This is a genomic window from Clostridium sp. DFI.1.208 (genome assembly GCF_024463855.1).
Classification (GTDB): domain Bacteria; phylum Bacillota_I; class Bacilli_A; order Erysipelotrichales; family Erysipelotrichaceae; genus Clostridium_AQ.
On record NZ_JANGCA010000018.1, the window covers coordinates 1 to 57,671 of the forward strand.

53 protein-coding genes and 1 tRNA gene (1 of these 54 running past the window's edge) are annotated in these 57,671 nt (G+C 41.3%); 9 read left to right on the forward strand and 45 right to left on the reverse strand.

All coding sequences use genetic code 11. The annotated features are described in order from the left end of the window. The 26 genes from NE665_RS10745 to NE665_RS10870 all read right to left on the reverse strand — a co-directional run. Positions 1 to 3,676, reverse strand: a 3,676-nt coding sequence (locus tag NE665_RS10745; protein ID WP_256302540.1) for an InlB B-repeat-containing protein, incomplete at its 3' end; no start/stop codon positions are given. A gap of 146 nt (positions 3,677 to 3,822) precedes the next feature. Then, positions 3,823 to 4,995 carry a BTAD domain-containing putative transcriptional regulator gene (locus tag NE665_RS10750; RefSeq protein ID WP_117444187.1) on the reverse strand — a complete coding sequence of 391 codons (1,173 nt, stop codon included), beginning with the start codon at positions 4,993 to 4,995 and terminating at the stop codon, positions 3,823 to 3,825. Between the two features lie 425 nt (positions 4,996 to 5,420). Continuing rightward, on the reverse strand, positions 5,421 to 6,959 hold the full coding sequence (gene cls, locus NE665_RS10755; protein WP_117444186.1) for a cardiolipin synthase: 1,539 nt from the start codon (positions 6,957 to 6,959) through the stop codon (positions 5,421 to 5,423). Positions 6,960 to 6,976: 17 nt separating this feature from the next. Next, positions 6,977 to 7,930 carry a hypothetical protein gene (locus tag NE665_RS10760; protein ID WP_117444185.1) on the reverse strand — a complete coding sequence of 318 codons (954 nt, stop codon included), beginning with the start codon at positions 7,928 to 7,930 and terminating at the stop codon, positions 6,977 to 6,979. Between the two features lie 278 nt (positions 7,931 to 8,208). After that, complete coding sequence (locus NE665_RS10765) at positions 8,209 to 13,023, reverse strand: GH32 C-terminal domain-containing protein (protein WP_117444184.1); 4,815 nt, start codon at positions 13,021 to 13,023, stop codon at positions 8,209 to 8,211. Positions 13,024 to 13,179: 156 nt separating this feature from the next. Then, the gene (locus NE665_RS10770) at positions 13,180 to 13,857 is read right to left on the reverse strand and encodes a response regulator transcription factor (protein WP_117444183.1); all 678 of its coding nucleotides are present in this window, start codon (positions 13,855 to 13,857) and stop codon (positions 13,180 to 13,182) included. 515 nt (positions 13,858 to 14,372) lie between these two features. After that, on the reverse strand, positions 14,373 to 15,035 hold the full coding sequence (locus NE665_RS10775; protein ID WP_117444182.1) for a GntR family transcriptional regulator: 663 nt from the start codon (positions 15,033 to 15,035) through the stop codon (positions 14,373 to 14,375). Between the two features lie 21 nt (positions 15,036 to 15,056). Beyond that, complete coding sequence (locus NE665_RS10780; RefSeq protein WP_118654758.1) at positions 15,057 to 16,142, reverse strand: MupG family TIM beta-alpha barrel fold protein; 1,086 nt, start codon at positions 16,140 to 16,142, stop codon at positions 15,057 to 15,059. A gap of 34 nt (positions 16,143 to 16,176) precedes the next feature. After that, a complete protein-coding gene (locus NE665_RS10785) occupies positions 16,177 to 16,647 on the reverse strand; it encodes a DUF3284 domain-containing protein (protein ID WP_117444180.1) in 471 nt (156 codons plus the stop codon). Between the two features lie 217 nt (positions 16,648 to 16,864). After that, positions 16,865 to 17,086: a hypothetical protein gene (locus NE665_RS10790; protein WP_008818795.1), complete on the reverse strand. Its 222-nt coding sequence runs from the start codon at positions 17,084 to 17,086 to the stop codon at positions 16,865 to 16,867. Between the two features lie 29 nt (positions 17,087 to 17,115). Continuing rightward, positions 17,116 to 17,427 carry a PTS lactose/cellobiose transporter subunit IIA gene (locus NE665_RS10795; RefSeq protein ID WP_009587753.1) on the reverse strand — a complete coding sequence of 104 codons (312 nt, stop codon included), beginning with the start codon at positions 17,425 to 17,427 and terminating at the stop codon, positions 17,116 to 17,118. 75 nt (positions 17,428 to 17,502) lie between these two features. After that, a complete protein-coding gene (locus tag NE665_RS10800; protein ID WP_117444179.1) occupies positions 17,503 to 18,924 on the reverse strand; it encodes a PTS sugar transporter subunit IIC in 1,422 nt (473 codons plus the stop codon). Between the two features lie 93 nt (positions 18,925 to 19,017). Continuing rightward, positions 19,018 to 19,320, reverse strand: a complete 303-nt coding sequence (locus NE665_RS10805) for a PTS sugar transporter subunit IIB (RefSeq protein WP_233104640.1) — start codon at positions 19,318 to 19,320, stop codon at positions 19,018 to 19,020. 530 nt (positions 19,321 to 19,850) lie between these two features. Continuing rightward, positions 19,851 to 20,348, reverse strand: a complete 498-nt coding sequence (locus NE665_RS10810) for an MGMT family protein (RefSeq protein ID WP_118654757.1) — start codon at positions 20,346 to 20,348, stop codon at positions 19,851 to 19,853. Positions 20,349 to 21,156: 808 nt separating this feature from the next. Then, positions 21,157 to 21,633 (reverse strand): cupin domain-containing protein, encoded by a 477-nt coding sequence (locus tag NE665_RS10815; protein WP_117444176.1) that lies wholly within the window; start codon positions 21,631 to 21,633, stop codon positions 21,157 to 21,159. Between the two features lie 314 nt (positions 21,634 to 21,947). After that, a complete protein-coding gene (dhaL, locus tag NE665_RS10820) occupies positions 21,948 to 22,592 on the reverse strand; it encodes a dihydroxyacetone kinase subunit DhaL (RefSeq protein WP_117444175.1) in 645 nt (214 codons plus the stop codon). Beyond that, complete coding sequence (locus NE665_RS10825) at positions 22,592 to 23,602, reverse strand: dihydroxyacetone kinase subunit DhaK (RefSeq protein WP_117444174.1); 1,011 nt, start codon at positions 23,600 to 23,602, stop codon at positions 22,592 to 22,594. Before NE665_RS10825 ends, dhaL begins: the two co-directional genes overlap by 1 nt. 14 nt (positions 23,603 to 23,616) lie before the next feature. Next, on the reverse strand, positions 23,617 to 24,066 hold the full coding sequence (locus NE665_RS10830; protein ID WP_117444173.1) for an RpiB/LacA/LacB family sugar-phosphate isomerase: 450 nt from the start codon (positions 24,064 to 24,066) through the stop codon (positions 23,617 to 23,619). A 181-nt stretch (positions 24,067 to 24,247) separates the two neighbouring features. Beyond that, positions 24,248 to 25,162: a cupin domain-containing protein gene (locus NE665_RS10835; protein WP_117444172.1), complete on the reverse strand. Its 915-nt coding sequence runs from the start codon at positions 25,160 to 25,162 to the stop codon at positions 24,248 to 24,250. A gap of 16 nt (positions 25,163 to 25,178) precedes the next feature. After that, positions 25,179 to 26,204 carry a PTS fructose transporter subunit IIC gene (locus NE665_RS10840; protein WP_117444171.1) on the reverse strand — a complete coding sequence of 342 codons (1,026 nt, stop codon included), beginning with the start codon at positions 26,202 to 26,204 and terminating at the stop codon, positions 25,179 to 25,181. A 37-nt stretch (positions 26,205 to 26,241) separates the two neighbouring features. Then, a complete protein-coding gene (locus tag NE665_RS10845) occupies positions 26,242 to 26,544 on the reverse strand; it encodes a PTS fructose transporter subunit IIB (protein ID WP_117444170.1) in 303 nt (100 codons plus the stop codon). A gap of 34 nt (positions 26,545 to 26,578) precedes the next feature. Further along, the gene (locus NE665_RS10850; RefSeq protein WP_117444169.1) at positions 26,579 to 27,061 is read right to left on the reverse strand and encodes a PTS sugar transporter subunit IIA; all 483 of its coding nucleotides are present in this window, start codon (positions 27,059 to 27,061) and stop codon (positions 26,579 to 26,581) included. A 21-nt stretch (positions 27,062 to 27,082) separates the two neighbouring features. After that, on the reverse strand, positions 27,083 to 27,955 hold the full coding sequence (locus NE665_RS10855) for a class II fructose-bisphosphate aldolase (RefSeq protein WP_117444168.1): 873 nt from the start codon (positions 27,953 to 27,955) through the stop codon (positions 27,083 to 27,085). A gap of 32 nt (positions 27,956 to 27,987) precedes the next feature. Beyond that, a complete protein-coding gene (locus NE665_RS10860; protein ID WP_117444167.1) occupies positions 27,988 to 28,848 on the reverse strand; it encodes a sugar phosphate isomerase/epimerase family protein in 861 nt (286 codons plus the stop codon). A gap of 15 nt (positions 28,849 to 28,863) precedes the next feature. Beyond that, positions 28,864 to 30,822: a PTS sugar transporter subunit IIA gene (locus tag NE665_RS10865; RefSeq protein WP_117444166.1), complete on the reverse strand. Its 1,959-nt coding sequence runs from the start codon at positions 30,820 to 30,822 to the stop codon at positions 28,864 to 28,866. 984 nt (positions 30,823 to 31,806) lie between these two features. Next, a complete protein-coding gene (locus NE665_RS10870; RefSeq protein ID WP_117444165.1) occupies positions 31,807 to 32,220 on the reverse strand; it encodes a hypothetical protein in 414 nt (137 codons plus the stop codon). Positions 32,221 to 32,444: 224 nt separating this feature from the next. Here NE665_RS10870 and NE665_RS10875 point away from each other — a divergent pair, with 224 nt between their 5' ends. Next, positions 32,445 to 32,657 (forward strand): zinc ribbon domain-containing protein, encoded by a 213-nt coding sequence (locus tag NE665_RS10875; protein ID WP_117444164.1) that lies wholly within the window; start codon positions 32,445 to 32,447, stop codon positions 32,655 to 32,657. A 58-nt stretch (positions 32,658 to 32,715) separates the two neighbouring features. On the opposite strand, the gene NE665_RS10880 is transcribed toward NE665_RS10875, so the two are convergent. From NE665_RS10880 to NE665_RS10890, 3 genes are all read right to left on the reverse strand, one after another. Continuing rightward, entirely contained in the window at positions 32,716 to 33,489 is a 774-nt protein-coding gene (locus NE665_RS10880; protein ID WP_117444163.1) for a DUF2812 domain-containing protein, read from the reverse strand. Between the two features lie 40 nt (positions 33,490 to 33,529). Then, positions 33,530 to 34,165 carry an HAD family hydrolase gene (locus tag NE665_RS10885; protein ID WP_117444162.1) on the reverse strand — a complete coding sequence of 212 codons (636 nt, stop codon included), beginning with the start codon at positions 34,163 to 34,165 and terminating at the stop codon, positions 33,530 to 33,532. A gap of 70 nt (positions 34,166 to 34,235) precedes the next feature. Then, positions 34,236 to 34,706 (reverse strand): hypothetical protein, encoded by a 471-nt coding sequence (locus NE665_RS10890; protein ID WP_117444161.1) that lies wholly within the window; start codon positions 34,704 to 34,706, stop codon positions 34,236 to 34,238. A gap of 367 nt (positions 34,707 to 35,073) precedes the next feature. Here NE665_RS10890 and NE665_RS10895 point away from each other — a divergent pair. Then, positions 35,074 to 35,164 (forward strand) — tRNA-Ser (locus NE665_RS10895). Between the two features lie 328 nt (positions 35,165 to 35,492). On the opposite strand, the gene cysK is transcribed toward NE665_RS10895, so the two are convergent. Next, on the reverse strand, positions 35,493 to 36,419 hold the full coding sequence (gene cysK / locus NE665_RS10900; protein WP_117444160.1) for a cysteine synthase A: 927 nt from the start codon (positions 36,417 to 36,419) through the stop codon (positions 35,493 to 35,495). A 274-nt stretch (positions 36,420 to 36,693) separates the two neighbouring features. Here cysK and NE665_RS10905 point away from each other — a divergent pair, with 274 nt between their 5' ends. Both NE665_RS10905 and NE665_RS10910 read left to right on the forward strand, forming a co-directional pair. Beyond that, on the forward strand, positions 36,694 to 37,107 hold the full coding sequence (locus NE665_RS10905; RefSeq protein WP_117444159.1) for an Rrf2 family transcriptional regulator: 414 nt from the start codon (positions 36,694 to 36,696) through the stop codon (positions 37,105 to 37,107). Further along, positions 37,104 to 37,496, forward strand: a complete 393-nt coding sequence (locus NE665_RS10910) for an Rrf2 family transcriptional regulator (protein WP_117444158.1) — start codon at positions 37,104 to 37,106, stop codon at positions 37,494 to 37,496. The genes NE665_RS10905 and NE665_RS10910 overlap by 4 nt, the downstream gene beginning before the upstream one ends. Before the next feature lie 183 nt (positions 37,497 to 37,679). Here the strand turns inward: NE665_RS10910 and NE665_RS10915 are convergent, their stop codons facing one another. From NE665_RS10915 to NE665_RS10935, 5 genes are all read right to left on the reverse strand, one after another. Further along, positions 37,680 to 38,708 (reverse strand): RNA-guided endonuclease TnpB family protein, encoded by a 1,029-nt coding sequence (locus NE665_RS10915; protein WP_117444157.1) that lies wholly within the window; start codon positions 38,706 to 38,708, stop codon positions 37,680 to 37,682. A 587-nt stretch (positions 38,709 to 39,295) separates the two neighbouring features. Further along, entirely contained in the window at positions 39,296 to 40,996 is a 1,701-nt protein-coding gene (locus tag NE665_RS10920) for a recombinase family protein (protein ID WP_117444156.1), read from the reverse strand. Further along, on the reverse strand, positions 40,983 to 41,315 hold the full coding sequence (locus NE665_RS10925; protein WP_117444155.1) for a hypothetical protein: 333 nt from the start codon (positions 41,313 to 41,315) through the stop codon (positions 40,983 to 40,985). Before NE665_RS10925 ends, NE665_RS10920 begins: the two co-directional genes overlap by 14 nt. 180 nt (positions 41,316 to 41,495) lie before the next feature. Then, the gene (locus NE665_RS10930) at positions 41,496 to 43,238 is read right to left on the reverse strand and encodes a DUF927 domain-containing protein (RefSeq protein ID WP_117444154.1); all 1,743 of its coding nucleotides are present in this window, start codon (positions 43,236 to 43,238) and stop codon (positions 41,496 to 41,498) included. A 92-nt stretch (positions 43,239 to 43,330) separates the two neighbouring features. Then, complete coding sequence (locus tag NE665_RS10935; protein WP_117444153.1) at positions 43,331 to 43,729, reverse strand: hypothetical protein; 399 nt, start codon at positions 43,727 to 43,729, stop codon at positions 43,331 to 43,333. Between the two features lie 378 nt (positions 43,730 to 44,107). Here NE665_RS10935 and NE665_RS10940 point away from each other — a divergent pair, with 378 nt between their 5' ends. Then, a complete protein-coding gene (locus NE665_RS10940) occupies positions 44,108 to 44,647 on the forward strand; it encodes a hypothetical protein (RefSeq protein ID WP_117444152.1) in 540 nt (179 codons plus the stop codon). 50 nt (positions 44,648 to 44,697) lie between these two features. On the opposite strand, the gene NE665_RS10945 is transcribed toward NE665_RS10940, so the two are convergent. From NE665_RS10945 to NE665_RS10955, 3 genes are all read right to left on the reverse strand, one after another. Then, entirely contained in the window at positions 44,698 to 45,036 is a 339-nt protein-coding gene (locus NE665_RS10945) for a hypothetical protein (protein ID WP_117444151.1), read from the reverse strand. A 205-nt stretch (positions 45,037 to 45,241) separates the two neighbouring features. Next, entirely contained in the window at positions 45,242 to 46,729 is a 1,488-nt protein-coding gene (locus NE665_RS10950) for a hypothetical protein (RefSeq protein ID WP_117444150.1), read from the reverse strand. Positions 46,730 to 46,742: 13 nt separating this feature from the next. Next, positions 46,743 to 47,294: a hypothetical protein gene (locus tag NE665_RS10955; protein ID WP_117444149.1), complete on the reverse strand. Its 552-nt coding sequence runs from the start codon at positions 47,292 to 47,294 to the stop codon at positions 46,743 to 46,745. Positions 47,295 to 47,444: 150 nt separating this feature from the next. Here NE665_RS10955 and NE665_RS10960 point away from each other — a divergent pair, with 150 nt between their 5' ends. Continuing rightward, positions 47,445 to 47,765, forward strand: coding sequence for a helix-turn-helix transcriptional regulator (locus NE665_RS10960; RefSeq protein ID WP_117444148.1), 321 nt, complete (start codon positions 47,445 to 47,447; stop codon positions 47,763 to 47,765). A 322-nt stretch (positions 47,766 to 48,087) separates the two neighbouring features. On the opposite strand, the gene NE665_RS10965 is transcribed toward NE665_RS10960, so the two are convergent. Together NE665_RS10965 and NE665_RS10970 are read right to left on the reverse strand one after the other, a co-directional pair. Further along, the gene (locus NE665_RS10965) at positions 48,088 to 48,480 is read right to left on the reverse strand and encodes a hypothetical protein (RefSeq protein WP_220431407.1); all 393 of its coding nucleotides are present in this window, start codon (positions 48,478 to 48,480) and stop codon (positions 48,088 to 48,090) included. Positions 48,481 to 48,680: 200 nt separating this feature from the next. After that, positions 48,681 to 49,064, reverse strand: a complete 384-nt coding sequence (locus tag NE665_RS10970) for a hypothetical protein (RefSeq protein ID WP_117444146.1) — start codon at positions 49,062 to 49,064, stop codon at positions 48,681 to 48,683. A gap of 643 nt (positions 49,065 to 49,707) precedes the next feature. On the opposite strand from NE665_RS10970, the gene NE665_RS10975 reads away from it, so the two are divergent. From NE665_RS10975 to NE665_RS10985, 3 genes are all read left to right on the forward strand, one after another. Continuing rightward, complete coding sequence (locus tag NE665_RS10975; RefSeq protein ID WP_233104639.1) at positions 49,708 to 50,037, forward strand: carboxylate--amine ligase; 330 nt, start codon at positions 49,708 to 49,710, stop codon at positions 50,035 to 50,037. Positions 50,038 to 50,156: 119 nt separating this feature from the next. Then, positions 50,157 to 50,351: a type II toxin-antitoxin system HicA family toxin gene (locus tag NE665_RS10980; protein WP_233104638.1), complete on the forward strand. Its 195-nt coding sequence runs from the start codon at positions 50,157 to 50,159 to the stop codon at positions 50,349 to 50,351. Positions 50,352 to 50,402: 51 nt separating this feature from the next. Further along, positions 50,403 to 50,807 carry a type II toxin-antitoxin system HicB family antitoxin gene (locus NE665_RS10985; RefSeq protein ID WP_233104637.1) on the forward strand — a complete coding sequence of 135 codons (405 nt, stop codon included), beginning with the start codon at positions 50,403 to 50,405 and terminating at the stop codon, positions 50,805 to 50,807. A 119-nt stretch (positions 50,808 to 50,926) separates the two neighbouring features. Here NE665_RS10985 and NE665_RS10990 read toward each other — a convergent pair whose 3' ends face one another. The 5 genes from NE665_RS10990 to NE665_RS11010 form a co-directional block, all read right to left on the reverse strand. Next, complete coding sequence (locus tag NE665_RS10990; protein WP_233104636.1) at positions 50,927 to 51,865, reverse strand: hypothetical protein; 939 nt, start codon at positions 51,863 to 51,865, stop codon at positions 50,927 to 50,929. 13 nt (positions 51,866 to 51,878) lie between these two features. After that, positions 51,879 to 52,910: a siphovirus ReqiPepy6 Gp37-like family protein gene (locus NE665_RS10995; RefSeq protein ID WP_233104635.1), complete on the reverse strand. Its 1,032-nt coding sequence runs from the start codon at positions 52,908 to 52,910 to the stop codon at positions 51,879 to 51,881. A 2-nt stretch (positions 52,911 to 52,912) separates the two neighbouring features. After that, positions 52,913 to 53,767 carry a phage tail domain-containing protein gene (locus NE665_RS11000; RefSeq protein WP_233104634.1) on the reverse strand — a complete coding sequence of 285 codons (855 nt, stop codon included), beginning with the start codon at positions 53,765 to 53,767 and terminating at the stop codon, positions 52,913 to 52,915. Continuing rightward, positions 53,764 to 57,318 carry a phage tail tape measure protein gene (locus NE665_RS11005; RefSeq protein ID WP_233104633.1) on the reverse strand — a complete coding sequence of 1,185 codons (3,555 nt, stop codon included), beginning with the start codon at positions 57,316 to 57,318 and terminating at the stop codon, positions 53,764 to 53,766. The genes NE665_RS11000 and NE665_RS11005 overlap by 4 nt, the downstream gene beginning before the upstream one ends. Before the next feature lie 247 nt (positions 57,319 to 57,565). Continuing rightward, positions 57,566 to 57,671, reverse strand: partial view of a hypothetical protein gene (locus NE665_RS11010; protein WP_233104632.1) — the final stretch only. 221 nt of this gene lie beyond the right edge of the window; only the last 106 of its 327 coding nucleotides appear in the window; its start codon lies off the right edge, out of view — the gene reads right to left on this strand; the stop codon is at positions 57,566 to 57,568.

The window sequence follows — 57,671 nt, forward strand, 5'->3', positions numbered from 1 at the left end:
CTGCTGCCTGATAGGTGTATTTCACCTGATACTCATCCGGAATCTTATCGCCGTTTTCATCTGTACCGAAGTTTGCTGTGTATTCACCAGCTACATTCAGTCCATCTACCTTTGCCGGTTTGAATTCATCATCCCAGCTGACGATCGTACCTTCTGCATTCGTCCAGTTCTTGAATGCATAGCCTTCTTTTGCTTCTGCTTTGCTTCCCTTTACGGTTCCGGTTAGTGGTTTGACTTCATCCTTCGCATTGGTTACAGTTCCCATATTTTCATCATTTGATTTATATGAGATCGTTACTTTTGCATCTTCCTCGAATTTAGCTACGAATTCAGTCTCTGTATTCAAAGGCAATTTTGTTGTCGGTGTTTCCGGAGACCAGCTCAGACTGTCTTGACTGTATCCTTTTGCAGCTGTAGCAGTTGCAATCTGATTATCACTAAGATACCCGATGCCACCGTCTTCCTTTGTTGCCCATTTTCCATCTTTGAGTAGTGTTACATAGAATGTCTTATTACCTATAATATTGGCGTGCTCAGAATCAATAGTTCCGTTCACTGCCTTATAGATAACCTTTATTTGATACTTATCCGGAATCTGATCCTTGTTTTCATCTGTCCCATAATATAAACGAATGACATTTTTTGATTCTTCTGTACCAATGGATAAAGGATTGTTTTCTACCTTATCCAAAGCATATGCTCTTCCCTCATACATGACAGAGACTTCCGGTTTCCATGTAATCTCTTCTTCAAACATCGCAGTATAGGAATCGGTTTTCCCTTTTACCCCGTCATAATAATATTCGATGCTGTAGCGAAAGCTGTCTTTTTCAAAATCTGCAACAAACTGCGTATCTTCATTCAAATCCAGCTTTGTAGTAGGGACTTTCGGTGCCCATTTCAGACTGTCTTGACTGTATCCTCTTGCAGCTGTAGCTGTTGCTATCTGATTATCACTAAGATGACCGATGCCACCATCTTCCTTTGTTGCCCATTTTCCATCTTTGAGTAGTGTTACATAGAATTTTTTACCATTAGCATGATCTGAATCAATAGTTCCGTTTTCAGCTGTATACGTGACTTCAATCTGGTATTTATCAGGAACACCATCCTTATTTCTGTCTTTGCTGTAATATACCTTGACTATATTTTTTTCATTATCAGTGCCAACTGTAAGATTATCTGCTTTTGTAAACGTATAGTTGTCAATAGAAGTTTTGCAATTTTCACCGATGATTCTATCATTGAATTTTGCATCTTTTCCTTCATCACTTTTCAGTATTTCATTACTATCCTCATCAATATGCTGGACTGTGTATTTCTGATTTGTTTTTTCATAAATAACTTTGATAGTATCCTTGTCTTTCACAGTGATAGGAAGGCTTGAAACTTTGTCTTTAAACTCATAATGTTTAAATTCATATCCTTCATACGTGTTAGATTTAATGGAATCTACTGGATAGGAATCATCGTTTACCCAAATTTCCTGCGTCATAGAAACAGTTTCCTCAGCTTCTTTTGAACCTTCAAGCCAATGTTCTATTGTATACGACAGGTCTTTGGTTGCCTTATCATCTTTTTTCCATTGTGCATACAGGGCAACAGAAGTTTTTACTGTAAATTCATCACCAGCAGCATAGCTCGTACCTTTGCCGTTAGCTCTTGTATTCCATCCATTAAATTCGTAACCCTTTCTCTTTGGAAAGTCATTGATATCAGTATGATCTTTTACAGTATATTCATTACCTGTTACTGCATTTTCTATCAGCACTGGGTCAAAATTATCAATATTTGGATAATATCCAATTTCAACTGATACTTTCTTTATATAGCCATCTACATGTGGTCTATCCTTATCCTGTTTTTTTATCGAGTACCAAACAATATTATCAAGCTTCATTGTTTTGCCCTTGTCGGCACCGCTTTTTACAGTATACTCTTCAGGAATGTGACCATCAGGGATAAAAATATATTTACTATCCACACCGTTTTCATCTGTAATTGGTGTCTTGTCAATATACGCTTTCTGGAATGCGTCCTCACTTATATATCCCGAGAACCCCATGCCCTGATTATGCACATCGTTATTTCCTCCCCAAGTTGGACCATTCCATGTATTGCTGTTTGATGGTACAAAGTTACTTGGATTGTAATTGCCAGACAAATTTTTCGGAAGCTCAGAGCTTGGTAACAGGACGAAGTATTCAGCCTCTCTTGTAAACGTTTCCTTCTCATAGACGGCTGTAAAGTTCATATTCTTACGAATAATCATATCTGCAATTTCTTCATTAGAATAAACTTTCTGTCCCTTACCTGATTTCCACCCTTTGAAAGCATTATCCTTTAAAACCGGTGTAGGAATTGCGGATTCAGAAATCTTCTTTCCACTTTCAATCTCCAATTTCACATCGTCTTTTTTATCGTTGTATGTTCCACCAGCTAAATCAAAATTTACTGTGAATTTTTCAACTGCTCTGTCTATTCCTTTTGCATAAATAGTCATTGTTGAATTCACGATTATGGTAGAAAAATCAATTTCAGTATTGCTATTTTTTTCTTTAACCCAAATATAATCCTTATTTAAGTCATCATAAAATCTTTTAGCAGAAATATCAGGCACGTCTGATCTATTTATTTTCTCACCTTTATTTACATACACTGCGCCTAAATCATGTGAATTTTCGCTTGTCATGAATGTTACTTTATAAGTTTCTTTTTCAGGGGTAGGAGGATTTATCATCGATTGATAAACATCACAGCGTATATATGTTATAACATTAATATCTGTTGAGTCTTTTAAAATTACATAGTGTCTGTATGGCAGAACATCACGCTGCAAGTTTCCCACTTTACCATCAGCACATAGTTTCCCATCTTTTCCTACCTGATTGCTTTCATGAAAAATTTTTCCACTTCCTGTTTGAACTGTATATTCAGTTGGATATTTTGTACCGTCAGTGTCTACATAGGTTCCATCATCCATAAAGCAGTTTCTGCTAACATCCACGGAGCATGTACCCGGATTTGTAGCCTTCGCTTTTTTAGTTACCGGAGCCTTACTAACTGCTTTCTCCTGTTTGGAGTATACAAGAGTAATCTCATTACCTGTATTTTCCAACACTATATCAGAAGCATTGTCTTTCGATGCTGTATAACCGTCGATTGCTTTTGCATCTAATGTCAGCTTTTCATGCAGTTTCCCCTCTTTTACATCATCCTCTGCAAGCTTGTTTCCTTCCAGATCCTGATAATGAATTGTAACAGCCGCTTTCGTATAGACATTGATTACCAGGTTCTTTTCAGATTCCCCAACCTCTCTGTTATACACGATGCTGTTATCAAACGCTTCGCCATTTAACGTGACCTGTTCAACCGCATATCCCGCATTTGCTGTTATTTCAGTTTTTTCCGGATTGGTCGCAGAACCAAATGTCAGTGTCCTTGATGCCTTTAAAGCGCCGTCTACATGTACTTCGACATTTAATTTTGAAACCCCATCCGGGATTTCGCTGGATCCGGTCTCATATGCTGCAGTTGGTTTATTCTCCATCGTAACCTGTACAAAGTCATCTTTGTAGGCAACACTGTCATTTGCTGCTATAGTTGTCATAGAGGATGGTACCAGTTGCAATGTCATTACGATAGCTAATAGCAACTTGCCGAACCTTTTCTTCATATACATCCTCTCCTTTCTCTTTTCCGTATATATAAAGTTTTTCCCACCTTACACGACCATTATAGAGTTGAAGGAGTTAGATTTTGGTTAGAATGCATTGTCAGATAAAAAAAAGTTCCGCAATACGCATGAACTTTTCACTCTCTTTATTGATTGGTATTCTGTATATAATAATGCAGCCGTTCCTTGCGATTACGCACCTTCCCCTGAAAGCTGGAGGATACACGCTGTGCAATCCGATATGCATCATCTTCCCGCTGGCATGGCAAAAGAACAAGAAACTGGAAGCGATTCAATCTGGTGAATACATCACCGCTTCTTAAAGAGCTTTGTATGGAGGCTTTCGCCTTTTCCAGTAAGATCTCCAGACGATTTTCATCATCTCCCTCTGTTTTAATTTCAAAAATGAATAGAAAATACCGTAAATTCTCACGTGCTGCATTTCGCATGGAGATTTCATAAATATAATCGAATGCAGTATTATCGCAATATAATGCGCCGCTGGAAATTTCCTTGCTCTTATAATAGGAGGTAATGCCCTCAATATTTTTCTTCTCCTCATTATTTCCGATGATATTGGAATACAGCTCCTTCATTTTTTCTGAAAGACTGACTGCATATTCACTCACCAGCATTCTTGTGGAGGTCTGGTAATATTCATAGGCAGCCGCATAATCGCCCTCACTGATCAGTGCCTGAATATAATAGAAATGATTTTCCTCAACAGAGGGCTCCAGTGTTGCTGCCTTCAAAGCGACACTCTTTAAATCCGAAAACTGTCCATTGCGAAGATAATACGCACACAGCCTATCTGTTACATCCAAAAATACATTGCGGAAATACTCCACCTTCTGAATGAACCACAGCTGCTCCGTATCGTTATAAAGGCCCCCATCATACAAATCGATGATTATTCTCGCATGTATGGAGGTGTTGTCATCATAGCTGTCTGCCTTTTCAATTCCTGCGAACTCCTTTTCAAACAACGTTGTATCCACGACAGTTTCAATCTCAGGCTGGAACCTATAACCGCCCTTTTCCGTCTGAATCAAATCAATATCCTGCAGTGCAGGTATTTCCTTCAGCAGCTTACGCAGACGAAAGATGTTGAATTTCAGAGAGCTCAGCGGATTATCACTATTTTCCCAAAACAGCTCCATCAGAAATTCTCTGGAAACATTTTTCCTATCCTGCAGTATCAGAACTTCCAACAGACTGAGCGACTGACGAGACAGATAATCCCGCATATTGAACACTTCTCCGCCATACTCAATCGTAAAACCATCAAACAGATGTATATACATTTTACTACTGTTCATGAAAATCCTCCTCACCTTACTCGAATGCTTGCTATCGGATAGGGGCATATCCCCTTCTATGCACTACATACAGAAACTGTCTGAAAACCCTGCCCTATCATGCTACTGCAAAATCGAAAAATTGTCCACAATAAGGTTATAATATTTTTGTAAAATACAGCATTTTGAGAACAAATACCAGGGTACGCTACACCCTTATTATGACAGATACGAATGTTTCATTGCAATAAAAACGGTCTGAACCGTTGATTTATGGACTAAACCGTTTTAAATCGTGTTATAAAATCCTTTCATAACAGTTTATGATTAAAACGCTAATACACCGCTGCCCTTATCCGCCTGCCTTATCCACTCTGTTTCTTATGCAATCATTAGGGTTTACTCCCCTTATGCAGGAAAGAAAAAGACCCTTCGGTCTTTTCTCCTTACATCATCGGTGAAAACAGATTCAGAATGGCCCGCATAATACGAACCGGAAGCCGGACCTGACGACATTCCTCCAGGGTAACCTGATGACTTTTCGCCAGTGTTTCTAAATAATCCTTTTTCACATCCATAACCACCTTGCTGCGATAGAACCACACCCCGCATTCATAATGCAGATAGTAGGAGCGATAATCCATATTCACCGTACCGACAATCGCCATTTTATCATCAACGACAAAGGTTTTTCCATGGACAAAGCCCGGTGTGTATTCATAAATTTTTACACCACCCTCAATCAGGTCCTTATAATTGGAGCGGGTCACAGCAAATACATACCATTTATCCGGAATATGGGGAACAAGAATTCGGACATCGATCCCGTTTTTAGCCGCCAGCAGCAATGCTGTTTTCATCTCATTGTCGATTACAAGATACGGCGTTGTTGCATATACATAGCGATTGGCGCTGTTGATCATATTGATATGCGTATATTCTCCGACATTTTCCTCATCGGTCGGGGAATCGCTGTACGGCTGCACATAGCCGTCATTGTGAATATTCTCGAACACCTTGAAATCCGGCTTATAGGAAAAAACATCATCCTTTTCCTTTTCGTCATAATTCCAGAATTGCAGAAACATCAGCGTCAGATTCCATACAGCTTCTCCGCGAATCATGACACTGCAATCCTTCCAGTGTCCAAAGCGCTCCTTCTGATTGATATACTCATCCGCAAGATTGATTCCCCCGGTCATTCCCACCTTCCCGTCAATGACAAGGATTTTTCGATGATCGCGGTTATTCATCTGCATGGCAAGCCGCGGCTTGATCGGATTGAATACCTTCGCCTGAATTCCGAGCCTTCTCAGCGTCAGATAGTAATCCTGTGGCAGCGTTGTAATACAGCCCGCATCATCGTACATGACACGTACCTCCACACCCTGCTTCACCTTATCGATCAGAATATCCAGAATGGTATCCCACATCACACCCGGAGCGATAATGAAGTATTCCATAAAAATGAAGCTTTCAGCCTTTTTCAGTTCTTCCACCATTGCCTTGAATTTTGCCTCACCTACCGGAAAGTAGGTTGTTTCCGTATGATTATAGATGGGAAAAATTGCATTCTTCCACAGATAATTGGCCTGCTTGTGTGCAAGCGGATCCTCTGCCTCCAAGGCTTCCATAATTTCTGTATTCTGCCATGAAATTTCCTGATAGTTTTCCAGTGCCTCATTATCTCGCTTGCGCAGCTCCTTGGGAACCTTTTGACCGCCAAACAGCAGATAGATCAGACCTCCGAAGACAGGAACTGCCATAATCAGCAGCACCCAAGTCAGCTTATAGGTCGGATTGTCATTTTTATTGATAATGTAGATGCTCATACAGAAGCTCAGGGCGATCAGTATAAAATAAATAGCCACAAAGTATTCACTGAGCTTGAAAACGATACCGAAAAATACGAACAGCTGAATCAGAATCAGTACAGATACAATTAAAATTTTATTATGTAAAAGGGATAGTAGTTTACGAATCATGCGGCTCCCTCCTTTTTTTATTTCTGGTTATGCAGATATTCTTTCACCATCGTGATATTGCCATCCAGCGTTTCCGGCTCTATATCACGATCCTTGCCCGTGCCGGTTCCGCTAACACAAAGACTTCCGGCATCATCCAGCTCGCCACAGGAAATAACAACCGCTTTCTTGAAATATGCCATAGCACTTTGTGTACGCATATCCTCATTTAGCTTGATGACATCAATCGCTTTCTTTTTCGGATGATATTTAGCTATTTCATTTGCCAGCTTACGGTTCTGCGGATTGAAGCCAATCTGTACGACGCTGCCCTTTGCGATGCAGTCCAGACAGATGAGCGTCGGATTTTTACCCGCATTGGCCAGATCCTTTGCGGCTGCCTCTGCACCGATAAAACGCATCTTGTTCTTATCCGTAAACAGAAAGCCCACCTTCTTACGCTCGTCCTTGCTCAGACCTCTTGCGATTTCAACAGCAGCGGCTATTGTCGCAGAATTACGGTTATAATTATGAGCATTGTGAAAGCCGTGCATCATCCAGTACATCAGCATGACAGTCAGCAGGAATAAGCCAAAGGAAATCAGTGACGCCAGTCCTGTGGAAGTAATCAGCGGCTGCAATCCATACAGACCTCCGAAAATCAATGCAAAGAATATGAAAATCGGGACATAGGTTGCGACCATGGTCTTGTTTGCCGTTTTGGTACCGTCAAAAGGAAAATACAGCACCTTTTTCCAAAACTTTCTTTCCGGTGTATCGTAGGGTACGACAATGACCGTCTTCATCTGCTTCATGTTTCCATACAAATAGTTATGGGCATGTGACAGCAGCTTTTTCCCTTCAATCATCGTGGATTCATATCCAAGGGCATGAAAATCCTGATGTAATGCTTCGATAAAACGCTTCTTCTGTCGTCTGCTGAAACGTGTACCATATGTTTTTGTATATTTCTCTAATACTGTTTTATCCATATAAGTGCCTCCTGAAACTAATATTCTTATTATACTAGAAATAAGAGAAAAATTACAGTGAATACTGAATATACGAAAGAAAAACCGAATTCAGTATCCTGTATCCTCTTTCATTCAAGCCGATTATGTATGTGGGGACATTCTTTCTGTAAATTACAGTCGGCAGTAGCACCTTGACTTCATACCGTGGCACAGGACAGGAAAAGAGGTACTGCACGGTATGAGCGGATATAGCAGAAAAGCTCACGTATCTTGTGAGCTCTCTATGAAATCAATTCTTAGGATTTGCCTTGCTTTCTTCTTCGCCTGATAGCGATAGCAGCACCTCCGGCGAGCAGTGTAAGCATACCGGCTGTGGCTGTGGCTGTGGTATCACCGGTATCCGGATGCTCAGCAACAGGTTTTGACGACTTCTTTTCTTCTTCTTTCTGCGGTTTTTCTTCCCCCTCTACCGCTGCCATCTGCAAGCTGCGATAGCTCTTCTGCAGGGTCTCATATGCTTTGGTTACAGCGGCATCATCAGCTGTTTCATCCTTCAAAACGGCTTCTGCCTGCTCAAGCGCCTTTACAAATGCCTCCCATGAATCTGCAGTATATCCATCCTTCTTTACAGTCTTCAGCATATTTACCAGAGTCTGCAGCTGCTCCTTGTTCACAGTGCTCTGTGCAGCTTCCAGTGCCAGAACTGCCTGTCTCAGATTGTTTTGTGCCGTATCCACTTCACTCTGTAAAGCCGACTCATCCGCCAACACCTTTTCAGCTGCGGCAATAGCTTTTTTAAGCGCGGCATAGCTGCTCGCTGTATAGCCTTCCGCTTTGATTTTCTTGGCGGATGCCAGAAGCTCCTTCAATTCTCTCTTGTCGGCGGTGATAACTGCTTTTTCCAGCCCCTGCATCGCCTTTTCCAAAGCAGCTGCACTGCTGTTCACATCCATTTGCGCAGCAGTTTCATCCGCAAACACCGCAGCTGCACGATACCATGCTGCTTCAAATGTCTTCCAGCTATCTTTTGTATAGTCTTCCTTTACATAGGTTTTAGCCTGCTCCAGAAGCTTCTGCAGCTCTTTCTTGTCTGCCTTTACTGTGACCTTCACCTCTATGGTGTGACCGGCTGCTTTTCCATGTAAGGTATACACGCCGGCTTTGTTTACATTCACATCATCCAGCTTCCATGTGATCGTCTCCAGCAATTCAACATCGTTGTCAAGCTTAACACGAATCTGTTTCGGCAGCTGATCCTTTAGTGTCTTATCACCGAATGCAAGTGTTATTGATGGAACATTCTCCATCAGACGTACAACAGATGCATCTGGGTATTGTATAGTTACATTGTTAAAGACGGTAGTTGAACGGAAGGTCTGTACACCGAGATAGCCATCCTGCATATCCACATTGCTTCGTTCCAAAATCTTTTCACCATCCAGCCAATACTCCAATTTACCGGCACCGTCATAAACAACCTTCAAATGCGCCTGCGTTGCTGCTTTGGATTTCTTTGCCGGAATTACTTTTGTCTCATTCCAGATTTCTCCGTTCTGATTTTTAAACAGCTTGGCAATAGAGCTGCCGTCATCCTTACGCTCAATGTTTGCACAGAACCAGTCAGCTGCCGGATTATTTCTGTCGCTGACACCGAATACGATACCTGCGGCAGTGCCCTCCAAAATTTGCATATCCGCTTCATATACAAATGCTTTGTCTTTGAATATCCGTGTATCATGAATCAAAAAGCTGTCACCCCCGGTATTGGTGCCGATAACTCCGTCCGTAGATTTTGCCCAAATACCTCCATCCAGCTTCCAATCCGGAATATTTGAAGCAAAGCTGGATGTGAAGATTTTGATTTCCACTTCTTTTTCCAGACCTTTTGCGGATGCTTTTATTTTATAGGTTCCCTCCTTGCTGCCGGAAACAACAATACTTCCTTTTTCTTCTTTCACAAGCTGCAGTCCCGGATCAATCGTCCAAACGATATCTCCACTTTCCATATTCGGATACATATTGGTATCCACACGGAATTCTGTATGAACCTCAGCTTCCCGAGGAGCGGACAGATAAAGCTGCGGTGCTTCCGAATCAGAGCCTGATTTACCGGTATACATGGACTTCATATCGTAAATTTTCAGCTGATCAATCGTAACGTCTCCTTCATCACAGAAGAATTCCATACCGATATTGCTGTTTTCCTGATACATAGCGGTAGAAATATTGGCCTCTCCATCGTTGCCAAATGCTTCTACAGCACCCTGATCAATGATAATACGAAGTTTAACCTTATTTCCTTCCAGCGGTTTCAGGGTATAAGAGAAATTACCGCTGTTCACATGATAGCCTGCATTTCTGCCATCCACATACATTTTCTGTGTTTCCTTATTGTATTTGAAAATCAGCTCCTTTCCATTTCCCTTGCGCAGCTTGAAGCCGAATTCCTTCGCAGTTCCCAGCGTGAATTCACCCTCCAGGTCATAGCGGATGCCGGATATGCCTCGCAGGATATTGGCATCAGATGAGGAAACCTTTTTATTTTTTGTCTGATACAGCATATGATTTGTATCCCTTAGAGCGTTCACTTCCTCCACAACATTCGATGTTACGATATAGTTACCGTCTGCATCCTGCTTCAATCCGTATTCCTGCGGAAGTGATTGCAATCCCTTATATGTTTTGCCATCGAATTCTATGAAGTCCTGCAGCCAGCTGATTCCAATCTGACGATTCTTTCCTGTACCGTCCCGATAAAATGTCATCGTTGCATATTTCCCAAAACCGCCCCATGGATTGGCATTGGAATCAATATCCATCTTTTCAGATTCTGCAGTCCATTTATAAATACCATTTTCATCCTTTTCCATACTTCCGACTACATAAAATCCGGCACTACCGTTATAAATCCACTTAGTTTCTCCTGTTCCATTTACCTTTGCCGGAATCAGTCCCGGACACTCAGAATGAATCTGATCTCCGTTTTTATAGGTCAAATTCTGAGATCTTGTCCAATGAATCAAATCCTTGCTGGTGAAAATCTGTGCAGCGCCTCCTGCCGTCACCATATACCATGTCTTGCTGTCATCACCGTCTATCTGAAAAACCTTCGGATCACGGAAATCATTTCCCGAAAGGGTATTGCCTTCATTTGGAAGAACCGGATTACCGGCATATTTCTGCCATGTAATCCCGTGATCCTTACTGGTAGCGATTGCCTGAGATTGCTTTCCTGTTTTTTCATTATGATATGTATATATAGAAACCAGTCTGGATTCTCCGGATTTGTTATTATCAAACAATCCGGAAGTATTCTCTGTATCCTCTACTGCAGAACCCGAGAAAATAAGACCGTGTTCATCGATTTGCAAGCCTAGCGGCTGCTGTTCCCAGTTTACAAGATCCTTGGAGCGTACATGTGCCTGCGACTGCTTATAGAAGTTATTATTGGGGGAATATTGATAGAATAAATGCCAGTAGCCGTCTGTGGAATCATATACCATACCGTTGGGATCATTCATAAAGTTAATCTGTGGTGTCACATGGAACTGTGCGCGGTATGGCTGCTGTGCCAGCTCTGCTGTTGACAGCCATTTATTTACAGCGAAATTGATATTCTCACGGAACCCGTCTTTTTCAATCGTAACTCCCATATTCAGAAAATTCATATCGAAGTCTTCCGCAGTTAAGGTAAAGGTATCAGTGACCTTTTGTTTTTCCTTTATCACCTTGTTGTTACGATCCTTCAGTGTAATGTAAACATCCCCGCTGGATTCCGGCTTTACCACGACACGATCCACGCCGGCCGGAATATCCATACCGTAGTTTTTCACATCCGGGTCAAATGTTGGAGTAATCGTCACGCCATCCGTTAATATTTTGAAATCACTCAGCTTCGCCTCTTCAACAGGAGGAAGCTCACCAGCGGCCTTGTGATACAAATTCTGATATTCGATATTTCCATCCCATGTTAGCAGTCCGAGATAGGATTCTCCCTTATGACGGCTGTCCTTTTCACGCATAATTCCTTTTCCATTGGCATAAACATAGATGTCTTCTCCAACGACGATTACCTTGATATCATAGGAGCCATCTGCATTCGGCTCCACATCGCTCAAAGGAACCTCTGCAATACTGCCGCCTGTTGGAAATTCAAACAGCTTGAAAATATTATGTGTGTAATCCGCATTGATCACATAACAGCCGTCCTTGGGATTGTTTGGATTCTGTACACGGAACATCAATGCCCCGGCACCCTTTTCATCCAGATTGTTTATGTTGGCGGAATACTCGAAGTTTTCTATTTTCGTATCAGAGATTGCAAAGTTATCGCCGTTTCCCTGCGAGTGCATACCCTTTTCTGTGATTTTCCAGCTTCCCTGAAGACCGCGCAGATTTTCCAAGGTGGTGTGGAATAAGCTTTCATCTGCTCTTTCTGTACGATCTGTGAACTGGATATTGGAAAGCTCAGCCTCTGTCTGAAAGGATAGCAGTCCAATATATCCGCCGGCCCAGTCATCCATATTTCCGCTCATCACATTTTCACTGCCGCCTTCACTGGTTACCTTGTAGATAAAGTCCCCATTTGCCTTTATATCCAGATCCAGATGTACCGTTTTTGTAGAATCATAGTCATTCAGTATCTGCATGGGCTGATAATTATGATCACCGGGCACACGAAACATGCGCATTTTGTTTTCTCCCTCATGCCTGATGACATTTGCTGCTCTCCATGCCTTGCTGGGATCATTTCGATTTCCCACACCGACCAGCAGTGCAGCGCATTGCGCATTCCCACTTTTGATTGTTAAATCTGCACTGTAGTGAAAATCATCTGCCAGCTCTTGTATGTCCTCACTCATCGCAAAATTATCCCCGTTCGTATTGTCCAGGATCACTTTGCCATCCTCTGTGCGAACATGCTCTCCTTTAAATCTTGTCAGCTGTACAGAAGCTGCTTCTTTTGTATTCTGCTCCTTTGGTGCAGGCACCTGTACCTCCTGTGGCTCAGCCGCAATAGTCTCAGCCATTACATTAAAAGGAACTAAATTGGTAACTGCCATGGAACATGACAGAAAAGCTGTCAGCATTCTTGTCGTTTTTCTCGTCATACGATCTCTCCTTTTCCTATCCTTCCAACATCTTATCGATGCTCTATTTAAAGTATATCGAAAGAAAAAATGTCAACACAGTGTATTTTGTAATCACTTACATTGACATTCGTTAAACTGTTTATAGTTATGCATTGCGTGTTATGTGCCTGTAGTTCAGCAGGCAGGCTGTAGCTTTGCCCCATCCTGCAGATACCAGATTGCCAGCTGTGTTCGGTCTCTAAGCTGCAGCTTCTCCAGAATAATACTCAGATAATTCCGTATCGTTCCTTCAGTAAAAATCATCTTTTCAGCGATTTCACGATTGGACATCCCCTTTGCAATCGCACCGATGATATCCCATTCCCGCTCACTCAGCTTCTTTACACGCAGATTCACGCGCAGATGCTCCTGATTCTCCCTCTTCAGCCGTTTTCCGTAATGTATCATATGAACCATCTTTGCCCCAACATCCGGGTTCAGCACACTGCCGCCCTTTATTGTTGTTTCTATAGCATACTTCAGCTCCCCTAATGAAATGCCCTTGAGAATATATCCACTGGCCCCATAGACAAGTGCCTTCATTACATATTCGTCATCAAGAAAGGTTGTCAAAATCAAAACATGTACCTTTGGATATTTCTCTTTTACTATACGGGTACACTCCACGCCATCCATTACCGGCATACGAATATCCATCAGGATGATATCAACAGCCCTTCCCTCAAGCTGCTGCAACACCTCTTCCCCATTTCCTACGACACTATTCACCGCAAACCCCTCGATGGAATCCAAAATAATTTTCAGACTCTCGCGAATTAACTGCTGATCCTCAGCTACCATAATGTTTATCATGTCCACTTTCCCTCACATCGTCTCAAATGGTATACATTTATACATAACTGCATTTCCAGTCGAATTGGGCGTATTATGCACAAAAAAACAGCAGATTCTGCTGTTTTATACGTATTTCATAAAGTATAAGTAAATGAATACTTTCAACAAACTGCTTTCATTCTCTGAATTAGTCATCATAGAATCTGGCGTATCCGATTAACAAGCATTGCCAATACAGCTGCTGCACCTTCAACATTGATCGACCGCTTTCAGCCCATATACTGCTTCAACCACCTTCCTTTCTTCTTACCAGACGATACAGCGTAATATGTTGTTCTACTTCCTATTTTAGTGCGCATAAAACCATACGTCAATTAACATTTGTAATCGGTTACACAACGAAATTCGCTGTAATAGCTGTCTGTCATACAGCAATCACACGCAGCTGGCAGCTATCCTATATCCTTCCTTATTTCAGCCGCTGCAAGTAAAAACACCCGGCTGGGCAACCGGGTGCAATTCATTCCATCATATTATAGGGTAATTTCTATCACATTTTCGAAAGGGTTATTATATGCACGGACGTAAACGAGCGGCTTCCCGCTCATACTGCTGATTACTGACTCCACACGAATGATGGGAGTGTTCATTTTGATTTTCAGCAGGTTCGCAAACTGAACCGGAACCAGCATGGGAATAAACTTTTGTGTAACACGTCCGTTCTTTACATAATCGTTCATATCCAGCAGATTTTTCAGGTTCTTCATATCTGCATCGGATATCTGGTTTCGGATAAAGAAGATCTCCTCTACGCTGGTCGGCTTGGAATTGACGGTATTCAACCGAACAACGCTCAACACCTGATCGTCCTGATCGATTTCCAATATCGGTGCAATGTCTGCGGCATCCTTTACATTAAAATACATGACGATGAACTCGCTGATTTCTTCCTGCAGCATTTCCGCAGCTGTATTTCTCTTCAGCAGCTTACGGTCAGCGACAAAGGTTCCCTTGTTTTTATCGCGGTAGAGGAAACCCTCCTCAACCAGCTCATCGATTGCTTTTCGCACAGTCATGCGGCTCGCATCAAAGCGAACCGCCATATCACGTTCTGAATCAATTGGTGAATTGGCAGCCTTATCTTCAATTTCCTGCATAATTAGGTCTTTGATTTTTCGATAGATAGGAGTTGCCATAGTTTCACCTCGTTTCTGATTCTAGCGCATAAAGCCGAAGGATTTCCATGGTTTGATGTAGTCCAGCAGCATTCTCTCATCCTCTGGTATATGACCGATGACATTTTTCCTTCCATCATTCGGCATATCCTTCAATACAATATGCAATTCTCCTTTATAACGGGAGTATTCATCATTTACAATGACAACATCTCCACGTTTTAAATCCCTTGTATTCTTTGGCGGAACACTTTCCTTTGCGTAGGTAACACGCGGCATGGTGCTTCTCGCCATATACTCGCTCATATCTCCACGAACAAAATGCGGATGCTCGTAAAGAATTTTTTCTTCTGTCGGGTGAAGATCCGCTTCAAAATCAATCTTGAAGGTCAGTTTACCCGGATCAATTTTTGAAAGCGTAGAGAGCTCTTCCTCACTCGCATAAGCATTTGCGATAATCACATCGTCCACCAGTCTGGTGGCAAACAAATGTCTTGCCTGCACGTCAATCGGCAGATCACGGTGTATTTCCAAAGTACACAGACCTTCATTTACCGGCCAAGGGCCATAGGTTCCCTCTTCCTGAGAGGATACGAAGGCAGCGACTTTAATATTCAAATCCTTAATGTCCTGACTGCATTTTTCAAAATGCTCATAGCTGATTCCGCTGTAGCGCTGCGGATAAAAGTTATGACAGGTAATAATATTATCCAGCTTTGGATAATGGCTCATAATGTTGTCCAGATATTTCGTACCCAGACTTGCGTTGATTTCGATTTTCAAATTTTGCGGGTTATAGGTCATTAAAGCTTCCTTTAATGAATCAAATCCTTCATCCAGACGAATACCGTCGGCATGCATCTCTGCGAAAAATGACAGATCATCATAAGAAACATGCAGCTTCTCAAATACAAACGGCGCAACGTCCAGTATGACTTCCATTCCATAGGAATGTGCGTGGTCAATCAATTCTCTGAATTCCGCAAGGATTTCCTCACGTTCCTTTTCTACACTCAGCAGGCAGGTAAAGATTCGTTTGAATCCGTATTTTGCGGCAAGTGTCACATATGCTTTATCTTTCTCCAGAGTAGAATGCTCCGGATAAAGAGAAATTCCTAATCTAGCCATGATTAGCTCCTCCTTTGACAAGCAGCCAATACTATTACGATTCGGTTGCTTCTGACTTCTCTTTCACTTCGTTCTGAATGTAGCTTTCCATGTTACGCAGCAGCTTAACTGCCTTCTTTTTCGCCCCGCGGTTATAGAAGAAGGACATGATTTTAAAGTTCACGCTCTTCGCTCCGCTGGCTCCGGAAAAATCTTCCATATACGTCACACCGATGTGATCTTCATCCAGCTGTTCAATTTCATAGGAAATTGTGTTGATACCCTGACTGCTTTCAAATTTCGCCTTGTAAATCCTTGGAGCCTCAAAATCTGTAATCGTGACTTTGACCCTTCCCGCACGCTTCATTTTATTTTTCATATCCTTCGTGTAGGAAAACCCTTTGTGAATCTGCTTCGGTCGAACATTCTTGCCCGTGGATGCTGTGATATCATATGCGATTGACTCTGCGATTTTATCGAAAAAGACATCCGCATTCACATATAATTTTTCTTCTACTTTGATCATGTGCTTCTCCTTTTATTTCTTTTTTACGTTCTTTTTATCCTTGTAAACCATAAAGGCTCCAAGACATAAAACAGTAACACCACAAATACAATACAATATTTTTTGTGAAAAGTCATTATAAGTTTGAGAATACATCATGATGATGCAGCCGATTGTTACAGCAAATAAGCCCCAGCGTGTCATAAATATCACCTTTTTCCTATGTTGTTCGCTTTTTTTATTTTGTAGTTACCTGGAAGTACATAACGCTACCGATTGGTGTAGCCTTGATGGTTTTCTTGGCGATTGCACATGCCTTGTCAAGATCCTCTGTGTTTACGTGAAATGCAAGCTTGATTCCCGTTTTTCCCTCATATTTGAAGCTGACGCCTTCCTCCGTCGTCTTCTCCAGCAGATCGATAATAAATTCCTGATTTAATCCGCAACTGATGTATATCATTCTGTTCACCTCTGGTTTCCCTTATTTTTTTACTTTTTGATTTCCTTATATAAATCCATAAATTCCTGAGACAGGATTTTAAATGCTTCCGCACTCATCAGCTGATCTTCAGCATGTGTCAGCAGCAGTGTCATCTGTGTAGCTTCCCCGCCTGCTTCCTGCTGAATCAGCTTTGCATGAGAATGATGTCCCTCAGTAAAGGATTCATCCCCCTGTTTGATAAGCTCCTGTGCCTGCTCGAAATTTCCGGCTTTCGCTTCCTGAATAGCTTCGATGTAAAGTGAACGTGCCATTCCCACGCTTGAGATAATTTCAAAACAGATCAGTTCTAAACCTTCCATATTGTCCTCCTTATAGTAAGTAAGGGAAGAGTAAATATCCTCTTCCCTTTCTATTTACTTTTGTTGCTATAGTTTTTATTCTTCTACGTTGTTCATTCTGTTTGCAACGATAACAAACGGAATCCAGCAGAGCACTGCTACAACCAGGTTGATTGCGGCGATAACTCCGGCCATCAGACTACCACCTGTTGCCAGGATAGCGTAGATTACTGGTGGAACTACCCAAGGTACTGTGATGAATACCGGTGGGATCATTCCGGAAGCAGTTGCAAGATAAGCGATTGTTGCCAGAATAACTGGTGTAATCAGCCAAGGAATAAAGTAGATTGGGTTTAATACGATTGGCAAACCGAAGATAACCGGTTCGTTGATGTTGAAGCAGCCCATAGGCAGACTCAGCTTAGCAACAGCTCTTGCATCATCTCTCTTAGAGAAAATCATGATTGCAATCAGCAGTGCAATGGTACATCCGGAGCCGCCCATCCATACGAAGGCATCGAAGGAACCACGTGTCCATACGAACATTTGATCCACAACGTCATTCAGTGATTTTCCTGCAGCCATAGCTGTATTGTAAATGTTTGTATTGTCATTCAGCAATGGAATATATCCACCATCCAGGATTGGAGCCAGTACGTTTGGTCCGTGCAGACCGAAGAACCAGAATACCTGTACAGCAAATACAAGAATGATGATAGCACCAAGACCCTGAGACAGGTTCTGGAATGGAATCTGAAGATACTGGTTGATCAGCTCTGGCAGACCATTTCCTAAGAACTGTGTGCATAGGAACTGGATGATACCTGCAACATAAATAGCGATCGTACCTGGAATAATAGCAGCAAATGCTTTGGATACTGCTGGCGGTACCTGCTCTGGCAGCTTGATTGTAACCTTTTTAATCATCAGTTTAGCATAAATGATAACAGAAATCAGACCGATAATCAATGCAGAGAACAGACCACCGGAATTTGTCCATGCATAAGGCAGGAAGCCCCAGCCGGAAGCATTGTTCAACAGGATTGCATCCTTGGTATCATTCAACGCAACATCAAGTCCTGCACTCTTTAATGTATTCAGTGCATCAACTGCAACATCAGGAAGCTGATAGTTGAAGGTAGCGCTCTGAGCTAAGATCGTAACGAAGGAAGCCAGTGCAACAAGACCTCCAGCAAGCGGGTTCACATCATAGGCTTTTGCCAGATGGTAACCGAAGGAAAATGCAAATGCAATGGCCAGCATTGCCAGTGTTCCCCACCATACATTTCCGTTTATGGTGATCAGCCACTGAAATGTTTCAGCAATATGCCAGTCCGGCAGATAGTTGTTTGGCAGATCACGGAAGAATACGTTTAATAATGTAGCGACAGCACCTGCCATGGTAATTGGCATAATACCGATGAATCCATCACGAATCGCTACCAGATGTTTCTGAGAACCGATTTTCGCCGCAATTGGCACAAAATGTTTCTCCATCCACGCTGTGAATTTTTCCATTTTTTCTTTCTCCTCCTAAAAAATGAATTATTTTACACTGTCCGGCAAAGGAGCCACCTTTTACCGATAGTGACAATGCCACTGTGAGGGATTTTACATCCCAAGAAGCTTTAACTCCTGTTCCAGAACCTTTGCTCCGTTCATGGTTCCATATGCCTGCATATCGATGACAGCCACTGGTTTACCACCCGCAATCCCTTTCATTTTGGATTCCAGGAAACGAACCTGAGGTCCAAGAAGCATAACGTCCATTTTTTCTACATTGTTGACAGCATCCGCATCACCGACAGCCCAGATTTCCGCTTCGATTCCTTTTGCAGCTGCTGCTTCCTGCATTTTTTTAACCATCATGCTGGTAGACATTCCTGCAGAGCAGACAAGTAAGATATTTGTCATGAGTTTTACCCCTTTCTAGTGGTCTATACCACTTGGTACACCCATATGATACAACACACCTTTAAATAATGCAAGCGTTTTCTTTCTAAATTTCTATTTTTTTCTATATCCGTTTCCTCACAGATTCATGCAATATGTAAATAACCCTTTATTTATCGTATTATTTTAACATTTCATTGGTTTTTGATTTTTATCGTTCCTGTTGCATCTCTGTGATATTTTTTTATGAAAACGCTTTTTCAAATGGTTTATACCATGGCTGAAGTGGTCTAAACCATCTGCATTTTAAGGTATACCTCATAGCACAAGCTGGATATTTACACATAGATGGTGCAAGGGATTTATACTATGACAGTTTTCATACAGCCAACCGCTGAAAAAAGAAAAAAAGCAGCGATTTGAACCTTTCATGGTCCCTGCTGCTATTCCTCATACATTCATTCGCCACTCTATATGCTGTCATCAAGCACATACCGTTTTTTCGATCGTAAGAAGCAGATTTCCATATTCCGCACAGCTTCAAACAAGCCTCATCGACTGGCATCATTTTCCCATAGGTCATACAGAACAGCTTCGTATGCTTTTACAAAATAGCGAATATTTGTTCTTCCCTTTGTAATGATCGTATGTCCTTCCGCTTCCAGCTTTTCCTTCTGCGCCTCTATACCGCCAGGGTATTTCGCATTCAGCTCCCCATTTGCTTTCAGGGTTCTCCAGTACGGCGTTTTATCCGCGAAACGCTGTTCACTCGCCCAGGCTGCAATGGATACAAAGATGCCAGCTGTGATCGGTTCTGTAAAATCCGCGTGGTTTATCCTTGCAAAATACGCGCGAATTTCCCCAACTGTAATCACCTTACCATACGGTATCCTTCGCATTACCTCATCATAATCAATTGGCGGTGCAAAATACATATTACAGCCTCCATACTTTGCAATGCTTTTGGCATCTGTAATACGCTGAACCTTTGGCATATCCTTACTGTCGTGCAGCATGGCATTGAAATCCTTTTTATCTTCATTTGCCATATCATCCACCTCCTACTGTAAGCATAGTATGTTTTCTTCCTTCATGCAATGAGGCTGTTTGTGAAATTTTGAATTCATTCCTTACGGTTTCCTGCCCCTCTTTCTGATTGCCCGATTGTTTAGTTGCTTCTGACAGACCATGTAGAGCCAGATGCACGCATGGATGTTTACGAATGTGTCCAAACAGATACCGGAAAATCCCAGCAGCGCTCGGCAGTTGCTTTATGTTCGCATAGTACGTTTTTGTTAATGAACGTCGCCAATCGCTGTGCTATCTCAGCTTGCCACTCCTGCAATCGGAAAAGGATAAGGCAAAACCCATAGCTTCTTATACCGGTTTCCATGGGATAGGTGATACAAACTGTGCTGGTAGTGAAGCATTGCCCTGATTTCTATCACATCTTGCATTTCTTTCGCAGAAGCATATGAGCTGATAAGCTACAAAGCTTACACGCCGACGCTTTGCCTGTCCCCTTAGCATCCATCCCGTATACCTTGCTTTAAGGCTTCCGTTTTTATAATTGTTGTCACCGCCTGCTTTCACTTTCCGTCGGAAAGCTTTACCACAAGCTTCAACCTGAATTCTTTCACAGCCTGCTTCCTTCAAGGAACAGATCGAATTTCCTCACAAGACACGCTGTGCTTCTATTTGAAATGCATCCTTTGATTGAAAAAAAAAGAAAAGGTCGACGGAAGTCTATGGATGTACACACGATTCTCGTCTGCTTAGCTTCCTAGAAGCGACAGTATAGCTTTTAAAAGATATGCACATTGTAAACCTGACGCACATCTCAGCATATACAGACTTTCATATTGGCGTTCCATCGGTATCAGGTTCTGTTGTCCATTCTTGTTGAAAATCAGAGCCGCTTACAATTCTTCTCTGACCATTTGATTTTAGAAGATACATATCCTCATCAGGATAATAGCAGGTATCCTCCTGTTCCACCGTACCGATATCAAGTACGATAAGATCAGTATCACCGGAATTGTATAGGGAATGCGCAATATTCTGCTTGGCAGGCTTTGCGAAATAATCTCCCTTTGTGAGTGCATAGGTTTTCTCATTCAACCGCACAGTCCCATTTCCGGATAGAATAAGGAAGAATTCCTCCTGCTGGGAGTGGCTGTGATATTTGGTGCTGTGGCAGCCAGGTGGGATGCGATCAATATTCACATACAGTTTTTCACTGCCTGCGGCCGTCCCAAGTGCTTCGGTAATGCATGCGTACGTCTTTTTCGATAAAAACTCCTCAGAAATATGATTTATATGCTGTTTTGTCATGTTTCCCTCTCCTTTTCCTTACGGTTTCGGCTTGTGCAGCGTGCTGTATCCTTAGATCTCTGTATCCTATGGCATGCTGTTTCCCTTTCCTTTATACACACCGGTTTGTAATCGCTTGCGATACTTGTTAATTTGCAGCGGCTTTTGGATACAGGATTATGGCATCCCTTAAATCCGCATGCTCAACAGCTACAGTATACCATGCCTTCCTTTCCATACCTAGCTTTCTTATGCATTCTTTAAGGCTATTGAGCATTTGTTGAAGAAAGAAAAGATACAGTACTCACATGGTGTGATTTCTGTATCTTTATCTGTTATTCCTTTACAATAGCTTTGCACATCTGCTCTGCCATCGTCGTTAAAATGATACAGCAGCTTGTCGCTCCCGCATCCAGATAGCCACGGCTTCGCTCTCCCAGTCTTGCCGCTCTTCCGATCTTTGCCACAAGCTCCTTCGTGTGCTCCTTGCCTGCCTCGGCTCCCTTTTGCAACGCACACAGACACGCCGCATAGCTGCTGCCTTCCTTCAGCGCCTGCTCATATGCCCTTGTCGCCGGTGCAAGGGTATCGATCAGCGTTTTATCGCCTTCCTTTGCCCCTGCCAGCTCCTGCAAGCCCTGTAAGGCATCCTGCAGCGCGTTTAAGAATATCTCTCTTGTGAGCTTCTCTTCCTGTTTGCTCGCCTTCGCAATTCTTGAAAACATCGTCCCGTAGATCGGCCCCATGCTCCCTCCGATATCCATCACCAGCGTCCGTGAGATCGTCTTCATACTCTCACTAAAGCTCATATCCTCACGCAGCCGCTGTTTTGCCATCAGAAAGCCCTTGTTCATATTGACCCCGTGATCGCCGTCTCCGATCGCTCCATCGATCTCACTCAGATATGCCGCGTTCTCATGAATCGCATCGCATACCGCTTCCGCTATCTTCACATTATGCTCATTTCGGATATATTCCATCACGGTCTCCTCACCTGCGTCAGTCCCACACATGTACAATCCATATCCAGACATTCCTTCAGCTCCTCGTCCAGCTTCATCATCGTCAGCGTCACACCGTTCATCTCCAGTGATGTGAAATAATTTCCCACATACGAACGATATACACGGATGCCTGTCGCTCGTAACAGCTCCTCCACCTCATCAAAGAAGATATACTGTTCCATGAGTGGCGTTGCCCCCAGCCCGCTCACCAGTACCGCTACCTCATCCCCGCTTTCAAACGGTACATCACGGATGACCATGTCCACCATCTCCTGTGCCATCTGCTTGGCCGTTCCCAGATTTTCTATACGCACACCGGGCTCTCCATGATGGCCGATGCCAAACTCCATCGTTCCCGGTTCGATTTGGAAATTCGGCTTTCTGTTTGCAGGGATCGTACACGGCCCCAGTCCGACGCCCACGCTCCTTGTATTGTCGATTGCCTTTTGTGCCGCAAGGATGACCGCATCCAGATCCGCTCCCTGTGCCGCCTTTGCACCGCCGATTTTCCATAGGAAGATCTCTCCGGCAACACCTCTTCGCTTGGCGATGTCTTCCTTTGGCGCACTTGCCACATCGTCATTCGCTACGACGGTCCTTACCTCGATGTCATCCTCCTCTGCAAGCTCCATCGCCATCTTCACATTCATATTATCTCCGGCATAATTGCCATACAGCACTGCCACTCCCATGCCCTGATCCACAGCACGGATAGCGTCATAGAAGCTTCTGGCTGTCGGTGAGGAAAAGATTTCCCCCACGGCGACTGCATCCGCCATGTGCTCTCCGCAGTAACCGATGAAGGCTGGCTTGTGTCCGCTCCCTCCTCCGGTCACGATTCCCACCTTTTTCTGCTGATCGAAGGAATTGCTGATGATGACTCTTGGATTCTCTTCATCCACATGGATGATATCCCGATGACATTTCGCAAAGCCTTTGAGCATATCCTCTACGACCATGTTGGGATCATTGATGATTCTCTGCATTCTTCTGCACCTCCTTATCTTCTGTATTCCTGTTCGATCTCCATGATGCGCGCCACCTTTTCTCCACTGGCACCACCGGCAAATGTACATTCCAGCCAGCGCTCCACCAGAAGCCTTGCATATTGAGGCGCAATGACTCTGGCTCCCATACACAGCACCTGACAGTTATTGGATTTGATACTGCGCTCCACAGAGAACAGATCATGTCCGACTGCAGCACGGATACCGGGAATCTTATTGGCAGTGATCGCCATACCGATACCGGTTCCGCATAACAGGATACCGCGTTCACAGCTTCCATCCGTTATACATGCACACAGCTTTTGTGCAGTATCCGGATACAGGGACGGCTCTTCATGATAGACCCCGATATCCTTCACCTCATGTCCCAGCTGTCTGATATATTCCTTCATTTCTTCCTTCAGGCGATATGCCGCCTCATCACATCCGATTACCAGCTTCATAAATACTCCTTTCCAATTCCTGCTCATCGATACAGGGCTGTTGAATCCATCCGCTTACCGGCTCATCCTCTTTACTGCCTGTAACCCTGCATTATCCTACACAGCCCTGATGTTATCCACCGATGATTTTTTTGTAAAGCAGGAAAACCGCAAGCAACGCGCTCACGGCTCTTTCTGCCAGCTACAGCTTCGTGATTGCGAAAACCGTTTTTACCGGATGATTTTCAAAGTTCACCAGCTGATACTTCACTCCCGCCGGGATAAAGAAGGTATCCTCCGGCTCCAGCACGAAGCTTTCCTCCAGATCGACCAGATTGACTGTTACCGGGCCCTCTACACAATACAGTGCTGCATCCCCTTCGTGCGTATCCGGATCAGAGCAGCGCGGTCCATAGCCGCCTGCCGGCAGTATGAACTCTCCAAAATGACCGTAATCATTGCTGGTGATGAAGCGCATCAGCATCGGATGCTTGGTTCCATGCACATTGTTCAGCTTTTCAAAATCTCTGACCGCATAGACCGCACCGGTTTCTCTTGCTTCCTTGGGATCGACCGGCCATGCACCGATATCATCCGTACAGCCCTGACGGGAGATATCCTGAATCCTTCCACGCATATCCGGAAGTGTATCGTTGTTAGGTCCCTTATAGAACTTCGTTTCCTCATCGCTTGGAATCACAGCAGGCGGTATAGCTTCACTCCATGCCTTTGGTGTGATGAAATACAGGATCCTAGCCTTTTGATCGGAGAAATTGTGACAGCAGTGCCATGCCCCCTCCGGCATGAACAGCCCTTCTCCAGTTTCCAGATAAGCGAACTGTCCGTTTCCGCTACGCTGTACGACCGGACCGTTCAGGATGTAATAGGATTCATCACCGGGATGGATATCGAGCGGTGCAAAGACGCCGCCGGGCCCCAGCTCATAGATACCGAGCATGAAGGTATCCGTAGTAACCATCGTAAAGGTGTTGTCAGAGGTAAATGCGTTGTTGGGTGGATACAGCGCTGTGGAATATTCGCTTTTGCGAATCAGCGTCGGTTTCTTATCCTCCACCTGAAAGGGGAAATTCCCCATGATATCAAATAGTTTTGCCATTGTCCTGTGTCCTTTCCTATTCTTCAGCTTCTACTGCCGGTTTACGCAGAAGTATCAGCAATGCAGCGCTCACAGCGCCGGCAATCAGCAATGCGACGATAAACAGAAGCGCGTTATTCAATGCGAAGAGCACGAACAATCCACCGTGCGGTGCACGCATCGTTAATCCGAATACATAGGATAATGCACAGCCTACTGCGGAGCCTGCCATCAGGGAAGGAATCACGGTCAGTGGATTTGCGGCTGCAAACGGAATGGCGAATTCGGTAATCATACCAAACGCTCCGGCAAACAGACCGGGAATTGCGGCACGCTCTTCTTTTGTAAATTTTTGTTTCGCGACTAACGCTGCAACAGCAATCGCCAGCGGCGGTGCCATACTTCCAATGAAATTCGCAGCCATCGGCATATAATTGCCGGCATCCATAGCAGCAAGTGCGAAGGCATAGGCAACCTTATTGCAGGGACCACCCATATCAAAGGCAAGCATACAGCCCTGAATGATGCCCAGTAATACAAGATTTCCCGTTCCCAGAGAATTCAGCATATCGGTTAATGCCGTTGTTAATGCGGAAAGCGGTGTACCGATGACATATACCATGATCAACCCGATGGCCCCCACCCCTATGATTGGGATAATCAGTGTTGGCAGCAAAGATTTCAGTGCCATTGGCAGATTGATCTTCTTTAACAGGTTGACAAGATAACCGGCAATGATACCGGCAATCAAAGCACCCAGAAAACCGGATCCCTGCATATCCGCAAGCGCACCACCGACCATACCGACCGCAATACCCGGCTTATCCGCAATGGAATAAGCGACATAGGCACCCAGCACCGGCACCATCAGCGCAAAGGCTTTCTTTCCCAACCAGAAGATCGTTGAAGCAAAATTTCCATATTCCTCTACGGAATTGGGAATGTCATAGCCGCCGATGGCAAAGCCCAGAGCAATCAGGATGCCTCCGGCGATAACGAATGGCAGCATATAGCTTACACCTGTTAACAGTGCCCCTTTTATTTCACTAAGTTTTTCTTTCATGACTTTTTTCGTCCTCCTAAATAACATACTGTATGAATTATTTCAGTGATTCAAAAATGATATCCGGCTTCTGTATCACCTGATGCGGCGTATGTCTGACAATCTTATCCTTATAAGCGTCAAAGCGTTCTGCCTTACTGATTCCCACGTCATTGGCAAAAACGATCAGGTCTGCCGTTTTGATATCCTTTTCCGAGAGCTTGTTTTCAATCCCTAAAGCTCCCTGCATTTCCACCTTGCACTCATACCCCTTCTTTTTGCATTCCTTTTTTATAGCCTCTGCCGCCATATACGTATGAGCGATTCCTGTAGCACAGGATGTGATCGCAACGATTTTCATAAAATTCACCTCTCTTTCATTTCCATTGTGTTCCTTACGCACAATTCGATTGCAGGGTATTGATAGCCTGAATGATTTCTTCATAGCTTTGTGCATGCTCCAGTACATCGATAAATTCTTCATGCGTCAACAGTCCGGCCAGTGTGGCAAGCACTCGCAGGTACTGATCCGAGCTTTGATCAGCAGCAATCGCAAGCATGAACACATAGCGTACATCGCCCTCCTCATCATGGGAGCGGTAGCGGAATGTCTGCTTGCAGCGGCAGAAGCCTATCCCCGGTTTAACCACGGCATCGCATTTGCCATGCGGCAATGCAATCATATTTCCCATATAGGTGGAACCCAGGGTTTCCCTTTCCTCCAGCGCCTTGATATATTGCTTTGCATCTGTCACGATACCGGCTGCCTCAAATTTTGCGGCCAATGTTTCAAACAGCGTTTCCTTATCCGAAAACGGCTCGGCATCCAGCATCACGGTATCCTTGATCAAAACCTCTGATAACTTTACTTCGTTCATAACGATTCCTCACCCCCGGTGCTACTTTCCGTTTTTAAATACCGTCAGTACACCCTTTGCATATTCCTTCATGAAGCGATAGCTTTCCTCTTCCACCTCATGCCAGAAGGCTTTTCCATCCCGTTCGTTCAGGTATTCCTGGATGTGCTTGCTTGCGGCTGTTGCCATATAGCTGTAATAGTTGACCTTGGAACAGCCTGCTGTGATCGCTGCACGTACCTGCGCATCGTCCACTCCGCTTCCTCCATGCATCACCACGCGCGATTCCTTCGGCATTGCTGCTCGGATTGCTTTCACTCGCTCAATATCCAGCTGCGGTGGCTCTGCATAGATGCCATGCGCCGTTCCAAAGCATACTGCCAGTGCATCCACACCCGTTTCCCGTGCAAATTCTGCGGCCTGCTGTGGGTCGGTGAAGGTCTTTTTGATGCTCTCATGTGTCCAGCCAACGCTTCCTCCATGGGAATCCTCCTCTGTGCTTGTCATGATGCCAAGCTCGGCTTCCACCGTGATATCCAGCTCGTGCGCCAGCTTGGTAAATTCCTTCAGCTTTGCCATGTTTTCTTCATACGGCAGTGCGCTCAGATCATACATGATGCTGGAAAAGCCGCAGCGGATCGCACGCATGACGAAGCTGTAATCACTGCCGTGATCCAGATGTACACATACCGGCACCTTCGCCTGCTTTGCATACTCCACCATCTTCGGACCGATGCTTTCAATCGGAATCAGCGAATCATGCACCTGTGCATGGTCGATGATGATCGGCACATTCAGCTCCTCAGCCGCATCCACAACCGCACGCAGCGTTTCCATATTCGGTGTGTTGATACATCCGATGGCATACCCCTTTTCCTCTGCTTCCTTCAAGATTTCCTTCATGTTCACTAACATTTTCTAACATTCCTCCTTAACATTTCTGCTGTTTATACGCCCAGCTCGGCGGCAATGCGTTTCAGATTGGCAAGTCCCTGGACAGCCAGCTCTTCTCCGGTATCCGCAAACCTGCGCCATATGGCACAATTCGCATTCAGCTCTTCAAAGCTCGGATCGAAGGATTCGATGACGCATGGTCCCTCATATCCGATTTCATGGAGCGCTGTGAAGAATTCCTTCCACGGTACCAGTCCCGTTCCCGGGATACCGCGGTTGTTTTCACATACATGCACATAGCCCAGATACGCTTTTCCACAGGCTTCGACCGCTTCCCTATAGCTGGTCTCTTCGCGAATCATGTGGAAGCAGTCCAGATGCACTGCCATGTTTCCGGTTCCAACCGCCTTGCAATAGCGTACGCCTTCCTCCGCAGTATTGATAAAATGGGTTTCAAAGCGATTCACCGGCTCCACGCAGATACGTAAGTCCGGATATGTCTTCTTCGCATAGTGCGCAGCCTCACGCATCGCTTCCACAGAATGACGCCATTCCTCATCCGTCTTCGGTTTCCCGCTCAGACAACCCCAGCCGGCATAATTCACACCGCCAAGGATGGTACTGCCTAATTCTTTGTTGATATCTACCAGCCGTTTGAGAGCCTCCACCCCGTTTTTACGGATTGCTTCATCCGGCGAAATCAGGTTCGTGTTTGCGTCAAGTGTCGTTGTCGTGACAACCTCCAGCTTCGTCTTTGCCAGTTCTGCCTTTACCAAAGCTGTGGGAAAGCTTTCCGGATGGGCTATGGCGATATCAATGGTAGAAAAGCCCAGCTCCTCCGCCTTGGGGATGACCCACAAATCCTTTTCACTGAATACTTCACTCCAGATAAAGGTATCTACTCCAAATCTCATCGTATTCCTCACTTTCTATGCGGTGATTCCACTCTGCTGCAGAATCTCCCAGATTTCCATTTCATCCCTTGCATTCTTCAAGGCCTTGATATTTGATCGATCATCAATGAATGCATAGAACTGCTGGAAAAAGTTATATACTTCAGATTGTGTATTGAAATCGATGGCCATTAAAAATACAATTTCAATACGATCCTCGTATGTCCAATTTATCGGGCGCTTTAAACGCATGACGACAACGCCGCTTTTCTTCACATAAGCCTTATAGCCGTGTGGCACAGCGATACTGTTTCCAATGGAGGTCGGTGTAGTCTTCTCCCGCTCCCATATCTTTTTCTCAAAGCCTTTTTTCACATATCCCTTTTCATATAACAGCTGACAGCCTCTGGATATGACATCCTCCTTGCGCTTGGCATTCACATCACATAAAATCAGCTTCGGATCAAACAGATGGAAGGCTTCATCCAAATCTGCCATTTCCACATTCTGCTTCTCGGTAATGGCGCGACTTATCTTTTCGATATCATCATCACTGATTTCACGACTGACAAGCAGGACGTTTTTTTTCAGCTCCAACGGTACCGTCGTAAGAATCAATTCAAACTTTGTGATAGAGCTTTCCTTTATATCCTCATAATGCAGGACCTTGCTGATGGTCAGATTTTCAACATTGCGCATGATTTTATTTGCCTGATACTTGGACGTATGAAAATCCGCCGCCGAGATAAACACGGTATTGATCGGATGATCCGATTCGTCGATTGCATTGTTGATCAGCATGACAATATAGGCAATGTCATCATCGGTGAAGCTGATTTTCAAACAGGACTCCACTTCCTCAATCGTTGTCAGCGTAATGCCATACAGGCTGGGAAAGCGATGCTTGATATCCTGGCGGAAATCGTAGCGTTTGGATATGGCGAAGGTTTCCTGTGCCTTCTTTTTCTGGATAAAGAGACTCACATCATGAACAAGACCTTCGCTGATGACAAAGCGCTTATTAGCGATAATCGCCTTGAGATGCTCCAGAAATTCCCGTGTGATCGCATCAAAGTATTCCATATTGATTTCATCATCGAGTCCATGATTGCTGAAGACGATGAATTGTGCTGCCATACATCGTATTTCCAAGCCGAGATACGCCTGCAGACCATGGATCGCCGTATCAAAGAGATTCTTTGCGGCGGTGTATTGATCGTTGTTTACATTCAGCTTGTTCATGATATTCTTTTCTACAATGACATTTCCCTTGCGCACTCTGCGCAGTGTTACAGCCACGTATTCCATAAGCTGCCAGTAATCGGTATCAGAGAACGTTATTTCCAGCTCATCCTCCACATCCTTCAACAGCTCCTGCAGATACAGGATATCAAAGTCGTCATACATTTCCAGAAAGTAGTTATAAAACTTTTCCGAAATGCGGTAATCCATTCCCTCCGGCACCTGCTCACTGCCATAGATTTCATTCATGAACTCCTTATTATTCTCCAGAATCGCCTGCCGGATATTGAACTCTCCGCCTGCTACACCGATTCCCATATTGCGCTTCTTTACGATTTTCAAATCAAATTTCAGTAGCCACTGCTCCAATACCTCCAAATCCTTCGCAATAACATTGCGTGCCACGTTCAGCTCCTCGGCAAACAGCTGAATCGTATAGCTGGAATTATATTCAAATAATACATCCAATATATATTTCTTACGGTAATTATAAGAAGAGGAGTGATCGCTGTTCTCCTGCAGCAGCTGTAGCACCGCCTTGCGCTGATGCTCATCCGCAGATAGCCAGACCCCCTTGCCAGGGATGGAATTTAATAGGACACCTGCCTTTTGCAACGTCTTCTTTACATAATCCAGATTGTGCTTGATGCTGCTTCTCGAAACACCGATTTCATTCGCAATCACGGACGTGGTGATTGGTTCTTTTTGTTCCAGCAGCAGTCGTATGGTTTTCTCTGTCATCCGGTCAATCACGAATGATTCCTCCCTTCGTTGTATGCGGTTTCTTTTTGCACCTTTATCTTACCGTAAACAATTCAGAATTGCTATGGCTCATAACGTCGCTTTGTGCACCATCTTGGTGCAAATTGAAAGCGTTATCAGCATTTGCACCATTGCTGGTTCTTTTTGAAGGGTACGTATAAAACACCTGTTTCATCAGACTTTTTTCACTTTTTCAATCAAAAAAACAGCCTTGAATACGACTTGAATTCGACTGCACTTTAATTTTGTCCACAGGAAGGACACAGAAAAAACCGACAAGCTTGAAGCGGAAACCTATGTATAAAGCACGCGTTAAAGCCTTTTCCATGAAGGTTTTCGTATGTAGAGGGAATTGCAGGCATGATACCTTATACCTGTCAGCATACCTGCCATAATACGGATAGAAAAAAGCTTATCCTTTACAGGAGGTTCCTACTCGATTTTGGAAAAAAATAAGAGATATCAAAATCTATCGTGTTCTTTAATAGAAATGAAATCTATTTTAATACAATCACCTTAAAGTAAGAAAGAGCCTTACAGGACAATCGCTTCGATTTTCTTATAGGAACAGAGGAAATGTAATGCTGTATTGTCTCTTTATTTGGCTTTGTCGCCTCTGGCTTGCTTTGTAAGCACAACATAACTTGCTATCAAGAAGCGGTTTTATCAATCTATTTGCAGCTCATGATGGTGCAGCTGACCCATTATCGGATAAAATTGCTTTTCAGTCACACACTTCTATTTCTCATATCCATATACTTCCATGTCTTGATTTATCTTTGTTATTTAAAAAGTAGTTTTATAGAATCAAGCAGTCCAATGCCCCGATTCCCAAACATCATCACAGGTTATGGGAAGAACAAAAAGGACCAATATATCGCTATAAACGATATGGTTGATCCTTTTGCTGATGCCTATACATTGTCCATTCACAGGTAAAGCCGTCACGCTGTGTATGCGCCGCTTTCCTTCGCCTTATTTTGTAAGCTTTGCTGTGATATACTGCTGTGTTTCCTCATCTGCGAATTTTATTAGGTACTCATAATTATGCGCAGAAAGGTAATCAGTGACGCCGGCTGTATCCATTGTCTTTTTCAGAAGATGGGAATACAGTGTCTGATCATCGTGTAAAAGAGAACTGATTTCCATAAAATAATAATCCTTATATTCCAGCGAAACCATGTCAAATATCTCCTCTATCGAGCTGCACTCCTCCAGCTGCTGCTTCAAAGTCTCACTTCGATAATCCTCTGTCGTCTTTCCTTCCTCCATCACGATATCCTGAAAAGGAAATACCAGCTGCTGAAAATCTCCCTGCTTCTTTCTGACTTTTCCATATGTCAACAGATACTTCCACAAATATTCCTTATGTTTTTGTAAATCAAGCATGTTCTCACCTCGTTCTGTTATTATACAATATTTTATTGATAACAAGCAATGGAAATGGCGCTCATTTCACCTTGGAATTTCTTCTTATCCTGAAAAGAGATTATAGGATGGTACGCAAAGCTTTTTACGCTCACCCTTTGAAAATGCGTCAGTTGTGCATATACGGCATCTTCCTTTTTTTACTTCCCCATGATATAATCAGAAAAACAAGGAGGCACGTATTTATGGAGAAGAAGCAATATGTCTGCACGAAATGCGGCAATACGCAGTATGAAAGTGATCAGTTTCAGGCAACAGGTGGTAATTTTTCAAAAATCTTTGATGTACAGAACAAAAAATTTATCACGGTTTCCTGCACCCGCTGCGGCTATACGGAGCTGTATAAGCAGGAAACGGATGCCGGATGGAATATCCTTGATTTCTTTATCGGGAATTAGAAAAGCCGTAACGTATTACACGGGATGTAATTGCGTTACAGCTTTTTTTATGATGCGACTAATGCTTAACAAGCTCTTCCAGCTTTCTGCCGATTTTACGATACAAACGCAAATATAAAGCAAAAACAGCAAGGATCAAAAGCAGAATTACCCCGGAAACCTCTATTCCTATCGTCGTAATAGAGGATGCATTCACACCCAGCCATAAAAAGGCAAGAAGTCCTAGTATGAATACCGAACAGATGGCCAGCATGGTTAGCAAAGACCTCCAGCTTGTCAAAAGTCGCTTATATAAAGCGATTCTTGACATTCGATCGCTGAATATTTCCGGCCTTGTGCCATCTTCTATCTCCGTACGGAAGTAATTCCAGACACCATCAAATTCCCCCTTTTCATGATAGATGTTTTCCCATCCTGCCGCTTTGTAATTTTCCACATACTGATCCGGATCGCGAATATCTTTTTCATAATACCCAAGGTGATAATAATAATTCCTCGGTGCATCCTTTTTAAATATGTATTGGATACCGTTTTTACTAACAAAGTGCAGCCCCTTTTCCGACATGCTGTGCAGATATTCTGCTTCTTCATCCATATCGGATACGAAAAACAGCTTATACTTTTTTACATTCTCTACGGAAACTGTGCTCCCTGTCTTCTCTGCTTCCTGCAAATCTGACTGTGGCTTGCCATCTGCTTCCTCTTTCAATTCTTCCATCATTTTATCCAGACTGTCAGAAGCAATCAGCTCCTCCTTATCTTCGACTTCCGGCGTATTCTGATTGACCTCAGTTTCCGGAGTTGTATTTTTTCCTTTTATCTCTTCACTCATGGCGTGCCCTCCATTTCTACTCTCGATCGCTGTCGGTTTGTTATTGTTCTGTCAAAAACAGTTGTGCAAGCTCAGAAAACGTATCAACACTTGCCGCATAGTTATCTGCTTCCCCAAACCCATAGGAAGCATAGACGAAGGGTATCCCCGCCTTTTGACAGGATGTCTGATCTGTCCTTGTATCTCCGATGTAAACCGGTGCCTGTAGATGATTGCGCTCCACTATGGATTTCAAATTTTCCTGCTTCGGTTTGCCTGTTCTTCCGGAGCACTCGTAATCCTTGAAATATTTCTGAAGGTCATGTACGGCAAACATCGCCTCGATATAACCGTCCTGACAATTTGATACAATATACAACGGATATTTCGCTGACAGCTGCTTTAAAACATCCACAACATGAGGGAACAGCCTTCCGCCATGCTTTCGCAGATATTCACATTCAAATTCACAGCAGGCTTCAATAAGGCGCATCCGCCTTTCATAGGGTAATTCAGGAAACAGTCTTGCGGCGATATCCTCATTTAAAAGCCCCATCACAGATGCGAGCATATCTGCTGTAATAACCTTATTCGCGATCCTTTCCCGCTTCAATATAACCGTATATGCTTCGGCAATTCTTTGGGTTGCATCCCAAAGTGTACCGTCAACATCAAAAATAATTCCATCTGTTTTCATAATAACCTCTTCTATCAAACTGTAACCGTTAATTATCGTAGCATATTTTACAGAAAATGGCTACACTATTTCACGTATTCGCAGCAATCCGGATAAGAAAATTCGCATACCAGAAAAACTCATCATGTACAAGATCCATACGAATAATCGTATGCTCCTCCAGCGACAGCAGCTCCGTGGATAGCGGCTTCATAAGCAGTGTATCCTGTCTGTGTGGAAATCGTCTGCCATACAGCAGCGTTAGATGATTGCTTTTTATTTGAAACGAACGTGGTGCCCATGTACTCGATTTACCATAGGATGTCTTTTTATGCAGCTGCTGCCTGTTAAACATTTTCAAAGCAGTCTGATACAGCATCCAGCGACTGTGTACCTCAATCGCTTCGGAAAAATGTAAATCTGCGAATCGAATGCTGGATGGATGCTTGTGCAGCTGTTGTATCAGAGATTCTAAGTCAGTGTGATATACCTCCTCGTATGCAAGCAGATGCTCCTTCTGTGCTTTTGTTGCTTTAAGTCTTACTTTGATAGTTCGATACATATCCGATTACCTCCTTATACCCTTATATACGAAGAAAGGAGTAAGAATTCCTAAATTTTGATTATACTTTTTTCATTTTTTTATGAAATGATGCTTTTCTAGTATGTTATGCAATGTTTCTATTCCCACAAGTCGGCTGTATATATTGTAATGTAACGGATTTGCATTATAGAAAGCCCTAGGTGGATTGCAGGAAACAGGAGGCTTATGGTCTCTCTCACGGATTTTTATATCATTCGTACTTCCTTATGCCACTCCTGGAGAATACATAAATTTGAAAATAGGTATGGACTTTTAAAAACGATTATGATATACTTTTATGGCAGTGAAATAAAGTGGATTTATTCACTTACTGCTAATCAGAGCTGGAGTAGTACTCAAGAGGCTGAAGAGGTGCCCCTGCTAAGGGTATAGGTCGGGAAACTGGCGCGAGAGTTCAAATCTCTCCTACTCCGCCATTTAAAATTGAAACATCGCGATTGCGATGTTTTTTTCATTTACGAATCGTCGGAGAGAATATAATGGTAATCCTGTAATCAAGCGTTCTTCGCAGGGGTCCTACATATCCTCGATCTAACGAAAAGTAGGCCGCTTGCATGCACCAGAAACATAGCATCATCAGGAAATCGCTTTGATGAATGCATACATTGCAGCCTGCTATTATTACTTCGCATGCTAAAAAGGAAGCAGAATGGTTGATCATTTTAGCAACTGATCAATATCACAGCTTCCTTATTTATATATTTCCTAAAAATAGAGGATAGTATTCTATTTATCTCTGCTTCCTTAGTCTTCAAAAAGTGCGGTAGAAAGATAACGCTCTGCAGTATCAGGAAGTAAAACAACAATTCTTTTTCCCGCAAACACATCCCGTTGCGCAAGCTGCATCGCTGCATACATAGCTGCACCGCTGGATATGCCGACTGCGATTCCTTCCTTCTGTGCCAGTCCTTTGGCTGTGGAAACTGCCGCATCATCCTTTACCTGCAGAATTTCATCTACGAGCTCTCCATGATAATTTTTTGGTATAAAGCCTGCGCCGATTCCCTGAATTTTATGAGGACCTGCCGTTCCACCGGATAATACCGGCGAGTTTTCAGGCTCCACAGCTACGATATGAATATCCGCATTCTGTTTCTTTAGGAAAGCTGCAGCTCCACTAATCGTGCCACCAGTCCCAACACCTGCGACGAATACATCAAGTCTACCTCCTGTATCTCTCCAGATTTCCTCCCCGGTATGAAGGTAATGCGCTTTCGGGTTATTCTCATTTTCAAACTGTTGAAGGATGATGGAATTCGGTATCTGTTTGTGCAGCTCTTCAGCTTTGGCAATCGCCCCCTTCATTCCCTTGCTTCCCTCTGTTAGTACAAGCTCAGCACCATAGCCGCGAATTAGTTTTCTACGCTCGATGCTCATCGTTTCTGGAAGGACGATTATCAAACGTATGCCAAGCGCAGCCGCAGTCATCGCCAATCCGATTCCGGTATTCCCACTTGTCGGCTCAATCAACACAGTGCTTTCATTGAGCTTCCCTGTCCTTTTAGCCTCCTGAATCATTTGATATGCAATGCGATCCTTTACGCTGCCACCCGGATTGAAATATTCTGTTTTTACCAGAATTTCGGCTTTCCCCTCTTTGTTTAAACGATGAATCCTGATCAATGGCGTGTTGCCAATCAATTCGGTAATGCTGTTGTATATTTTCTCCATGTATTTATTCTCCTTTTATCTTAATGCGTATCCTTTACTGTTCTATAAATTAAGTTGAAGAAACAACATCGTGTCGTATGATGAAACTTATCTACTATATGAATTTTCGGTTTCACGCGCCCATCTCCTATCATTTTACTGGGATTATATGCCAATTTCTTCCGCTTGTCAATGCATGTGATTTGAATATTCCTATAATTTTTGTATGATATGCTTGTCTTTTTGATATATATCATCTAAAATATAAGATAAGAGTTGATAGGAGAGATTGATCATGAAAATTTCTACAAAAGGCATATATGCGTTGGAAGCCATGATTGAGCTGGCCTCCAGAAATGAAACCTGTGTCAGTATCCGTGATATAGCAGATGCTAGAAACTGCTCTGTGAAATATCTGGAGCAGATTTTCAAACAATTAAAAAAAGCACAACTTTTGACAAGTATTCGCGGGAAGGAAGGCGGCTATCAGATTGCAAAAAATCCTGATGAAATTACAGCAAAGGATATTATCCTAGCAGTTGAGGAAAAACTGGATCCCGTTGTATGCCTTTCCCATACCTGCACACGTTCCGGCATCTGTCGGACACAGCCGGTATGGATGGGAATGCAGGAACAAATCTATAAGGTTCTCGAGAATCGGACTTTGAAATATTTAACTGATATTTACAGAAATGAGGTGAATGCGTGAAGCTGTCAACGAAATCACGATATGCGGCAAGATGTCTGATTGATCTTGCGATATATGGTAAGGATCACCCCTTATCTATAGCAGAAATCGGTACACGGGAAGAGATTTCTGAGCGGTATCTGGAACTAATTTTCGCAACCTTGAAAAAAGCCGGATTCATCACTAGCGCACGCGGAAGTCAGGGGGGATATCAGCTGATCCGTCCGATTGAAAGTATCACGATTTATGATATCATCGAGTTGATGGAAAGCAATACAAGCATTGTCAACAGACAGGATGAACAAGATCCGATGAAGAGGATGCTGATGCGGGAGGTTTGGTCTTTAATCGATGACAATCTGAAGGCATATCTCTCTGAGCTGACGATTGCGGAATTATCATTATCTTAAGGAGAAGCATTTGGCTTCTCTTTTTAAAACCTCCATCCGTCATGAGGATGGAGGTTTCGTACTGTGTAAACAGCACATGAGATTCAAGTCCCTGGACGTTTCTTTATGAAGCTGCCATGCAGACTCAGGTGCGTCCTCACCAATCCCTGAACAGTACCAATGGTATTCAGGGCAGACTCTCAATCAGAGAATCTCAGGTGCATGAAGAATATTCATGGCACCGACAACATCGCGATGATGATGAAATCCACAGCGACAACTATAGGATCTTCCTTTCACGTTATTGATTTTTCCACAGGAGGGACATCGCTTGCTGGTTAGTCTTGGATTCACATAGCGAATATGTATCCCTGCAAGCTTCGCTTTATAAGCGATAAATTGCTGGAGACGTTGATAGGACCAGCAAACCTGTTCGTGATGTGAAAACTTTTTTTGCAAATGGTACAGCTTTTCCAGACATATTATCTGAATGTTCTGTTCAACAGCAAAATCTACAATCTCACGTGAAAGACGATGATCGATATAGCGCTTGTAGTCATTCAAACGATGGCGCAGCTGTTTTTTTGTACCCTGCGTTCTTTTTATAAATTCATCTGCTCTTTTTCTGATTCTTCTTGTGTGATAACGGATTTCTCTTCCGTTGCCGACAAATCGAATTACGCCATCACAGGTATAACAAACTGCAGGACATCGCATACCGATGTCAACTCCCATTTTCCTTTCCTCTTTTAAGCTTACAGAAATATGCGGTGTACGGACACTGATTAGAAGATAAACGAAAAAATCTTCATGTATTTCTTTGATATCCGCTTTCACAAGATCTCCGCTGTTTAAACGATTCCATTGCTGTTCATGTATCTTTGTTTGGATACGAAGCTTAGGTACAAGGAAGCTTTGTCCAAACATGAATACGAGGGAATATCTCTCAACTCGCATAGATTTCGCCATACAGGAAAAGCTGCTGGGATATATCGCCTTATGCTGCAGACTTCGCTCTTCGTATAAAGTCTTTGCGTAGTGAAGTACCTGTGTTTTTGAATCAAATGCAATAGCTGAGCTGACCCATTTATATGGTATAAAGATTACACTGCCCATGTTTTGATATCGTCTGATAATGCGCTCAATTTCATTCTGAAAGCACCTGCTGTATGCGCGAAGTATCTGCTTCTCTTCATGCGATGCGTGCAGAGGTAATTTGATTGTAAGATACATGCAGTTTTCCTCCTTTCACTATATACATACGATTAAAATTTCAGAAACTCCTAAATTATAATAAAAAAAACCTATATAAGGCTAAAAACAGTACGAATTAACCTTAAATAGTTTTCTTATAAAAAATTAAATAATTATCCGATATTCAATATAATTGCAAACCCTAAATCGCCGTACAGACTCCCCCATTTAAGCAATGATCCTCTTGATCGGTCCAGTCGCTTATTTGTGTGCCTCCCTTCCCTACCAATAGCGCGATTCAATCGTGGGTAGGGTCGCACGCTTGTGGATAACATGCCATACAGCATACCGATCGTGGTTCGGCGTTTATATACACAGCCGGTTATGCATGTAGCTGAAAGCCTGCCATGGCGCAATCGGGTTCCCTCATCTGCTCCTGAAATTTGTTGGTCAAGATGTTGGCCAACTTTCAGAAAGCGAAAAAAAAGCCGATGTTTCTCGGCTTTTAGCGTTCTATGGAGCAGATGAGGTGGGTGTTTTAGAAATCACAATAATTCATGTTAGCTAAAGCAAAGACCACAATCACCACAAAAACTCATGTTTCTTTCATGTCATCTATGCTGAAATCATGCTACAAGGGAGATTAATCTAGCAAGCGTTGGCTTACTTTCACTTAAACTAATGATTGCCTTTCTGCTCCATCTTCCTTTCATGATTTTTGGTGAAAAGCCTTTGTAACTTATTAATTCCTGTCTTGTAACATACGTTTTCCAAAGTTCATGAGATATATATGAAAAAGGGTGAAGATAGTAAATTATCTCCACTCCATTCTCACCTACGTTTATTTTTTCAATGAACAAGTTAATCACTGACCGTATTAATTCATCATTTTCTGACAGCATATATTCTTTGGCTTTCTCTATTAATTCAAGAACTTCATTCCTATCAATTTTTTTAAAAACTGGGACAGCCGAATTAATTTCATGCAATCGTTTTTTCAACATCGCTTTATCATCTTCTAATGCTCTTAGGCTCTCAACAAGTGATGGTAATGAAACACCACCTTCTGCAATAGCATTTGTCGTATTTTTAATTTTAACATCAACATTCATTAACTGTTGATTGACTTGTGAAATCTCACTATCGTGTGAATCAAATTCATGTTCTAAAACTTCATTCAGCATATCGGTGATTCTGTCTACTATAGTGTCTTGTTTCAAGTAAAACATTAGTTGAGATATTACATAGCGTTCTAGATGGGTCGCAGAAAGTTCTCTATTATCACACCGTTTAGCCATTTTTTCCTTCTTTGCACTACAACGGTAAGTAGAATAATATTCCTTATTTTTGCCTGACTTCCTAGTGTTTATATTCATGTGGGACCCGCATTTGCCGCAAATTACTTTGCCAACCAGCATATTCATTTTATTTGTGGTTCTAAAAGAAGAAGCATTTCTTTTTCGATATTTCAAAATTTCTTGTGCTCTGTTGAAAGTTTCTTCATCTATGATTGCTGGAATAGCATTTTCCACAACGATAATCTCATCTCTATTATAATTCCTTTTGCATGTACGTTTTCCTGTCAATGGATCTTTCTTGCTTTTCAAATAAGTAAGCCTGCCTACATATTTTTCATTATTAAGATAGTCGATGAGAGTACTTTTTGAATTGAATAGATTGCCACGAGTTGTGCGAAAACCTTTGGCATTTAATTCATCACAAATTAATTGATAACTCCAACCATCTTCAACGAATCTTTTGAATAACAATCTAATCGCATCTGCATTAGGTTCGTCAATCTCAAATTTTAGTGTATCTTTATTCACTTTCAATCCTAATGGTGGAGTAGAACCTGTAGTACGGCATGTATAAGCGTTTTCTTTTAAGCCCTTTATACATTCTCTGCCCAAATTCAAACTGTAGTACTCTGACATTCCATCCAAAACACTTTCAAGAATTACACTCTCTGGAGAATCATCCAGATGTTCTGTAGCTGAAACTATACTGATTCCAGCTTTAGCAAGGATATTCTTATAATAAGCCATATCATAACGATTTCTTGCAAAACGATCTCGTTTGCTTACTAAGAGAAATTTAACATCCGGGAGATTACCACTCTTTACATCATTAATCATTTGCTGAAAACTTTCTCTGTTATCTGTGGTAGCACTTTGTGCAGAATCTATATAAGTTTTGATAATATTATATTTTGATTTTGCGAACGTATTAATTATACGAATTTGAGAATCTATACTTTCTTCACGCTGATTAGTTGACGAATATCTACTATATATAATTGATTTAGGTAATTCATTACTCTTTTTCATAACTCTCACTCCTTAGTCGTATTAAAAAATGAACAAATTGTTTTAAACACTCATCTGTAACTGTCATCCCATCCAACATCCAATGGAACTTAGAAATCACTAAGGATTGTCCTTTTGTTTCTTTTAATCGTTTACGTGTAAACAGAGCCTGTCGGAATGAAACTTCACCTTTCAATGGTGGAAGTTTTTGTATTTCCGACAATACTGGTTCACTTGGTTCCATGAAAAGATACTCTACAATTTCCTTGGAATTTGTGGTACCGACATTTACCTCAGTTTTTAAGTGAGTCCAGTTCTTTAATTCAGTTAATTTCAACATGATTTTTTATTCCTTTCTTACTTCTACATATTTATATTAAATGCTTGAAGACTATGTTTAAAACGATAATGAGGAGCGGTGGTAATGTGTATTTTTTCAATCATCTTATCATCCTTACTGGATGATTGACGAACAATCACAGAGTCACTGCTCCCGTAAATCCCGCTAAAACGCTAGCTATTATTCTTCAAATAAATCTTCATTATCCACAAGTTCCACTTTATTCTTCTTTATGTCCTCACTTACCACAGTTTTCTCATCATCAAAGACTACATCCTTTTTGATTACGACAACTGGGATTTTATCTGATGTGCCTACAGTTCTTCTATTGTAGAAGTTGTTACGTTCACCATCATGTTCAACTATCAACGCACCTTTTTCCTTTAATTTCATTAACACCATCTTAGGATTCTTAAAGCCATTGCTAGTTAATAGACGGTCGAACTGCTTACGTGAGAATGTTATATCAACATCATTGTATTTTCCCCAGATCGTTGTAGAATAGTTCTTCTCGATTCTATTATTAGGACTGTAAGAAGAACCCTTATACGCATAGAAATGGGATATATTCTCTGATACAAAATCCATAATTAAATCGTAGGCATTCTCTGCTAATTTGATTTCGTTTTGCTTGTCCTTAGCACTCTCAATCAATAGGTTTACAATGTTTTCAGTATCCCATTCAACATCAAGAGTATTTTTCAAAATATCGAATGTTACAAGGAAAATTGCAAACTTAGATGCGATTCTATCTGAAAAATGCTTCACATATGGTTTGAGTTTAGGAATAAGTTCATCTGTATAATCATTCCAGTAGTCAATAATGTCATCTTCATCATATTGAATCAATTCCTCAATGAACAACTTACCAAACGTACCATAGTTCCGTGTTAAGAATTTTTTGATTCTGTTTGATTGTTCAGCTGAATCAGTCCATGGGAAATCATTAAACTCAGTTAAACGAATCACCGTACTTCCCACAGTCTTTTCTTTCATTTGATCTAATATCCGAATTTCTCCAGAGCTTAGTAAGACAGTACGAAATGTTTCATTCTTCTGTAACAGACTATCTCTATTTAATCTAGCCTTATCAACACCACTACAGAACTTATAAATCATAGTGTTCATGTTCTTAATGTTGTTCGTGCCTGCTTCATCAAATGCTATTGGAAATCCTTGTATCCCACTTGAAGAAATTGTTTTTAGTAAAGCATTTTCCGTAGAACTCCATGATTTTACAAGAGAACCATTTCCACTAGACACCGTACACTTACCCCAAGGGGACATGGCAAGCATTAAAGCACTTGATTTTCCAGTACTCGAATTACCACTTAGGTTGATGAACAGATTTTCAGCATCAATGCTTTCGGCTAAGATTCCAAGCACTGGAGCAGTAAGACCTAAAGTTAATGCTAACTGTAGGTAAGCATTACATTCTAATTCTTTTTTTATGAATGTAATGTAGTCACCAACATTTCCCTTAGATTTTAGATTATATTCTCCTATGTAAGTAGACTGTATATCTTTTCCAATTACTTCGTTGAGTAAATAGGTATTTGTACGCTCACCATCTTTGTAATACCAACCAAGGTGCTTATGAGCGTAATGAACTGGGATGGTATTATCAGTTTTTGCCCAAAGCAAGTATTCTAGGACTGACTTTGCATTAATCTCATTTATATCTAAACCAATATCCGCTAACAGCAATAATGATGATTTTGATAACTGTGACTCTGTTATCACTTTTTCTTTTAATGCGTTGACTGGATCTCTGAAACTTAGATTTAGGTTCCATGTATTATCTTCAATTACATTTAAACGATAGACAATGTTGATTTCTCTGCAAAGAATTACGTACTCATTTAATTCGTTTAGTATCCATACATATTTATTTTCTAACTTAAACGGTTCTTTTTCATCCATTTTTCATTACCTTCACTTTCAATTTGTGGGATTTGCGGGATCGTCCTAAGAGTTCATGACCTCAAAGGACAATCCCACATTTTCCACATGTATCAAACTATGAAGTAACCTTTTTCCGTTAAATCATAGTTAAATTCTTCCGCTGGGTCAGCGTACTGAACATCTTGTACGTTTTCAAAGCGGATGTAATCTGACTGCTCGTTGATTACAACACTTACCCAGACCTGACATCCGATGAACTCCTTAAGTTTGCGAGTTCTGCACGCTTGTGCCAGTCTGTTAATCATGTCCCAAGAATGCTTAGGAGTCAGATTTGTTTTAAGAGAGAGGGTGTATGTACTATCATCATCAAGTACAAGATCAAATGTTACTTTAATCTTATCAACATTGATGGGTTCTACATTTTTGATTGTAGCAAAGTAGACACCTGCTTCTAGAGTGTTGCCTGTGTAACTTGGAACTACTTGATCCAAAAAATTTACTTTGTTCATTTTTTCGTCCTTTCTTGTGGTGCATGTAGTACGTCTACCATAATTCCCACATTATGTAGTGTCAGTTGTGAAGTAAAGAATCCCCACATCTTCCACAAATTTCATACTGCTTTCTAGAAAACAATGTATGTAATCCCACCTTTACATACATTTAATGCTTTTGTAACCTCAGCAAGTATGTACTCACCTTAGCACGTCTATAGTTTAATCCGAATATTCGCTAAAGTAAACCTTTAGGAGTATTCCTTTATCTTTGCTCTGCATTTGAAAGAAAACACTTGAAAAAGCCTATTTTCATTGGTATTATGATTATATCCTATCAAACAAAATATTCACTTTTAAGGAATATTTTAGCAAAAAGAAAGAGGTGTTTTCTGTATGAGTGCGAAAAACAGGCTAGAAGCAGAAAGATTGAAAAGAATAATTTTTATGGTTAATGAAAGAAACACGAACCCTAAGAAAAAAGGATTCAAAACCGAAAATGAGATTGTCGAAGAATATAACAAAAAATATCCAAATGATTCATCTCTAACACAAGGAAAATTATCAAAAATAAAAAAAGGAACGATTGAAAAGCAAGATGGTTTTTATACTGTGCTTACTGATGAAGCACGATTTCGCATTGTAGAAAACGCTTTTAAAAAGGCAAAAGGAAGTGTATTAGAAGTGAGGGAATTTGCCATCCATTGCGACGGTAGTGTTATGGATCTTTTTAGGACTCTTGAAAGATATTTTTACAAAGATATTTTCGATGTTAGATTCGACAATCAAAAATTATTTTTCAAAGCATTTTACGACCCATCACATTTTATACAAGACAATGATGGAAATGAAACAGAAGTTGATTATAAAGATATTATAAATGTACTAATTCGTATTGATAACAAATTGAACAAAGAGCATGAGCAAAAAGATTAGCAAAAAAAATATGGTATCTGTGTGCTAACCACGAATACCACATTTTTTTACTATAGACTTTCTACAAAGTAAAGACACACTCCTGATTCATCTCCTGTAAGGTACAACACAAAAAGGGAGACTCTTTTATCATCTTCAATGATTACCTCCTCACATTCTGGGCATTCTTCCATTAGATTAAACGCTTGTTTGACTTCCACGCACTCTTTGACGGTTTTTATTAAAAAGAGTTTTACTCCATAATTTTTATCTGTTCCCCAATCGCTATTCTTAGGGTATTCAGTATCGTTGATTTTTAAATGTGTTTCAACATGTAGTTTTAATTTGTCGTAACCTCTAGCGACAAGGCTAGTGACGACTTCCTGTCTGTTTTTATCTGTGATTTCCATAATCGTATCACTTCCTTTCATTTTTTGTTTACGGAACATAGGAACTTAGAAAACTATATCTATAAGCAACGTATTCGTGTTTAAAATCGCTAATCAATTATTCTATGACTAATTGGTCGTTTCCTAACAAAATTTTCTTACAATGCAAAAATAGAGCCAAAGCCTTTTTTCGGCTTTGACTCTATTAATTTTATTCTACAAACGATTACTTAACATGTTTTACTTTTTTACGAATCACAACTCCCATTACTAATAATGTACTTAATGATAATATTACAAATGGTAAAGTATTTGTTGAATCACCTGTTGCAACATCACTTGTATTCTTGATTGTTTCTTTTTTGTCAGTTGATGGTGTTTCTTTATTGCCATTAGTATTCGGTGTTGATGGTTTCTTATCGTCAGTATTTGGTGTAGTTGGTTTAGTTGGTTTCTTATCATCATCTGATGGTTTACTAGATTCCGTCTTTTCCATTACTACATACGTTGAGAAATGAGTTGTAGTAAATGAAATTGAATCGCCATTTACTACACTTTCAAGTTCTTCTAAATTTCCTTTATCATCCATATAGTAAACACCTAAATCTTTATTTAAAAGATTTTTAGGGATTGCGATCGTTAAATCTACACTACCTACAGGTTGGATATATTCGTCATTGCATAATAAATTCATATCATATGCGACATATTCCTTATCTAAGTTTAAATCGGTTCTTTGTGTTGACTCTAAGACTGCACTATCTGGAATTGTTCCAACTTTAGCATTAAGTTTGATTTCTGTATTTGTTGACTTATATTCTTTGATTTCTCTTTTGTCAAATGGGATTATCACTTTTCCCTGACGATCAACGATATTGTTATTATCATCAATGAAATAACCTTGAAGAATTGTGTTATAACCAAAAGGATCAGTAGCATCTTCGATGATGTATTTTAAATCATAGACACCTCCTTGCTCTCCATAAAATGTACCATCAGGTTTGTTAACAATTATCCCTTGATTAGCAAGAGCTTTTACTTTTTTCACTGTACCATCCATCATTTCAACCTGTAAGTTATATTGTACAGAATTATTAAATATCGAATCTAAAACATTATCATTATAATGAACAACAAGGTCTGCTATTGCATGTGCTTTACGATTAATTACTTTACCTTCAACTTTAACTACTTTTGATTTTACAGGTTTTTCTATTGTTACGCTTTCACCGTTTTTATTAGTTATAATTACATCTGCTAAAATTTCAAATTCTTGAGCAGTATTTATAAAGTTTTTTTCATTTGCAGGATTATTTTTTATCTTGTTCTCTATTTCATAATCTTCTGTGTTTACCCCATCAATTTTTAATGAAAAATCAAGGTAAGGCAATGTAGTAATTCCTGTGTATTGTTGATACAAGATACCATAATCTTTATAGTCATCATATGCTGAACTATAACTTTTACTCATTTCAATATATTCTGTATAATTATTTATAACTTCTATATTTTCAGCAGTTAAATTAGTTAGAACTTTATCTTCTATTGTTGAGTTTTCTACAGGTACATCATTTTTTTCATTTATGTTTTCTGAATTGTTTTCTACAGTAACTGTGTCTGTTGATTCCTCATTTCCTGTTGCATGAATCGCACTACCATTGCTTATAGTATATGTAATACCAAAGCATAATAATAAAGCTAATATTTTTTTCATCTTCTTCTCCTTTTTACATCATCAAATCATGTTGAAGATCGACAAGTATCTTACCTAAAGTGATTTTTAATGATTTTAATAAGTTTAGCCTATCTTCACTTGTTTCAGAGTTATTCTCTGCTTTTGCTAATTCTACTTCAATTTTCTTCAATCTATCTTCTGCCTCATCATACAAATCTTTTTTAATTTCTCTTAATTGCTTGCGTTTTATGTTTTTTGCTATTAATCCGCCCGTTAAAGCAACTCCAGCCACAGGCAACGCACCTAGAACTAACACACCAGCAGCCATTCCACCGCCAACGATTGAACCAGCAGTTGCTAGTGCTGTAGTAATACCAGCTGCTGACAATCCTGTTATACCTAAACCGTATAATGCGAGAAATGAAACTCCAGCTCCACTACCTGCACCCAAAGCGTTTGAAAGAACATCAATCAAAGGACTATCTTTAATCGTCCTTGTAGGGTCTCCAAGTGTTTTTGATGCTTCATTGATTACATCTACAACAGGTTGTAACGATTTAATGTCCTTGAATATCATATCCTCATTTTTCTTGCTTTTCTCCATTTTTCTCTCCTTTTCCATACCTTAATGTAGTTATATTTGCAGAATACTACACACAGTAGTTTATACAATTATATTACTACATCTAAGAGTTTATTTCAACATCGCACTACCATTTATTCTATAATTTAAAAACAAAGGGGGTGCAATCCTATGAGAAATATTGGAGAAATCATCCAAGATAATTTAGAGATGAAAAACATGACTCAATCTGAATTAGGTGAAAAACTAGGTCTTTCTCAAAAAGCCATATCAAAATATGTAACAGGGAAGTCCCTGCCATCTATTGAAACCTTGGAAAAAATATGTTCAATTCTTGATGTCAATATCACTTCTTGCTTTAACTTAAACTCAATCAATTCTTTATCACCTCAAAATAAGGATGAAATTGATGTATTAAAATACTATCGATTGCTGAACAGAAAAAATAAATCCCTTGTCAAAGACTTATTGAATGCTTTGCCAAAAGATTAGCGCATTTATCGTTCATTACCCAAATGGTGTACATCTGTTCAGAATCAGCCATTCCCACACTTACCGTATGAAATTCAAATGTATTCTCGTATTTAGGTTTCGTACTACTCTGTTCGATTCTAATGAATTTATTTGAACATGTTACCTTGAATTTCTGTAGGTAGTCTATGTTATTCTTCTTTCCTATCAGATTATCAATCATCTGCCAAATTATTACCTGAATGGAAAGGGGAACTACTGAATCAATTCCCCTAGTTATGTATCGTTTATTATCAAACATATAAAAAATATCCCTTAACCACTGATTTATTGGTTAAGGGATTTATTTTTGATTGACAATGTTTCGCAGATAGTTGACAAATTCATCACTGAATAATTTATCCTTGATTGCTTTATCAAATAACTGAATGAACTCCATTTCGGTAAGGTCACAAGGTCTTACAAGCATTCTGTTTTGAATCTTGCCACTACGATCCCGCATGTCCTTATACAGACAAATGCGTACTTCTTCACGCTCTAGTTCCTTGACGTAGATTTTTTCAAACGCATACGTATAGCCTAACCCGTCTTTATCTGTAATCTTAGTTGACTGTAACAAGGTGCAGTATTTTGTTTCTTTTGCCTGTGATACTTGTGGTACGATTGCCTTAGTCTTTTCCTTTATTGGAACAGTCTTAGTTGCTGTTACTGCTTTCTGTACTTCTTCTGCTTTCATTTTTTCCTTCTCCTTTAGTTTTACTAAAATCTTTTATCTCTGTTATTACGATTAATGTGATTCCTATCGCTAGCCCAAGTATCTGGAAGAAATCCTTCTTCATTTTGACTTTTTCCTACTGATTGACTTGATCTTGCTATATTGATAAAAAAAGTCAACCGCCAATTTCAGACCTTGATAAATTAGCTTGTAATTCTGCATCAACTCATCTCCTTTACTTTTGACTTTACTTTGCATTGGAATAGCAACATTAAATAGAATCCGTAGTATTCACTGATTTCCGACGCAATTTCATTTAATGCGCTGATTTTTATAGATTCCAAACCATACTCCTTGTATTTCTTCAATGTGTAAGTAAACGAATAGGGGAGTTTTACAAGGATTTTAGAAACATCATACTGATTTTTAAATCTGAGTTCAAAGTTAAGATTCAGCTTGAAGTACTTATCTGTTTTCTCTGTTGTATATGTTAATGAGAAAGCTCCTTCGAAATCATCATATTCATCCTTATTATCAAATACCTGTATATCTTGTTTGCCAACTTCAAGAACATCGCAACGTACGTATATTTTAGGCTCAAGCATTATTTTCACCTCCTTTCTTTTAATTGGTGCAACCTAACAAATGCCCAGCATCACCCCCTTTCTTTTTGTGGTGTCTGTGGTAACTGTAAATCATGTACTTTTTAAACACATGTGAAATTCACTTAGCATGAAATCTAAAAAACATGAATGCTAAAAATCCTCGTTGGTAGGACATGAAAAAAAGGCATTCAACGTAGTTTCCTCTTAGAATGCATACGTTAAATGCCTTTACATATAAAAAACTCACTTTTACATGAGTTTACGTGTTTTTTATTGGAGCAGATGAGGGGAAATGAAAAAAAGCGAATAACATTGTACCATTTTCATTTAAAAAGCCTTTAAACATCGCATATATTCGTATACTGCTGCACCATTGCTAAATACCTTTTTTTATAACTTTTTACAAAATTTTCGTCATATTTTCGCCATGAATCGCCATTATAAAAGCCGGTATGCACCGGCCTAGCTCTCTATAGGAAGATTTTGGGAATTTCTGACAGGGGAAGAGAGCCAATGAAAGTATATTATAAATCTATGCACATGTAAATATAAAATATTATTCATTCTATATCATCGTTATAATATCTTGTAATATTCTACTTTAAGGGTTAATATAGAATCATAGTAGTGGAGGAAAGAAAGAATGAAAAAATTTAAAGTTTACAGGTCCTTTGGTGATTTGGATAAACAGATCCGAAAGCATGAACTGATTGCCGTTGAGTATGGAACATCTATTGAAGAAGCTGAAGAAGCAATCATAAAATGTATAAAGGCCGACCTTGATACAAATCCGGATGCACAGGCTTATAGAGATTTCACAACCCTTGTTTATGAACTCGAATTCAATGAAGACAATCATAAGAATAAAACATATAAATATTGTACAATCGGTATCATACAGCCTGACTATGCATCTGAGAACATCGTAATTGAGTATGGTATCAAAGAAGAAGAAAGTATATCAACACCATAGCTATTTAAGTATGGTGTTTTATTTAATGAGTAAAACACGTATAAATATGTGTTATTTATATTGATATACGTATTTACACGTGTTATAATATAGATGTAAAAGGAAGGAGATATCAGGATATGCCAATGACAGCAAAGCAAATGATAAAGTACCTCAAGAAAAATGGATTTCAAGAAGTACCTAGTGGTGGTGGTTCACATAGAAAGTTCTGGAATCCAGATACCAAGAAAACAACGGTCGTACCTTATCATTGCAAAGATTTAAAAAAAGGCATGGAGCAAGCGATATTGAAGCAGGCGGGGCTAAAAAAATAGCCCTTGCCTGCGCGGTTATCCTAATATCTTATATTAAAGGAGGTTTATGATATGTCAAAACTTTATTATCCTGCTATTTTTCATGAAGCTGAGCCAGATGAAAAAGGTTACTGGGTTGAATTCCCGGATCTACCTGGGTGTTTAACACAAGGCGAAACGCTGGAAGAAGCTGCGGAAATGGCAGAGGATGCACTTGGTACGTGGTTCGCGCCAAACCCGTTGGAACCAGCTCAAGAATTTCCGAAGCCATCGAATCCAAGCGATATCAAATTGCAGGGCCGTGATTTCGTTTTAATGGTCAAATATGATGGTGTCGAATGGGCCAAACGGTATAACAACAAAGCTGTCAAAAAGACGCTTACTATTCCGGCATGGCTGAATGATCTCGCTGATAAAAACAACATCAATTATTCACAAACCCTGCAGGATGCGCTTATCAAAAAACTAGGCATCTAGCAATACATTTTTCATTATTCTCATCCGTAATTATTATAGCAGCAAGAAAAACACCCTACTTAACGATAAGCGCGTAGGGCGTTTTTTTATTCACTTTGTCCGAAAATATCGTTATATTATTACCCTACAGATTTCAGCTCATCGATCTGTTTTTGTAAGTCCACAACTGTTTCCTGCAACTGTTCGACTTGTTCGATCACTGTCACTGCATCAGCTCCATCGATTGATTTCCATATCACTATTTCCATCTGCTGTCCAGCATCCAGGGGCTTTGTTAAGGTGACATGCGTTGCATCATGTGTGTAGTCGATCGTTTCCGCTGTCCTAAGTCCATTGATATACACCTCTAGGATATCCAGAGTAGTGTTATATCCGGCTATACCAATATCGAATACCTTTTGGCCGGCTGTACTGGTCATAACATTCGTAAACTTCCGGATGAGAGTTGAGGTAGACATTTGTTCTTTTATTCCTGTAAACCATGTATTGAAAGCTGTATTGTTGGATGTCCTATCCTCATAGAATGCTGTCTGATACTGCGTGAATAGTGTTGTCGTATCTACCTGATCGACAAGCCCGGTAACTACACCGCACACACCTGCATCCAGTCGAGTGTCAGTTATAAGAGATTGTGTTATAGCAGTTGTCTGCTTCGGTACACTGACCAGCGCTAGTCCTATTTCAAACACCGCAGATGTTCTCTCTATCGCTGGCGCAACTGGATTTGTTGCACTTGCTCCTTTCTTAATCATAAAATCGATTGTACGTGCGGTAAAGTCTAGGCGGATCACCACACGATCTATACGGTTTAGTGATACATCAGATGCAGCAATAGATATTATTTCATCTGCATCTGATATGAACCATTTCCAATCCAGTCGTGCCTCTCCTTTTTTAATGACGATGTTCATTCCTGTGCCAGCGGTTACCTGTAAATTATCACTTGGGGTCGCAAAAACACCATTTGATATCAATTTCCTAAGTCCATAGTTAAAATCATTTGCATCATAGATTCTATCTTTATTCACACTATTGAAAAAACCATACTTTTTCGACATTCACTATCCCTCCTCATGCTCCAAATGTAGGTGTTACGATATAGCCATTCTCATCTTCTGATTCCATAACCTCGATGATACGTGAGTTTATAGATATCCCCCAACGGTCATTCTCGATCGTGACGATATCGCCCAGTTGATAATCTTGGCGGTACTGATAATTTACGTTCATACTGACTTCGCCATCAAAGGCTTGTGTCATTGCTGTTTCTGATAATTTTTCGTACCCACGTTCCGTCAATGCTTTATCATACGCTACATCTGACACTTCACCTTCATTTGACGATATGTCTCTGGCATCTACGAATATTTCTCTGCGATCTATACCTTCTGATGTTCCAACCGGAAGTTTTCGGCGTTGTGCACCTTCTCCTTCACCTGCAACAAGAGCAAAATTTTTATGTTTGGAATTCACCTCAGTGTATGTACTTGATATTAGATTATCGTTCTTATCTGAAAATACCACATGCGGGTTTTCATCCTGCGCATAAGAACGGTCAATACCCTTATATAACTCAAATAAGAAACAGTTATCTCTCAGTGTCATACGGAATCCCATCCCATTTGCTTGACAAACAGCTGTGACAACATCCCCGATTTCATCACCAGTATATTGTGCATTCAGTTTTTCACGATACCCTTTTATTGGCGCGATACCGATGATATCGATTTTACGTGCGTTTATTTTAGGATCTGTGATATTATCCTTTATCAGTGCAATAAGTCCATTTTCAACAGTTCCGCTGACCTGTGTTTGATTATATACGATTCTTCTTGTAAGGAGAGATTCCGCAAAGCGACCAATCACCTTTAGATATTCTGTTTCTCCATCATCTGTTATATTGATATCCTCAATAATTCCTACATATGGATCATCGTATCGTAAAACGTAATAATCTTTACGCAATAACTCATAACGCTCCTGATCCATGGCAACGTATATTTCAAAGTCACCAAGATCATAGTATCTACTCATCCAGATAACAGATGCTGTTTCAATGATGCCAAGGCGTTGAAATTGACGATCACATATGATTAGCTGCATATTTATACCCCCTCATACTCATCAGTATGGATGATTGATAGTTCTATCATATCCTGTCCCTGTTCCGCTTCAAAAACAAATACGTTGTCACCGATATCCATCTGAAGCCAGGTGCTCTCCTTTGTGACAGCATTAAAGATATTGATTGTCTGTGCGTTGCGTAGCAGATGAGCAAATTTATTGCCAAAATGGGTTGATACTGTGACGACATCTCCTGCTTGAAAATCGTATCTCAAAGCTAAAAACTCACCAGTAGAACGATCGAATATCTTAGGATTCTTGACGATCCCATTCATACGGAAAATGAATCGCACTCCTGTTATGACTTCTCCACTGTTTAATGCAACGATTTCAGGTATCTCCAGAAATGTTCCAAACTCGAACATGCTACCGTCATCACATGAGAATTCAAATGTGAATGCTGGTAGTATCTGTGATCCACCATCTGTTATCGTATCGATATTCCTGAGGTATGGATATTGGCAATAGACCACGATCTCCATCATCGGTATCTGTGCAAAATGATCATATTGTATCCCTTTTACCGTTCCTTCCGCAATCACATCACGATGTGAATTTTGATATCTGACTTTCAAATACTGTTTGATACGTGCATATTGATATAGACGCAAGCGGGCAGCTTCCACATCTCCAGTCAATACCGTGTATATCGTTACAGTACGCGGTTCCACATAGACTGACTGGATGTCCTCTCCGTCATATCCGATGCGCTTTGTTGTACTGATCTGCGCATCAGGAGGATCCAGTCCATCTATTTGCACTACGATATAAGAAGGATCATTCGTCAATTCCAGTATTTCCTCTTTTTGATTTTCAATGGATAACGCGAAGCTCATCGCCTGCCACCTCCCATCAAATCTTTGAATCGTAACGCTCTATTCGTATTTCGATAAATTTCACGTTGTGACAACGCTTTCGGACTATAATTGTATTGATTTAATGTCCACTGCGTTCCAGTCGTCCCCTGTGGCTGTTGTGATGTCATGGAAGGCTGTGCCTTTACGACAGTGCTTTTCTGCATACCTGATATAGCCATGCTCATATTGTCATTAAGCTGTGGAGCAATAGCGCTCGTTCCGTCTACCATGACAGAAGTTATTTCACCTATTACTTTTTTAATGGACGGAATGCGATCGCGTAGTGCATTGACAAGTCCTAATCCAAAATAGTCCCCGCCTTTATATGCTTTTCTGGAAGGTGAATGGATGTCCAGTGCCTTGTACATAGCTGTAATCATTCCACCAGCCATTCCACTTACGGCCCCCCATACATCACCCTGTTTGTTTTGGATACCTGCTTTCGCACCCAACGCATATAACTCTCCGGCTTCTGTAAACTTCCATTGTTTCGCTTTATCATCAAAGGCGGCCAGCCCCTGTGCTGCTAGATATTTCCATGCCCCCGTCGTTTCCTTTGTATTTTTTGTAATTCCCAGTTTTGCCATCATAACCTGGTTCAGAGCAGCCACTTTGTAATTGTCAGAACCTTTTTCAAATCCACTGTTTCCTTGCTTGGTCATGTTCTCCCAAGCAGTCCGGAATCCTTCTGTTCCTTCTTCTACAGTAGATTTTTGGTTCTTCACATCATCCTTCAATTTTTTCAGCCGGTTCTCACTTGCTGTTATCTGATCCTGGTACATCTGGTCACCAGTATCCTTGTATCTCTGCTTTAAATATGAAAGCAATGTCTCTTCATTAGCTACCTGTTCCTGTGTCGATAATACGACTTTCTTTCCTTTATCATCATATGACCTGGATATATAGGCGTTGATCGCTGCGATGTCTTCAGCATTTCCCTGTGCATATAGCTTCTGCAGCATCTCTTGTTCTGCGATCGTTTCTGTATAGCCTTCTGCAAGCCGTTTCTTCTCTGCATATGTTTCTTCTGCAAGCACCAGATCTTCTCCTGCAGCTCCTGCTCTGACAGCGTACCATGCCTGTTCATTTGTCAGACCTTCTTCCATGAGCTTATTCACACTTTTCTGGAGCTTTGCTTTCTGATCCACTACTTCTTTTTCAGCTTCCTTCTGCTCTTGCAACGCTTTAGTCTGATTCTTGATTGCTGTTGAATAAGCCTCTGCTCCGGCATCGATGATCGTCTTTGCACGCTGCTTCGCCATTAGATCATCCAAAGCCTTCATTTGTTCCTTGTAGTTGTCAATAACATTACCAGTCATGGATATCTCAGTACCCATCGCCTCGTTCAGTTCTCCTACAATGAATTTCGCACGACCTTCATAACCTTTTTTTACATTACCGTTCACATCCACAAGAGATGATAATTCATCCTTCAAACGCATATAGTAATCGATTTCAGCTGCACCGTCTTGCATCGCCATTTGCTTGGCTTTGCTCATCTCGTCCCATGCTTCCCGGTTTTCTTTTGCTTCGTCTGCGTTCTCTCTTAGTTTTTTGGTTGCTTCATCTTCATGATTATTGAATGCCAATAAAGCTGCTACGACGCCGCCAATGGCAAGCGCCACCAATCCCCACGGGCTTGCTGAATGCAAAAGATTAAGCGCCTTAGTCTTAATGATCTGTATATCCATCGTTCCATTCAGTACTCCCATAACTGTGTTATATGCAAGTAAACCTGCTTTTGCTACAAGTTGGATAGCATTCAACTCACCTGTTGCCTTCGTAGCGATAGCAGTCTTTGTTTGATAAACGAGGAATGCACCTGCAAGTCCGGTAATGAGCGGAATCAGTTTGTCAGCATTTTTTGCCAAAAAAGCAAAGCCTTCAATCAATGGTGGAATGATCGATGTAACGACCTTCAAGCCTGCCTGCAGGAATGACGACAGTCCTTTAACTACACTTGCCAGCGCATTTTTGATATTAGGCTTGCTGAGTTCCTTGGCTAACTTACTAAATTCCTTCGTTACAGAATCAATACCTTTTTTTAGATCATCCTTGAAAACATCATACATTTGTATCCCTAAGCCTTCAAGCGTGGATTTCAGTATCGTTGCAGATCCTTTTACATTGTTCTGCATCGTGTCTGCCATTTCCTTGGATGCTCCATCTGCATTCTTGATTGCCGTCTTCAGTTTATTATAATCGCTCTCACTGGCATTGATCACAGACAACATACCTGCCATGCTTTCCTTACCGAACAGTGTTGCCGCTGCACTTGCCTGCTGATCCTTAGTCAATCCACCGAATGCCTTGCGCAGGTCTTCTACAACTGTAGCAAATGGTTTCATCGTTCCATCCGCATTTGATAATGATAAGTTATATTTATCCATGATCTCACGCATCGCATCCGTAGGCTTCGCCATATTTGCAATCGCATTCTTCAGCGTAGTCCCGGCTTTGGAACCTTTGATACCACTATTTGCCATAAGACCGATCGCTACCGACATATCATCAATACTATATTTCATCGTGCCTGACAAAGCAGCTGCTTCTTTGAATGATTCACCCATCATGGATACGTTCGTGTTAGCACTGGAAGATGCAGCGGCAAGAACATCTGCAAAATGTCCGGAATCCTTAGCACTCAATCCGAATGCTGTCAGCCCATCTGTGACGATATCGGATACGGTTGCCAAGTCTTCACCGGAAGCAGCGGCAAGTTGCATGATACCGTCGATGCCCGCCAGCATATCCTGCGTCTTCCATCCAGCCATAGCCATATACTTGAATGCCTCCGCCGCTTCCGATGCTGAGAATTTTGTTTTTGCTCCCATCTCTTTGGCTTTTGCACTCAGTAACTCCATATCTTCTGCGCTTGCTTTACTGATTCCCTGGACCTCACTCATTCCAGCTTCAAATTCCACGCCGACCTTCGTTGACGCAATGATCATCGCTCCCATAGCCGCAGTACCTGCTTTAAGCGCTGTTACCAAGCCTTTTCCGATGCGTGTTGTGAGTTCTCCCGATACTTCTTTCAATTCTGATAGCTTCTTAGTTGTATGTTCTGCTTTCTGTGCAGCCTTTAATGATTCCGCTGCTTCTTTTGATTGTGCAGAAGCCAGGCGATCAAACTCCTCAGCTGTGATCTTTCCACTGTTTTTTGCATCAATCAATTTTTTATTGAATTTTTCCATAGCTTGTTCACTAGCCATGACTGTTGATTTCTGCTTTTCGATTTTCACAGCGAGATCCTGTGCCATCTTGGAATTTTCTCCCTGATTCTCGCAGACGAGAGCATACTGTTTTTCGAGGTCAGTCAGTTTTTGCTTCTGTGCACTGATAACGCTTGTCAGTTGCTTCTGCTTTGCGCTCAAGCCATCTGCCGAAGATGACCAGTCTTTCATACCGGTCGTTCCAGCCTTGAACTGTGCATTCGCTAACTTGATTTCACGGTTCGCGGATTGTATACTTGATTTCAGCTCACTTATGTCCGCTTTATATTTCATCGTTGCTTCAGTATTTTTCGCCATATCTTCACTTCCCTCTAGTACCAGCTATCGTCTGTCGCTTTACGCCGTATGACACGATCGCTATTATTCTGAATTATTTCATCGTTTGTATCTATACTGTCCAGGATGCGCCTTACTAATTTGAACACTTCTCCGCTCCGCTCTTTCCGCAGCATGAGAGGATTCATTCCTGTATACCTGGTACATATCATATCCTGCATACGGAACATCACCTGATAAAGGGTGAGAGTGCTGCCACCCTCACCCTTTACGCGTTTTTTCCGTCATACTCCATCGATTCCTTACAATACATAACCAGTTCCACAAACAGCGGAACAAGCTCCTTCATCTTTATCTTCTTTAGATCGTCATCG

Coding starts and splice junctions, on each gene's coding strand:
- NE665_RS10750 (WP_117444187.1), bottom strand. CDS start 4,995: ATGAACAGTAGTAAAATGTATATACATCTGTTTGATGGTTTTACGATT.
- cls (WP_117444186.1), bottom strand. CDS start 6,959: ATGATTCGTAAACTACTATCCCTTTTACATAATAAAATTTTAATTGTA.
- NE665_RS10760 (WP_117444185.1), bottom strand. CDS start 7,930: ATGGATAAAACAGTATTAGAGAAATATACAAAAACATATGGTACACGT.
- NE665_RS10765 (WP_117444184.1), bottom strand. CDS start 13,023: ATGACGAGAAAAACGACAAGAATGCTGACAGCTTTTCTGTCATGTTCC.
- NE665_RS10770 (WP_117444183.1), bottom strand. CDS start 13,857: ATGATAAACATTATGGTAGCTGAGGATCAGCAGTTAATTCGCGAGAGT.
- NE665_RS10775 (WP_117444182.1), bottom strand. CDS start 15,035: ATGGCAACTCCTATCTATCGAAAAATCAAAGACCTAATTATGCAGGAA.
- NE665_RS10780 (WP_118654758.1), bottom strand. CDS start 16,142: ATGGCTAGATTAGGAATTTCTCTTTATCCGGAGCATTCTACTCTGGAG.
- NE665_RS10785 (WP_117444180.1), bottom strand. CDS start 16,647: ATGATCAAAGTAGAAGAAAAATTATATGTGAATGCGGATGTCTTTTTC.
- NE665_RS10790 (WP_008818795.1), bottom strand. CDS start 17,086: ATGATATACATCAGTTGCGGATTAAATCAGGAATTTATTATCGATCTG.
- NE665_RS10795 (WP_009587753.1), bottom strand. CDS start 17,427: ATGGAAGGTTTAGAACTGATCTGTTTTGAAATTATCTCAAGCGTGGGA.
- NE665_RS10800 (WP_117444179.1), bottom strand. CDS start 18,924: ATGGAAAAATTCACAGCGTGGATGGAGAAACATTTTGTGCCAATTGCG.
- NE665_RS10805 (WP_233104640.1), bottom strand. CDS start 19,320: ATGACAAATATCTTACTTGTCTGCTCTGCAGGAATGTCTACCAGCATG.
- NE665_RS10810 (WP_118654757.1), bottom strand. CDS start 20,348: ATGGCAAATGAAGATAAAAAGGATTTCAATGCCATGCTGCACGACAGT.
- NE665_RS10815 (WP_117444176.1), bottom strand. CDS start 21,633: ATGACAAAACAGCATATAAATCATATTTCTGAGGAGTTTTTATCGAAA.
- dhaL (WP_117444175.1), bottom strand. CDS start 22,592: ATGGAATATATCCGAAATGAGCATAATGTGAAGATAGCGGAAGCGGTA.
- NE665_RS10825 (WP_117444174.1), bottom strand. CDS start 23,602: ATGCAGAGAATCATCAATGATCCCAACATGGTCGTAGAGGATATGCTC.
- NE665_RS10830 (WP_117444173.1), bottom strand. CDS start 24,066: ATGAAGCTGGTAATCGGATGTGATGAGGCGGCATATCGCCTGAAGGAA.
- NE665_RS10835 (WP_117444172.1), bottom strand. CDS start 25,162: ATGGCAAAACTATTTGATATCATGGGGAATTTCCCCTTTCAGGTGGAG.
- NE665_RS10840 (WP_117444171.1), bottom strand. CDS start 26,204: ATGAAAGAAAAACTTAGTGAAATAAAAGGGGCACTGTTAACAGGTGTA.
- NE665_RS10845 (WP_117444170.1), bottom strand. CDS start 26,544: ATGAAAATCGTTGCGATCACATCCTGTGCTACAGGAATCGCTCATACG.
- NE665_RS10850 (WP_117444169.1), bottom strand. CDS start 27,061: ATGAACGAAGTAAAGTTATCAGAGGTTTTGATCAAGGATACCGTGATG.
- NE665_RS10855 (WP_117444168.1), bottom strand. CDS start 27,955: ATGTTAGTGAACATGAAGGAAATCTTGAAGGAAGCAGAGGAAAAGGGG.
- NE665_RS10860 (WP_117444167.1), bottom strand. CDS start 28,848: ATGAGATTTGGAGTAGATACCTTTATCTGGAGTGAAGTATTCAGTGAA.
- NE665_RS10870 (WP_117444165.1), bottom strand. CDS start 32,220: ATGCTTGATTTACAAAAACATAAGGAATATTTGTGGAAGTATCTGTTG.
- NE665_RS10875 (WP_117444164.1), top strand. CDS start 32,445: ATGGAGAAGAAGCAATATGTCTGCACGAAATGCGGCAATACGCAGTAT.
- NE665_RS10880 (WP_117444163.1), bottom strand. CDS start 33,489: ATGAGTGAAGAGATAAAAGGAAAAAATACAACTCCGGAAACTGAGGTC.
- NE665_RS10885 (WP_117444162.1), bottom strand. CDS start 34,165: ATGAAAACAGATGGAATTATTTTTGATGTTGACGGTACACTTTGGGAT.
- NE665_RS10890 (WP_117444161.1), bottom strand. CDS start 34,706: ATGTATCGAACTATCAAAGTAAGACTTAAAGCAACAAAAGCACAGAAG.
- cysK (WP_117444160.1), bottom strand. CDS start 36,419: ATGGAGAAAATATACAACAGCATTACCGAATTGATTGGCAACACGCCA.
- NE665_RS10905 (WP_117444159.1), top strand. CDS start 36,694: ATGAAAATTTCTACAAAAGGCATATATGCGTTGGAAGCCATGATTGAG.
- NE665_RS10915 (WP_117444157.1), bottom strand. CDS start 38,708: ATGTATCTTACAATCAAATTACCTCTGCACGCATCGCATGAAGAGAAG.
- NE665_RS10920 (WP_117444156.1), bottom strand. CDS start 40,996: ATGAAAAAGAGTAATGAATTACCTAAATCAATTATATATAGTAGATAT.
- NE665_RS10925 (WP_117444155.1), bottom strand. CDS start 41,315: ATGTTGAAATTAACTGAATTAAAGAACTGGACTCACTTAAAAACTGAG.
- NE665_RS10930 (WP_117444154.1), bottom strand. CDS start 43,238: ATGGATGAAAAAGAACCGTTTAAGTTAGAAAATAAATATGTATGGATA.
- NE665_RS10935 (WP_117444153.1), bottom strand. CDS start 43,729: ATGAACAAAGTAAATTTTTTGGATCAAGTAGTTCCAAGTTACACAGGC.
- NE665_RS10940 (WP_117444152.1), top strand. CDS start 44,108: ATGAGTGCGAAAAACAGGCTAGAAGCAGAAAGATTGAAAAGAATAATT.
- NE665_RS10945 (WP_117444151.1), bottom strand. CDS start 45,036: ATGGAAATCACAGATAAAAACAGACAGGAAGTCGTCACTAGCCTTGTC.
- NE665_RS10950 (WP_117444150.1), bottom strand. CDS start 46,729: ATGAAAAAAATATTAGCTTTATTATTATGCTTTGGTATTACATATACT.
- NE665_RS10955 (WP_117444149.1), bottom strand. CDS start 47,294: ATGGAGAAAAGCAAGAAAAATGAGGATATGATATTCAAGGACATTAAA.
- NE665_RS10960 (WP_117444148.1), top strand. CDS start 47,445: ATGAGAAATATTGGAGAAATCATCCAAGATAATTTAGAGATGAAAAAC.
- NE665_RS10965 (WP_220431407.1), bottom strand. CDS start 48,480: ATGAAAGCAGAAGAAGTACAGAAAGCAGTAACAGCAACTAAGACTGTT.
- NE665_RS10970 (WP_117444146.1), bottom strand. CDS start 49,064: ATGCTTGAGCCTAAAATATACGTACGTTGCGATGTTCTTGAAGTTGGC.
- NE665_RS10975 (WP_233104639.1), top strand. CDS start 49,708: ATGAAAAAATTTAAAGTTTACAGGTCCTTTGGTGATTTGGATAAACAG.
- NE665_RS10980 (WP_233104638.1), top strand. CDS start 50,157: ATGCCAATGACAGCAAAGCAAATGATAAAGTACCTCAAGAAAAATGGA.
- NE665_RS10985 (WP_233104637.1), top strand. CDS start 50,403: ATGTCAAAACTTTATTATCCTGCTATTTTTCATGAAGCTGAGCCAGAT.
- NE665_RS10990 (WP_233104636.1), bottom strand. CDS start 51,865: ATGTCGAAAAAGTATGGTTTTTTCAATAGTGTGAATAAAGATAGAATC.
- NE665_RS10995 (WP_233104635.1), bottom strand. CDS start 52,910: ATGCAGCTAATCATATGTGATCGTCAATTTCAACGCCTTGGCATCATT.
- NE665_RS11000 (WP_233104634.1), bottom strand. CDS start 53,767: ATGAGCTTCGCGTTATCCATTGAAAATCAAAAAGAGGAAATACTGGAA.
- NE665_RS11005 (WP_233104633.1), bottom strand. CDS start 57,318: ATGGCGAAAAATACTGAAGCAACGATGAAATATAAAGCGGACATAAGT.